Here is a 56,958-nt window from a genome sequence, read left to right on the forward strand (position 1 = left end):
TGATGCTGGAAGCGGGCGCCGTCTTGCCGCTCGACCCGACCTACGACGAGCGCGCGATCTATACGGTTGCGGGCGCCATCGAGATTGCCGGCGACGGCTTTGGTCCCGGCCAGCTCTTGGTGTTCCGGCCCGGCGACCGCATCAGCGTGCGCGCCACGGAGGCCGCGCGGTTCATGGTTCTGGGCGGCGAGCCGATGGACGGCCCGCGGCACCTCTGGTGGAACTTCGTCTCCTCGCGGCCGGAGCGGATCGCCCAGGCCAAGGAGGATTGGCGCCAGGGCCGCTTCGATACGGTGCCGAACGATGCCGAGTTCATCCCGCTGCCCGAGGATCCCCCGCCCGTCCGCTATCCGTGATCGAAGGCGCGCAGCTCACAGAGGGCTGCGCGCCCCCTGCCCGCACGCTCCGCCCCGCGCCCGACCGGCGCTTTCCAACACGTCCAGAGGTCCGACCACGCCATGGCGATCGAAGCATCCGGGGCCGCGAACGAACTCGTTCAGGTCGTCTCCCTTCTCGCCGCGGGCGTCGTCGCCGTTCCGTTGTTCAAGCGGCTCGGGCTCGGCTCGGTCCTCGGCTACCTCGTGGCGGGGTTGGCCATCGGGCCGTTCGGCGTCGGCCTCTTCACCGACGCCCACGCGATCCTTCACGTCGCCGAACTCGGCGTCGTGATGTTCCTCTTCATCATCGGATTGGAGATGGAGCCGTCGCGGCTCTGGGGCATGCGCCGCGAAATCTTCGGTCTCGGCCTCGCGCAGGTCGGCGCCTGCATCGCCGCCCTCACGCTGGTCGGCGTCGCCATGGGGTTTCCGGTCGTCGTGGCCTTCGTGGCCGGCACCGGCTTCGTGCTCACTTCGACCGCCATCGTCATGCAGCTTCTCGAAGAACGCGGCTCGCTCTCGACGCCGAAAGGCCAGCGGATCGTCGCCATCCTGCTGCTTGAAGATCTCGCCATCGTGCCGCTGCTGGCCGCCGTCGCGCTGCTCGCGCCCGGTGGCGCCGAGACGAGCGGGACCGAGCGCGCCATCGCCGTCGCCATCGCCCTGGTTTCCATCGCCGCGCTCGTGGCCGCGGGCCGCTGGCTGCTCAACCCGCTGTTCCGCCTGCTCGCGGCGGCGAAGGCGCGGGAGGTGATGACCGCGGCGGCGCTGCTGGTCGTGCTCGGCTCGGCGCTGGCGATGCAGCTCGGCGGCCTCTCGATGGCAATGGGGGCCTTCCTCGCCGGCGTGCTGCTCTCGGAATCGAGCTTCCGCCACCAGTTGGAGGCCGATGTCGAGCCGTTCCGCGGCATCCTGCTCGGCCTGTTCTTCCTCGGCGTCGGGATGTCCCTCGATCTCGCGGTGATCGCAGCGAACTGGGGTCTGATCCTCATGAGCGTGGCCGCCTACATGGCGGTCAAAAGCCTCGTCATCTACGGGGTCGCCCGGGCCCTGCGCACCAAACATGCCGAAGCGCTGGAGCGGACGGCCCTGATGGCGCAGGGCGGCGAATTCGCTTTCGTGCTCTACGCGGCGGCGGCGAGTGCCGGGATCATCGACGGCACGACCAACGCGATCCTGACGGCCACCGTCATCCTGTCGATGGCGATCACGCCGCTGACCGTCATCGCCTTCGATCGCCTCGGGCCGAAGGCCACCGCGTCCACGGACGGCGTCGAGGCGCCGGAGGATCTCGTCGGCAGCGCCTTGATCATCGGGTTCGGCCGCTTCGGGCAGATCGTCAGCCAGCCGCTGATCTCGCGCGGGTGCTCGGTCTCGATCATCGACACCAACGCCGACAACATCCGCCTCGCCGAGGGGTTCGGCTTCAAGGTCTATTACGGCGATGGGGCCCGGCTCGACATCCTGCGCGCGGCCGGCGCCGCGACGGCGCGAGCGATCCTGATCTGCATCGACGACCGCGCCATGGCCAAGCGCATCGCGGAACTTGCGAAGGCGGAGTTTCCGCTGGTTCCGGTGCTGGCGCGTGCCCGTGACCGCGAGCACGCGGTGGAGCTGATCGAGGCGGGCGTCGCCTACCAGATGCGCGAGACGCTCGAATCGGCCTTCGCGCTGGGTGAGCAGGCGCTGGTGACGATCGGGGCCGATCCGGACGCGGCCGGCGAGATCATGGCCGAGGTCCGTCGGCGCGACGCGGAACGCCTCGACCTGCAGGTCGTCGGCGGCCTCTATGCCGGCCGGGAGCTGATCCGGGGGAACGCGTCCATGCCGACGCATGGGCACGGGTGAGCTGGGCACGGCGGCGAAGACAGAGGGCCGCCTGGGATGCGGCACCAAGGGAAGGCGGCCGGCCGATGCGGGGCACGGCGTTCGCCTGTAGAGAAAGCCGGGAGACGAGGGCACCCGGCCGAGGCGATCCGGACGGCGTGTGACTGGGGACGTCTCGGCGAAGGGTTTCGAGCCGCACCATGGCCAGCCATCTCGGCCTCGCCTTCCTTGCCGGCCTCCTCTCGGTGCTGTCGCCCTGCGTGCTGCCGCTGCTTCCGCTGGTGCTGGGCGCGGCGGTCGCGGAGCATCGCTTCGGGCCCGTGGCACTCGCCGCCGGTCTGGCGCTCTCCTTCGTCGCGATCGGGCTGTTCATCGCGACGATCGGGTTCGCGCTCGGCCTCGACGGCGACTGGTTTCGCTCCGTCGCGGCGGCGCTGCTGGTGGTGCTCGGTATCATCCTGATCGTACCGGCGGCGCAGAATCGGTTCGCCGTTGCGGCCGGGCCGTTGAGCAACTGGGCGGAGCAGCGATTCGGCGGGGTTGCGACCGCGGGGCTGGCGGGTCAGTTCGCCGTCGGCCTCCTTCTCGGCGCCGTCTGGAGCCCCTGCGTCGGCCCGACCCTCGGCGCAGCCTCCCTGCTTGCCGCCCAGGGGCGCGACCTCGGCACTGTGGCGGCCACCATGCTGGTCTTCGGCCTCGGGGCCGCCCTCCCCCTCGTCGCCCTCGGGATGCTGTCGCGCGAGGTGCTGATCCGCTGGCGCGCGCGGATGATGGGCGTCGGCAAGGGGCTCAAGCTCGCGCTCGGCGTGATCCTCGTCGCCACCGGCGCCCTGATTCTGTCGGGCTATGATCGGGCGCTCGAAACCACACTGGTCGATGCTTCGCCGGATTGGCTGACCGCGCTCACGACGCGCTTCTGATCAAGGGGCTGCGCGGCCGCTGCGGGTCAAACGCGGAGGCGGGAAGGCGGAGCGGTGGACGATGCCGGGCGTTTCCCGGCGGTGGTCATCGTCGCCCCAGGAAGAAGATGCTCGACGCGGATATCTACGAAAGGATGCTCCGAACGGCCGCCACGGTTGCGGAGCCATTGCGAGCCGCCATCGCGGCAATCGGCCCGATCGAGATCGCGCCGCCCGCGCATGCCAGCTTGGCTGAGCGCCTGTTCGTCGAGGTCGTCAACCAGCAGCTCTCGACGAAGGCCGCCCTCTCGATCTGGACGCGGATCGAGGCGGCTGCCGCGGCTCAAGACGGCACGCCGCGCGATCTGTTCATTCCCGGCACCGAGGTTCTGCTGCGCAGTTGCGGCGTCTCGGCGAACAAGGTGCGGGCGCTCCACGCCATCCGCGGGGCCGAGGAGGCCGGCCTGCTCGGCCCGGAACTCGCGACGTACCCGCATGCCGAGCGATCGGCCGTTCTATGCCGTATCCGCGGGGTCGGGCCGTGGACCGCCGACATGGCCGGCATCTTCCACTTTCTCGATCCGGATATCTGGCCCGTGGGCGACGTGGCCGCGGTCGGCGTCCTGCGGCGGCTCGCAGGGACTGAGGATACGGTCGCGGTGGCCGCGCAGTTCGCGCCGTACCGCTCGATCCTCGCCCGCTACATGTGGCGCAGCCGGGACGCAGCGCCCGTCGCCGCCTGATGCGTTCAGCGGCCTGCCTCGAAGAACGGCCGGAAATTCTCGAGCCAGTTGCGCAGCCAGAGTTCGGCGGCCTGTTTGGCCCCCTCCGGCTCCTGCGCATGGCCCCAGATGTCCTCGGCGAGCGGGCTCCACCACGTCCAGAGGCGGTTCGATCCGTCATACTCGACGGTAGCGACCTCGATCGCGCCGATTCGGCCGGTGAAGCGCAGCAGGGGCACCTCGGCGATGCCGCCCTGCGTCCAGATGATCGTGTCGTTCGACATGGTGTCCCAACGCGAGTTGCACTGCACACGTTCGCGCAGGTCCGCCGCCGATCGCCGATGATGTCGGAACGCGACGACCGCCCACATTCACAGCGCGCAACGACGTTCGGACTTGACGGGATCGAACCGATCCTGCAAGCGCGCGTTGTCTGCTCATCGTCGCCGTGCGCGCGATGCGCGGCTCCACAGGAACTTCCGACCCCAATGCCCGACGACAGTAGTCGATCGACCACGCCGCCTTCGGCCACCCGCGTGTTCTGCGCCTGATCGTCTGATCCGGCTCACCCGCGACCGGCCTTGGCGGCTGGTCCGACAAAAAGGTGAGCCATGACTGACTCCAATGTCATTTCCCGCCGTGCGCGCTCCCGCGCGGCGAAATCCGGCGGTAACGGCAGCGTGGTGCTCGTTGTGGCGCTGATGATGGCGCTCGTCTTCGTGCCCGTACTGGCCCTCCACGCCGCAGCGCTTTCGGGCGCGGTGGCCGGCGACGAGGTCCGGCCCGACGAAGTGGCCGCCGCCGTGACCCATAAGAAGGTACCGGGCTGAGGCACCGTCCGAACGGGGTTGCCGGCGCTCAGTGACCCCTTCGAAACTCGCTCGACGAACGAAAAAGGGGACGCCGTGAGGCGTCCCCTTTTTCAATTCGTGTGGGGCCCGGTTCAGGCCGCGCGCACCGTCGCAAGGAAGCGCGCAACTTCCGCCCGCAGATGCTCGGATTGCTGCGACAGCTCCGAGGCCGAGGCCAGAACTTGTGTGGCGGCGGCTCCGGTTTCCTCCGATGCCTGCGCCACGCCCGCGATGTTGCTGGTGACTTCGCCCGCGCCCACGGCCGCCTGTGAGACGTTGCGCACGATCTCCTGGGTCGCGGCTCCCTGCTCCTCGACGGCCGCGGCGATCGTCGTCGCCACCGCGTTGATTTCGCGGATGCGCCCTGTGATGCCGCCGATCGCCGTCACCGCCTGACCGGTGGCGCCCTGGATCTGCGCGATCTGCCCGGAAATCTCCTCCGTCGCCCGCGAGGTCTGCGCGGCGAGTTCCTTCACCTCGCTCGCGACCACGGCAAAGCCACGCCCCGCCTCCCCGGCCCGCGCCGCCTCGATGGTGGCGTTGAGCGCGAGCAGGTTGGTCTGGCTGGCGATGGTGGCGATGAGGTTCACCACGTCGCCGATCCGCGCCGCGGCCTGGCTCAGTTCATGAATGAGGGCGGCGCTGTGGTCCGCCTCGCCGACGGCGCGCTGCGCCATGTCCGCCGACGCGCCGACCTGCCGGCCGATCTCGTGGACCGAGGCACCGAGTTCCTCCGCGGCGGCGGCGACGGTGCCGACATTGGAGGCCGCCTCCTCCGCCGCAGCCGCGACGGTGGTCGATTGGCTGGCGGTCTCGGTCGCGGTGGCCGTCATCTGCTGGGCGGTCGCCTGCAGCTCGGTGGCGGAGGACGACACCATCCCGACGACACCGCCGACGGCACGCTCGAAGCCATCGGCCAACTCGATCATGGTGCGGCGGCGCTCGATCGCCGCGGCTTCATCCGCCACGCGCTTCATTTCCGCCTGCTCGGCGGCCTTGCGCGCCACGAGCGCCTTGATGGCCTCGACGGCGCGGGCGACGGCGCCGATCTCGTCGCCGCGGCGCGCCTCGGCGATCTCGGTCTCGATCGCGCCTTCGGCCATCCGCTGAAGCACGCGCACGAGCCGGCCGATGGGGCGCACGACGCCCACGATCACGATCACCCCGAGTAACCCGAAGGACAGCAGCAGGCCGACGACCGCGATGACCGTCAGCGCTAGGGCAGCGGACGAGCCGACGTCGGCGGCCTCCCGCTTGGCATCCTCGAGATCGCTGATATTGGCCGCGATGCGCTTCTGGATCGCCTCGATCGCCTTTGTCCGGACCGGGCGCACCTCATCCGCAGAGACCTTGAACGCCTGCTCCTTCTGGTTCTTCAGTCCCAGGGCGATCGAACGCTCGACCGTCGCGAAGAAGCCGGAAATCGTCGCTTTGACCTCGGTCAGCATCGCCCGGCGCGCGTCGGTATCCGCGATGGCGATCAGGTGGTCTGCGCCGGCAAGCGCCCGCGCCCGCGATGCCTCGAACCGCTCGCGCTGCGCCGACAGGATCGCGGCGTCGGTCTCGAGGATGATGTTCTTTTCGCTGATCACGGCCTCGTCGATGGCGAGCGCGGTCTGCAAGGCGGTGATGACCCGCGCCGCGCGCACATCGACGACCTCCTGTGTCCCGCGTTGCAGTTGGCCGAGCGTATTCCGCGCCAGACCGACGATACCGGCCGCGACCAGTGCGACCAGTGCCACCGGAATGGCGAGTTTTCCGATCAGCTTGAGATTTGTGAACCAGCGCATCTGTTCGCGTCGCGGGGACCGTCAAAGAGTATCCGCGCGCGGCCCCGTTCGCCTCGGATCACAATCATGTGAGGCAGGCACGGTTAATAAGCTGCAACTCTACGGATAATTTGGCGCCGACGACCGCCGACAACATATGATGTCTTCTGAGGTTCGGTTCGGTAGCCACTAATCGAACTCGATTTGCCTCACCGATAAAAATTCGATCGATTGCTCGCCTTCCTTGGTCTGTCGGACACCGGCGGCCGAAAACCTCGCGGGCGCCTGAAGCGGACCTGCCCTGAAGCCCCTCTGCTTCCGCTCGCCGCGCCCTTGGCGTAAGGCGCGAGCGCTCCCTTCCCGGCACACCGCCCCCAGACCACCAACCAGGCCTCGCGGACGCATGATTCGCCTCGACAAGATCGGCAAGCAGAACGGTCGTCAGATCGTCTTCATCGAGGCGTCCGCCGCCCTTCAGAAGGGCGAGAAAGCGGGCCTCGTCGGCCCGAACGGTGCCGGCAAGACCACGCTCTTCCGGATGATGACCGGACAGGAGCAGCCCGACGAGGGGCAGGTCTCCTCGGAGCGCGGCATCACCATCGGCTATTTCAGCCAGGATGTCGGCGAGATGGCCGGACGCACGGTCGTCGCCGAAGTCATGGACGGCGCGGGCCCGGTCAGCGTCGTCGCGGCCGAGCTGAAGGAGTTGGAGGCCGGTCTCGCCGATCCCGACCGCGCCGACGAGATGGAGGCGCTGATCGAGCGCTACGGCGAGGTGCAGGCCCGCTTCGAGGAACTCGACGGCTACGCGCTCGAAGGCCGCGCCTACGAGGTTCTGGCCGGGCTCGGCTTCTCCCAGGAGATGATGGACGGCGATGTCGGCCGGCTTTCGGGCGGCTGGAAGATGCGCGTCGCGCTCGCCCGCATCCTGCTGATGCGCCCCGACGTGATGCTGCTCGACGAGCCGAGCAACCACCTCGACCTCGAGAGCCTGATCTGGCTCGAAGCCTTCCTCAAAGGCTATGACGGCGCGCTGCTGATGACCTCGCACGATCGCGAGTTCATGAACCGCATCGTCTCGAAGGTCATCGAGATCGATGGCGGCACGCTCACCACCTATTCCGGTGATTACGGTTTCTACGAGCAGCAGCGGGCGCTGAACGAGCAGCATCAGCAGGCGCAGTTCGAGCGCCAGCAGGCGATGCTCGCCAAGGAGATCAAGTTCATCGAGCGCTTCAAGGCCCGCGCCAGCCACGCCGCGCAGGTCCAGAGCCGGGTGAAGAAGCTCGACAAGATCGAGCGGGTCGAGCCGCCGCGCCGCCGCCAGACCGTCGCCTTCGAGTTCCAGCCGGCGCCGCGCTCGGGCGACGACGTCGCGATGCTCAAGGGCGTGCACAAGCGCTACGGCAGCCGCATCATCTACGAGGGCCTCGACTTCGCGATCCGCCGCAAGGAGCGCTGGTGCGTGATGGGCATCAACGGCGCCGGGAAATCGACGCTGTTGAAGCTCATCACGGGTACGGCGCAACCCGATGCCGGCACCGTTGCCGTCGGCGGCAGCGTCAAGCTCGGCTACTTCGCCCAGCACGCCATGGACCTGCTCGACGGCGACCTGACCGTGTTCGAGGATCTGGAGAGCACCTTCCCGCAGGCGGGCCAGGGCTCGCTGCGGGCGCTCGCCGGCTGCTTCGGCTTCTCCGGCGACGACGTCGAGAAGCCCTGCCGCGTGCTGTCCGGCGGCGAGAAGGCGCGGCTGGTGATGGCCAAGATGCTCTACGACCCGCCGAACTTCCTCGTCCTCGACGAGCCGACCAACCACCTCGACATCGCCACCAAGGAAATGCTGATCAACGCGCTGGCAGGCTTCGAGGGCACGATGCTGTTCGTGAGCCACGATCGGCACTTCCTGGCCGCCCTCTCGAACCGCGTGCTTGAGGTCTCCGGGGACGGGATCCGCCAGTATGGCGGCGGCTACTCGGAATACGTGGCCAGCACCGGTCAGGAAGCGCCGGGGCTGAGAAGCTGACCCGCATTCACGGATCGAGCGCGAGACCTTCGTAGCGGGCAACGAGACCGGGCGGCGCGACGATCCGCCAAGCGGTCAGCAGCGCGCCGCGCAAGGTCTCCTCTTCGACAAGGTCGAGTTCGAGGCTCGTCCAGCCGCGCGCGCCCCAGGCGCCCGGCACGGGTTCGAAGGCGTCCGGCTCGGCGTCCAGCCACAGAGCTTGCGCCTCGGGCGTCAGCGGCACGACCACCCGCGCCTCATCGGTCCAGAGCGTCGCGAAGATCCGCCCGCCGACCCGGTAATCCGGATGGCCCTGATGCGCGCCCTCGACCGTTTCCGGCAGCATCAGCGCGAGGGCGCGCACATCCTCGGCCAGGCAGGACATGACCGCGCGCTACGCCCGGCTCGTCGGCGCCTGCCACGCGGTGCCCGGATGCTCACGCACATCGCCGTTCTTCGTACCCGTGTCGCTGTCGCTCACCCACTCGCCGGGCTCGGTAATCTCGACGATCTCGTCCTCCGGGTAGGCCGCCTCGACGAACAGGCGCGCCTCGCCTTCGGCCGCGGCCCGCACGGTCACGAGGGGGCGCTCACCGCCAGCATTGCGCACCCGCGCGATGAAAAGCTTCGTCATGGCTCGTATCCTCCCGCCACATCACACGAACCGATCAACGCCCGCGCGGCGGAAGGGATCATTGAGGGTCCCCCGGATTCTGGTCCGGCTGAGCGGTGAGCGTCCAAATCTCTTTCGGCGGCCTGCTGTTGATGATGAAAGAAGGATCGCCAATCCCCAGACGCCAATCGGCTGTCACCGCGGCCGGAGCGCCGTTCGGACTCAGCTGCGCGCTTCAAGCGCCGGCCCAGGCCTCGTGGACCGGGCCGCAGACGGTGTCCGGCTTGGACTCACCGATGAAGATCACGACAGGGCCGTGAGCGGCGCGTCGGGGATCGTAGAAGTCGAGCAGGTCCGGCGCGATGTCTTGGAAGAAGTTCGGGCGCATGCCTGCCTCGCGCAGCAGATGGTCGATGACGACCTGATCGCCGTGCACGGCGTTGGGCACCGGGCCGCAGGACCCGGCCGTCATCCAGCGCTCGGGCTCGGCCGCGAAGCGCTCATAGAGCCCGGCGAGCTCGTCCCCGGTCCAGCGCAGCAGCGCGCTGGAAAGGCGGCCCTTGTGAAAGTAGTCCTCCATCGCCGCGAGGCCGGGCTCGGCCAGGGCGTCGGCCGGGCCGGTGAACACGGTGTCGAGGTCGCAGAGCAGCGTCGTGCCTTCGGTGAGGGCGGGACGGAATGCTTCCATCTTGGCCCACCAGGCCGGCCAATCGTGGCGAAGGGGCACGCGCTCCACGCCCGGGACGGCGAGCGGCAGGTCGGTGAGGCAGAGGATCCGCTCGAAGGCCGGTGCGTGGCGACGCACGCCGCGGGCCAGTCGCTCGACCCAGACCGCGTCGTAGCGGCCGCCGCTCTTCAGCACCGTGATCAGCGTGGACATGATGAGCGGATCAATCTGCGAGAGGGTGTAGGCGCACGCGCCCGGCCGCCTGGGCTTCTGCGAACCACGCGCGCTCGGCGGCCCAGGGATGTCCGGGCCAGCCCGCGAACCCGAAGCCGTAGGCCTGCGCCGGAGTGGCTTCGAGGGGACGGTCGTTCAGGAGCGCAAGCGTCACGAGGAAGCCGGTGCTCGGGTTCGGGCGCCCGACCGTGCGCGGCGCTAGCAAGCGACGCGCGCGCTCGTGGAGATTTTCGGGCAGGATGTGGATCGGGCGGCCGGTGGGGCGTAGCAGCGCCAGGGCCTCACGGGTCCAGCAGATCGGCTCGGGGCCGTTCTCCTCCGCTGGCAGCATCGGGAACGGCAAAATGAAGGCCTGCGCCGCCCGGACCACCGGCCGCTCGAGAAAGGCCTGCTCCGCCAGCCATTCCCGCATCTGACCGCCGCGATTCACGAGGGCAAGGTGGGTGACCCGCGAGCCGGTGCGGCCACCGAAGCCCTCCGCGTTGTTGAAGCGCACGACGCAGTCCGCTTCATCGATCTCACGCGCCGCGGCACCGATTTCAGGCGCATTGCCGACGATGGCCAGGGACGCGGCGGGAGGCAAAGCGAAGCGTTGTGCTTCGGGAAGATCGAAGTCGGCGGGCACTTGCGGCAGGGGCTCGGGGTTTGAAGCTCGCGGAACAGCGAAGGTAAGGCGCCAGCCCGGCGCAACCAGAGCTTCGCCGCGATTCGGGGATGCCGGAGTGATGACCATGCGCCGATGCTTCGTCTGCGGGGCCGACATGCTCGCGCCGAGCGAACGGCACCTGATCTACCCGGATGGGCGTCGGCGGCTGTTTCCGCTCGCCTGCGCCTCCTGCGGTGTCCTGCTCGAAGGCGGGGCGGACGCATCCCGCTGCCGCGCGCATCTGGCCGAGGCGCTCGCTGCGAAGACGTTCGTATCCGATCCCGACGCGCCCTACGGGCTCGATCTCTACACCCTCCGCACCGCCGCCACGGGGCTCGGACGCGGCATCCGCCCGCTCGACGCCGAGGGAAGCGCAGCCCTGCACCATCCCCATGACGGGCAGGCCGCGCGTGCCGTCCTCTACGCCCTCGATCGTTCGGACAAATGCCCCGTCTCGCTGGGCCTGCTCTGCCGTCCGTCCGAGGTCGATGCGGTGCTCGCGAGCCTGCCGGCGCAAGCGGGCTGGACCGATGACATCACGATCCTGCTCGATTCGGACATCACCCCGCCCGGCGCGGTGTCGGTCGCCGGGTTTCCGGCGGGGGCGGTGCGCATGGCTTCACGGCCGCTGGAAGGTGACTTCGCCGCGCAACGCAACGCGCTCCAGGCTCTGGCTCGCCATGCCTGGGTGCTGCAGCTCGATGCCGACGAGACGCTTGATGCGGCCACCGGCCACCTCCTGCCCGCGCTCGTAGCCCTCGCCGAGGCAGGCGCCGTCCGCTCGATCGGGCTGGCGCGGTTCAACCGCGTCGATGGCGTCCTCTCGAATGTCTATCCCGACGTTCAGTACCGGTTGAACCGCAACGACGTCCGCTACGCCGGCCGGGTGCACGAGCGACCGCAGCTCGCGGGCGGCTGGCCCGAGAGCTTCATCAGCCTCCACGGCGGAATCGAGCACCGCCTGAGCCGCGCCCATGTCGCGGCCCGCTCGCGCCGCTATGAGGCCCTGGATCCCGGCCGTGGCCGCCCAGAAGAGGAGGATGCGTTGCTGATGCCGCACCGCGACTGAGCTTTCGTCGGCACTGCCGATCACCCGTGTCGTGCCGCCGCGATCGCGGCCTCGTAGAGCGCCAGGGTTTCGCGCCCGAGGCTCGCCCTGTCGAAGCGCCCGGCCGCCGCCAGAGCCCGCATGCGGTAGGCGCGGCGCAGGCCGGGATCGAGGAGGAGCGCGCGCAGGGCATCCGCGAGCGCCGGCCCGGTGGCGGCCTGCGCCAGGGGCCCCGCCCCGGACGCGCCGACGAAGGCGCGGGCGCTCGCATCCTCCGCACAGGCCACCACCGGCCGGCCATAGGCCATGGCCTCCTGGTAGACGAGGCCGAAGCTCTCGTAGCGCGATGGCGCAAGCACCGCGTGGGCGTCCACATAGGCCTGCGCCAGCGCCGCCGTATCGATCCGGCCGCGGGCAGAGATGCGCTGCCGCGCGGCGTCGGGCAGATCCGGCGGCAGGTCGTTCGGCGGCACCCCGACGAGATCGAGCCGGAACGGCGGCAGGGCGCCGGCCGCCTGCTCCGCGGCAAGGATCGCGACGGCGTCGAGCAGCGCGTCGAACCCTTTGCGCGCCTCCGCCCGCCCGACGAAGAGCAGGCGCACGGGGCATCCGTCTCCGGATAGGGCGCGGCGCGGGCGTTCGAAAAAATCTCCGGCGGCAGGCTGAGGCCGATCACGGCGGAGGGTTGCCGCCCGGAAAGGCGATAGGCCCGCGCGATCACCGCCCCGTGCTCGGCCGTGTTGGCGATGAGGCCGGCGCTGCTCCGTGCCTGGGCACGCTCCAGCGCATCGGCCGTGCGTCCGTCGAGGCGGTCGCGCAGGCTGGCGCCGGTTCCACGGGTGAAGGCGGCCGGGGTCGAGCTGCGCGTCACCAGGGGCAGGTCGCGACGGCGGGCGAGCAGCACGGCAGGCGCGTACCAGTTCGTCGCCTCGATCACGTCGAAGGGCGCTCGGGCATGGGCGGCCAGGACCGCCCTCCGGAACGCGAGCGGCGCGGCCAGATGCCCGGCCGAGCCCCACAGGCGCAGGCGCGCCAGGCCGCCGCCGGGCGGTAGGGCGAGCCCTTCGACCGTGACGCCGCCGACCTGTTCGCGGCCGGTGCGGTCGAGGGTGAAGACGGTCACCTCGGCGCCAGCAGCGGCGAGGCTCTCGGCGATCTCGCGCGCCGCCGTCGAGAGGCCGCTCGGCGCCGGCGGATAGTCCCAGGCCAGAAGTGCGGTGCGCATCAGGCGGCGAGCAGACGGTGGTAGAGGGCGATGTAGTCGCGCGCCATGCGCTCGGCGGTGAACCGCTCCTCGAAGCGGCGGCGCACCACCGCGCGGTCGAGCTGCCTGATCCGGTCCAGCGCCGCGACCGCTTCGGCCTCCGAGGCAACGATGAAGCCGGTCACACCCTCCTCGACGATCTCGGGCACCGAGCCGCGATTCCAGGCGATCACCGGCGTGCCGCAGGCCATCGCCTCAATCATCACGAGGCCGAAGGGCTCGGGCCAATCGATCGGGAACAGCAGCGCCCGGGCGCCGCCGAGCAGATCGCCTTTCGCCCGATCGTCGACGGGGCCGAGATAGGTCGCGTCGGGCCCGAGCAAGGGGCGCACGCTCCGCTCGAAATAGTCCGGATTGCCGACATCGATCGTGCCGCCGAGCCGGATCGGCAGGCTGGCGGCGCGGGCGACGCGGATCGCGGTATCCGGGCGCTTCTGGTCGGTCATCCGGCCGACGAAGGCGACATGCGCGCCGGGCTCGGGCCGGAATGTGTAGCGGTCCCTGGCAATCCCGTGATGCACAACGCCGGCCCGGTTCGAGGCCGGAATGCCGGCCTCCTGCGCCGCCGAGATCGCCGCGACCGGCAGATCGGGGAAGCCTGCGAAGAACAGCGCCCGGTCGAGTTCGTCCACCCGCCAGTGCACCGTCGTCAGGCTCTGTCGCCGGCGCGGGCCCAGCAGCGCCGCATGGGCGAACTCGCCATGACAATGCACGATGTCGAACCGGTCGAGCCGCTGGCGCAAAGCTTCCAGTTGCAACGCGTCGAGAACCGCCGGAACCCCGGGGGGACCTGCCGGTTCCGATGTTGCAGAGCCGCAAGGCTCGGATGATCGCCGACGCGCGGCAAGTCTGTCGCACTGTCCGATGAGGCGAACAGCGTTACGTCTATACCTAAGCTTCGCAGCGCCACGGACAGATCGTGCACGATCCTCTCGGTGCCGCCATGGTGTTCGGGGGGAACGGGGAAAATGTTCGGAGCGACTTGGGCGACGCGGATCACGTGTTGCACCTTACTCAATACATCCGGCTTCGATCGTCTCGGCACGACGAACGCCTGATGTTCGTTCTGCACATTGCTCTACAAGGCTGCCTGCGCGGCCGTGATGTCGTGTATGGCCTGACCTCGGACACCGGCGGGCATATCCGATACCTGCTCGATCTCGTCGCTGCCTCGGCCCAAGACTCGCGTATCGCGCGGATCGTGATGGCGACCCGTCGGTTCGAGGGCCCGCCCGGCCCCGACTACGCCGTGCCCGAAGAGCGGATCTCCGACAAGGTCGCGCTCGTGCGGCTCGCGAGCGCGTCACCGGGCTACCGCTCGAAGGAGGCGATGCACGGCGAGGTCGAGAGCTACGCCGAGAATCTCATCGCCTGGATCGGCCGGCAGCCCCGCGCGCCCGACATCATCCACGCGCATTACGCGGATGCCGCCGCGGTCGCGGAGATCGTCGAGGACCGGCTCGGCATCCCCTTCGTGTTCACGGCCCATTCGCTCGGGCGGGTGAAGGCGGCCATGGTCGGCGACGGCGCTGCGAACGACCCCGAACTGTCGCGCCGGATCGTCACCGAGGAGGCGGCTCTGGCGCGGGCGAGCCTCGTCATCGCTTCGTCGCGCGACGAGGCCGAGGTGCAGTATGCCGGCTATGCCGCTTACGATCCCGGCCGCGCCCGTGTCCTGCCGCCGGGCAGCGATCTCGCCCGCTTCGCGCAGAGCCGCCCGCATCCCCGGATCGACGCGGCGATCGACCGGTTCCTGCACGATCCCGGCAAGCCGGCCGTGCTGGCGCTGGCCCGGCCGGTGGCACGGAAGAATCTGGCGGCCCTGGTTCAGGCCTATGGCGAGAGCCCGGAGCTTCAGGCCTGCGCCAACCTCGTGATCGTCGCCGGCACCCGCGACGACATCGACCGGCTCGACGGCGACATGGCGGCGACCATGCGCGACCTCCTCGTGCTCATCGACCGTTACGACCTCTACGGCCGCGTCGCCTATCCGAAGACGCACAGACCGGAGGACGTGCCGGCCATCTACGCCTATGCGCGGGAGCGCGGCGGCGTCTTCGTCAACCCGGCCCTCAACGAGCCGTTCGGCCTCACGCTTCTGGAGGCGTCCGCCGCCGGCCTGCCGCTGGTGGCCACCGACAGCGGCGGCCCCAACGACATCGTCGAGACCTGCGGCAACGGGCTGCTCGTCGATCCGCGCGCGCCCGCGACGATCGCGGCCGCCTGCCTGCACATCCTCACGGATGCCCCCTTCCGCGCCCGCTGCGTCGCCGGCGGCGCCCGCGCGGCGGCCGCCTATGATTGGGACCGGCACGCCGCACGCTATCACGACCTGCTCGGCGCGCTGCTCGCGCGGAACCCGCCCCTGCGGACCCCGCGCCAACTCCTGATCTGCGATATCGACAACACGCTCGTCGGATGTGAATCCGCATTGGCGACGTTCCGGCGCTGGCGCAGCCGCCAGACGGGGCTGGCCTTCGGCGTTGCCACCGGCCGCTCTTTTCACAGCGCGATGGCGGTGCTGGAGCAGCAGGCGAGCCCGCGACCGCAGGTGATGATCACCTCGGTCGGCTCGGAGATCTACCATCTCGATGCCAACGGCGTGACCTACACGGCCGACGCCGCGTGGCGCGAGGCGGTCTCGGACGCCTGGGACCGGGGAGAGGTCGGCGCGGCTTTGGGCCGACTCGACGGGCTCGTCCCGCAGGGCCCGCTCGAGCAGCGCGCGCACAAGCTGAGCTTCTTCGGCGACGAGGCGACGGCCCATCGGGTGCGCGATAGCCTCGTGCAGGCGGGCCTCCCGGCGAACGTGATCCACAGCCACGGCCGCTACCTCGACGTCCTGCCCGCGACGGCTTCGAAGGGAACGGCGGTCGATCACGTCCGCGCCCTCTACGGGTTGCCCGAGCAGGCCGTGTTCGTGGCCGGTGATTCCGGCAACGATGTCGAGATGCTGCGCGCCCGGACGCAGGCGATCATCGTCGCGAACTACTCCGACGGGCTGGCCAGCAACGCCGCGCTCAAACACTCCTACGTCGCCCGCACTTCGCATGCCCGCGGCATCATTGAGGGCGTCCTGCATTTCCGCCGGGCGCTGGCCTATGCGTCGTAGCCCCCGCTTCGGCGCGTCCACGTGACCGGCAACGCGGTTCCTCGTCCAGCGCCGAGCGTGCTCACCCTGGTCCGCGGCCGGGCCGATCGCCTGCGCAACCTGATGCGTGGGCTCGCCCGCCAGACCCTGCGCCCGCGCGAACTGGTGATCGCATGGATGCAGCTGGACCCGGCGCCCGATCTGCCTGATCCCGGCTGCCCGGTGCGCCACCTCCACGTGCCCGGCGAGCCGATGCCGCTCGCCGCCGCGCGCAACCGGGCGGCGGCCGCGGCCTGCGGAGATCTCCTCGTCTTTCTCGACGTGGATTGCATCCCGGGTCCGACCCTGGTGGCCGCCTATGCGAACGCTGACGCTGCGGAGCGCGGCCTGTTCCTCGGCGAGGTTCTCTATCTACCGCCGGATGCGATCGCGGGCGGCCCGGCTCCCGATCCCGCCGCGCTCGACCGGCTGGGCCGCCCTCATCCGGCGCGGCCTCCCCTGCCCGGGACCGGGCTGCGGCGAGAGCCCGATGCGGGGCAGCTCTGGGGCTTGTCCTTCGCCCTGCCCGCCGAGGCATGGCGCGCGGTCGGCGGCATGGACGAACACTATGTCGGCTATGGCGGCGAGGAGACCGATCTTGCCGCGCGCCTCGCGGGGTCCGGACTGCCGACCTTCTGGGTCGCGGGCGCGCGGGCTTATCACCAGCACCACCCGGTCCACGTGCCGCCGCTCCAGCACTTCGCGCCGATCCTCGCCAACGCGACGCGCTTCCACGCGCGGCACGGGCGCTGGTGCATGACGTACTGGCTCGAACAGTTCCGCGCGGCCGGATTGATCGCCTGGGATACCGAAGCCGCGGCGATCCGCGTTCTACGCCAGCCGAGCGCGCCCGAGATCGCCGCCGCCCTGCGGCCCCAGGCCCTCTTCTCCTAGTCGTCCCGTCGCTTTGCCCCTCGCCTTCGATTTCTCCCGATCCGAGCCTCGAAACCACGCGCCATGAAGAAGCCGATTGCGTTCTTTGTCCATCATCAGGGCCGGGGCCATGCCAACCGCACCATGGCGGTGGCCGCCGAGTTCGCCCGCGACCGTCCGGTCTCGGTGCTGACCGCCGGCCCGCACTTGTTCGACGGATTTTCCCGCGACATCGAGATCGTGACGCTGCCGAACATGATCGGCGCGATGGTGCCGACCCCGCGCCTCTACGCCGAGCCGACGCCGCCGGTGATGCACTGCGTGCCGCTGGGGCTCGCCGAAATGCGCCGGACCATGCGCCAGATCCTCGACCATCTCGACGAGCGGGCGGTCGGGCTGTTCGTGGTCGATGTATCGGCGGAGATCGCGATGCTCGCGCGCATCGCCAGCGTCCCCGCGGTCCAGATCCGCATGCACGGCGACCGCAACGACATCGCCCATATCGGCGCCTACGAGGCCTGCGTCGGGATGCTCGCCCCCTTCGACGAGCGGCTGGAGCAGGACGACTACCCGGCGCATCTGCGGGATAAGACCTTCTATAGCGGCGGGCTCTGCACCAGCGTCGATCGCGTGCCGGATCGCGCCGAGGCGCGGGCCCGGCTCGGCCTCGACCCGCAGCGCGAGATCGTCGTCGCGGTCACCGGCGGCGGGGGAAGCGGCACGCCCTACGCGCCGCTGACGGTCGCCGCCCGCGCCGCGCCCGACGCACTCTGGCTGACACTGGGGCCGACCCACCGCGAGGGCCACGAGACCGACTTTGCCAACCTGCGCGAACTCGGCTGGGTGCCGTCGGTCACCGATTATCTCGCGGCGGCCGACATCGTGGTCGCCTCGGCCGGCGACAACACGGTGCACGAAGTCGCGCGCGTGGCAGGGCGCCTGATCGTCATGCCGGAATGGCGCTATTTCGGCGAGCAGACCCGCAAGGCCGAGGCTTTGGTCCGCCTCGGCGCCGCCGTGCAGGCCCCCCATTGGCCCGGCGACTTTCACGGATGGCGCGATCTTCTCGACCGCGCCCGCAGCCTCGACGGGACCATCCTGCGCAGCCTCTACGCACCGGACGCGGCTACGCGCGCGGCCGGTTGGCTGGAAGGGCTCACCGACGCGCTCTGGCAGGGCGGATCGGCCGTGCAGGAGCCGGACGCCACGCCGCTGCGCGTCGTCGCCGGCTGAGCGGTCCGCCCCGATCCACAATTCCCGATTGCCGGAGCCTGTCCCCCCGCATGTCCACCGTTTCCGTCGTCACCCTGGCCAAAGGACGGCCCGCCCATCTGCGCAATGTCCTCCTCGGGCTGGAACGCCAGACGCGGCCGCCCGCGGAATTCATCATCGCCGTCATGCAGGACGCGCCCTACGACCTGCCTGAGACCGGCTTCCCGGTCCGCCAGATCCTGGTATCGGGCGCCGAGCTGCCGCTCGCGGCCGCGCGCAACCGCGGCGTGGCCGCGGCGACCGGGGAGAACATCGTCTTCCTCGACGTCGATTGCATCCCGGCGCCCGAGCTCGTGGCCGACTACGCCCGGGCGCTGTCCGAACTCGACGGTCTGTTGATGGGCGAGGTTCTGCACCTGCCCGAGCACGCCACCGCGGGCGACTGGCGCTACGCCGACCTCGCCGCGGCGGCGGAAAAGCATTCCGACCGCCGCGGTCCGCCGGCTGCGGGCATCGAGATCTGCAACGATTATCGCTGCTTCTGGTCGCTCAACTTCGCGATTCGGCGGGCGACGTTCCAGGCGGTCGGCGGCTTCGACGAGCGGTATACAGGCTATGGCGGCGAGGACACCGATTTCGGCAAGATCCTCGACCAATGCGGTCTACCCATCGCCTGGATGAAGGGCGCGCTGGCCTATCACCAGTACCACCCGCACCACATGCCCCCGATCCACCACCTCGACAGCGTGGTGCGCAACGCCGAATTGTTCGAGGCCAAATGGGGCTACCGCACCATGGGCCACTGGCTTCACGCCTTCAAGGTGATGGGCCTGATCGACGACACGCCCGAGCAACCGATCCGCATCCTGCGCCGGCCCGACGCCGAAGATCTCGCGCTGACCGGGCAGCAGAGCCACCAGCCCTACACCAACTCCGCCTCGGTCATCCGGCATCTGGAAGCCCGCGCACGCGAACGGGACGTGCCACCGGCCTCCGTGCCGGTGACGGCGTGAGGATCGCGCTCCTCGCCCATCTGCGCCACCCGATCGCCCCGCCCTTCGCCGGCGGACTGGAAGCCTATACCTGGCACCTCGCCGAGGGGCTGTCGGCGCGCGGCCACACGGTGGTGCTGTTCGCCGCCGGCGACAGCGACCCGCGCTTTTCGATCGACCCGGTGATCCCGGTCCATCACGAGCGGAGTTTCCCAGGGCTGGAGCATCGGGGCGATCCGGGGCTGAAGGCGCATGTCGATGCGGGCTACGCCGCCGCCTGCGACCGGATCGCGGCTGGCGGCTTCGACGTGCTGCACAACAACAGCCTCAGCCGCCTGCCGCTCGAGCGCCGCCGCACGGCCTCCGTTCCGACAGTGACCTCGCTGCACGTACCGCCCTACGACGCCCTGCGCTGGTGCGTGCACGACAGTGTCACCCCCGGTCACCGCATCACCGTGACCTCCCAGGCGCAGGCGCAGGCGTGGTGGCCGGACGGGGCCCCGCCCGAGGTCTCGGTGCTGCATAACGGGATCGATCCCGCGCTGTGGCCCTATCAAGCGCACGGCGACGGCAGTGCCGTCTGGTGCGGGCGCATCGCCCCGATCAAGGGGACGCATCTCGCCGTTCGAGCCGCGCAGCGGGCCGGACTGCCTCTCACCCTGTTCGGCCCGATCGAGGAGCCTGACTACTGGGAGACGCAGGTCGCCCCGCTCATTGGCGGTGCGATCCGTTACGGTGGCCATCTCGGCGGCCCCGCGCTGGCGCAGGAGGTCGGCCGCGCCTCCGTCTTCCTGTTCACGCCGTGCTGGGAGGAACCGTTCGGGCTGGTGGTGGTCGAGGCGATGGCCTGCGGCCTGCCGGTGGCCGGTTTCGCCAGGGGCGCGGCTGCGGAGGTCGTCGGCGAGGTCGGCTGCCTCGTTCCACCTGAGGACGATGCCGCCCTCGCGCAGGCGATCGGCACGGCGCTGATGATCCCCCGCACGGCGCCGCATGCGCGCGTCCGCCGCCTGTTCACCCGCGACTTATGGCTCGACCGCTGCGAGGCCCTCTACGCAGGGGCCCGTGCCGGCTAAACCCTGCCTCCTGTTGATCCCCCGCCTCTCTCCCGAGCCGAAGACATGACCCGACAGGACATCATCGCCGCTCTCTGGCACGGCCGCGATCCCTTGGCCGATCCCCCGGACACCCTGAGGCCCCTCGATCTTCAGGGCTGGCGCAGTGTTCACCCGTATCTGGAGGAGGCGGTGATCCAGCATCGCCCCAGCGTGGTCGTCGAGATTGGCACCTGGAAGGGAGCGAGCGCGCTCTACCTCGCTCGTACGATGGCGGAGCACGCAATCGACGGCACCGTCGTCGCGGTCGATACCTGGCTCGGCGCCGTCGATCACTGGATGGACGAAAGCCTTTTCACCGAACTCGCCACCGAACACGGCTTTCCCAGCCTCTACCGCACCTTCCTCGCCAATGTTCTGCACGAAGGGCTCGCCGAGCGGGTGGTGCCACTGCCGCTCGACTCGGTGAATGCCGCCGAGTTGATGCGCCTGCGCGGTGTGACCGCCGACGTGATCCATCTCGATGCCGGCCACGAAGAAGCATCCGTCGCCGCCGACCTCCGGGCATGGTGGCCAGTGCTGCGGCCCGGCGGCCTGTTCATCGCCGACGATTACGACCGGCTCGGAGGCAGCTTTCCCGGCGTTACGCGCGCGGTGGATGCCTTCTGCGCCGAGTCCGTCGTGAAAGGGCCCTGGTCGTTCCAAGGCAAAGCCAAGTTCATCAAGCTTGGTTGAATGAAGTGCCGCGAGGCTATGAAACGATCAACTCGCTCGATTGCGCTTTCGAGTGCCAAATGAGGGCGGGAAAGCCGATCTGAGAACAGGTAGCCGGCCGTTGTGCGGTCCTCCGTACGACGGGTTTCGGCACACCGCCCCGCCTTGAAGAGTGATGCAGTCGCCGATCGCGAACGGATTGTTGTCGCTGCGGATGACCGCACCGAGCCCGCGGCTGAGGTCGAAGCCCTGGCGCATGGCCCACCGGTCGATTCGGGGATCGAGCCCAGAAACTGGCAGTGCCTGTTTCCCAAGGCCTGACGCATGCTCCGTTCCTGACGCGTCGATGCTGGGCGCCGCTCACGTGGCCGCCATCCGGCCGGCTGCAGGCGGGAACGGCGCCTGCCGGTTCAGTCTGCGTCAGTGTGCTAATCGATACAGATTAGGCGGTTTATTTTCATTTCACATATGTAATCAAAGAAAGTAATAGCGCGTTACTGATAAATCATTTGGATAAGACTTGAAGAAACTGGGGTGTAACTGCCGCGAACAACGTTCGCTTGACGACTGCTGACAGGCGAATTTGGCAAAATTATTTACCATTTGATGGCTATGCGTTGGTCCGTGCGTGCCGGCCGACATGAAAACTGTGCGTGATGCTTTGCACCCCAGCTCTGCAATCGCGCGCCCCGATTAGGAGATCCGAGGATGGACGCACTGCTGGTCGATGACAGCGCGACCATGCGCTTGCGCCTGCGCGGCCTTCTGGAGGCTGAGCCCGACGTGGCGGTGACGGACCATGCCGATCCGGCGGCGGGGCTGTTGGAGGCGACCATGCGCGCCTTCGACCTCGTCGTGGTCGATTATCACATGCCGGCCATGGATGGGATTGAGTTCATCCAAAGCTTGCGAAAGGTCCCACATTACAGTCTTGTCCCGATCGTCATGGTGACGAGCGATGTCTCCGACTCGGTGCGTCTTGCCGCGCTCGATGCCGGTGCGACCGACTTCATCGACAAGTCCATGCGCGGCATCGAACTCACCGTCCGGCTGCGCAACCTCATCCGGTTGGCCCAAGCCGTCCGGAAATTGGCGGAGCAGGCCACGTGGCTCGACGGCGAGGTGGAGATGGCCCTGCGCCATTTGCGCGAGCGCGAGGAGGAAATCATCTTCCGCCTGTCGCTTGCCGTCGAGTATCGTGACAACGACACCGGTGATCACACCTGGCGCGTGGCGCGCTACAGCCAGATCGTGGCCGAGGCCCTCGACCTTGCACCAGAGGTCTGCCGGAACCTGTATCTCGCAGCGCCCCTGCACGATGTCGGCAAGGTCGCGATTCCGGACGGAGTGCTGTTGAAACCGGGTCGGCTCGATCCGGAGGAATTTTCGCTCGTCAGGACCCATGCCGCGATCGGCAAGCGTATTCTCGGCGATAGCTCATCCGAGTTGATCAGCCTCGCTGCCGAAATCGCGGAATCGCACCACGAGAAGTGGGACGGCAGCGGTTACCCGCAGGGGCTTGCAGGGACCGATATCCCGCTCTCGGCCCGCATCGTGGCCGTGGCGGACGTGTTCGACGCCTTGACGACGCAGCGTCCCTACAAGGGCGCCATGTCGTTCGACGACGCTTTGGACTGCATTCGGGCCGAGAGCGGACGGCATTTCGATCCCGCCTGCGTCGAAGCCTTCTGCTCGCGGTGGCCGGATATCCTCATCGTCGGCGGGCAGAACGATGCGCTCGGTCGTCTGCACAACCAGCAGGCAACGGAACCGTGGGCGCGCGTGCCGATGTTGCTTCGGGAGATCGCCAAGTCCTGATGCAAGCCCGGATCGATAGCTGGCCGCCGGCTTTTCTCCACGCAACGCCGCCGATCACCATTCCCCCACACGGGTAGCTTCCGCGCGCCCGAACCTCTAGTCGGCGCGGGGGCGTCCGGCGCCCCCGCGTGGAGGCGCCGAGAGGGATGCCGATGGATCAAGCCAAGCCCAAGGAACGGGTCAGGATCGCCCGGGCCGGCGCGGGACGGCCGGGCTACGTCACGGTAAAGGGTGCCCGGGAGCACAATCTGCGCGACGTCGACGTGGAGGTGCCGCGCGACGCCCTCGTGGTGTTCACCGGCGTCTCGGGCTCCGGCAAGTCCTCGCTCGCCTTCGGTACGCTCTACGCGGAGGCCCAGAGGCGCTACTTCGAGTCGGTCGCGCCCTACGCGCGCCGGATGATCGATCAGGTCGGGGTGCCCGACGTCGATTCCATCGAGGGGCTTCCCCCGGCGGTCGCCCTCCAGCAGCAGCGCGGCACGCCGAGCGCACGCTCCTCGGTCGGCAGCGTCACCACCCTGTCGAGCTTGGTGCGGATGATGTATTCGCGCGCCGGCTCCTACCCGCCGGGCCAGCCGATGCTCTACGCGGAGGACTTTTCGCCCAACACGCCCCAGGGCGCCTGCCCCTCCTGCGGCGGGCTCGGACGGGTCTATCAGGCGACGGAAGCGTCGATGGTGCCCGACCCTTCGCTGACGATCCGCGAGCGCGCCGTCGCGGCCTGGCCGCAAGCCTGGGGCGGGCAGAACCTGCGGGACATCCTGGTGAGCCGCGGCGTCGATGTCGACACGCCCTGGAAGGACCTGCCGAAGGCGCTGCGCGACTGGATCCTGTTCACGGACGACCAGCCGCAGGAGCCGGTCTATGCCGGACTCTCCCCGGAGCAGACGCGGCTGGCCCGCCGGCGTCGCCTGGAGCCGAGCTATATGGGCACGTTCACGAGCGCCCGCCGCCACGTGCTCGGCACCTTCACCAACTCGCAAAGCGCCCTCATGCGCCGAAGGGCGGCAAGCTACCTCGTGAGTGAGGATTGCCCGGTCTGCCAAGGCAAGCGCCTGAAGCCCGAAGCGCTCTCGGTCACCTTCGCGGGGCTGGATATCGGCGAGCTCTCGCGCATGCCGCTCGCCGACCTGGCCGAAGCGATGCGGCCGGCCGCCGAGGACCGCCTGCCCGACGAGGCCGACGGCACCGCGCCGGACACCCTCGACCGCGACACGGGCCGGCAGGATCGCGCCCGGCGCGCCGCGTCCGGGGCGTCGGCCCATGCGGGCGCGCCGGACGTGCGCGCGACGCCGAACCTCTCGATCGAGAAGCGGCTGGCCGCCCAGCGCCTCGCCGCCGACCTCATCGACCGGATCGGAACGCTGACGGAGCTGGGTCTGGGCTACCTGTCGCTGGACCGGGTGACCACAACCCTGTCGTCGGGCGAGCTGCAGCGGCTGCGCCTCGCCACCCAGCTCCGCTCCCAGCTCTTCGGCGTGGCCTACGTGCTCGACGAGCCTACGGCCGGGCTGCACCCCGCCGACGGCGATGCCATGCACGACGCGCTGGCCGGGCTGCTCGCCTCGGGCAATTCGTTGTTCGTCGTCGAGCACGACATCGGTACGATGCGCCGCGCCGACTGGCTCGTCGATGTGGGTCCGGCGGCGGGCGAGCACGGCGGCACCGTGCTCTATAGCGGGCCGCCGGAAGGCCTCCGCGACGTGGAGGCGTCGCGCACGCGTCTCCACCTGTTCGGCATGGCCGAGCCGCCGCAGCGCCCGCGGCGGGAGCCTTCGGGATGGCTGCGCCTGGAAGGCATTGTCCGCAACAACCTGCGCGGGGTCTCGGCCGCGTTCCCGCTGGGCTGTCTCACCGCCGTGACGGGCATCTCCGGCTCCGGCAAATCGAGCCTCGTGAGCCAAGCCCTGCTGGAGCTCGTCGGCGACCGCCTCGGACGGCCCGTCGTGATCGACGACGAGCCGGAGGATCCGCTCGACGACGCGCCGGGCCCGACGGAGGGGCGCATCGTCGGCGGCATGGACGGGATCCGGCGTCTGGTGAAGGTCGATCAGAAACCGATCGGGCGCACGCCCCGCTCGAATCTCGCGACTTATACCGGCCTATTCGACGCCGTCCGCAAGCTGTTCGCCGCCACCCCCGAGGCACGCAAGCGCCGCTACGACGCCGGCCGCTTCTCCTTCAACGTCGCGAAGGGCCGTTGCCCGGCCTGCGAGGGCGAAGGCTTCGTCAGCGTCGAACTCCTGTTCATGCCGAGCGTCTACGCCCCCTGCCCGACCTGCCACGGCACCCGCTACGCGCCCGACACGCTGGAGGTCACCTGGAACGGGCTGACCATCGCGGACGTGCTCGGGCTCACCGTCGAGCGCGCCTGCGAAGCCTTCGCGGACGAGCCGTCCGTGCTGCGGCCGCTGGCCGTGCTGCGAGATTTGGGCCTCGGCTACCTGCGCCTGGGCCAGCCGGCGACCGAACTCTCCGGCGGGGAAGCCCAGCGCATCAAGCTCGCCACGGAGCTTCAGAGGGGCCAGCGCGGGGGCACACTCTACGTTCTCGACGAGCCGACGACCGGGCTGCACCCGACCGACGTGGACCGCCTCATGCTCCAGCTCAACGGCCTGGTCGATGCGGGCAACGCGGTCGTCATGGTCGAGCACGACATGCGCATCGTCGCCGGAGCCGATCACGTCATCGACGTGGGGCCCGGCGCCGGAAACCTCGGCGGCACCATCGTGGCGGCCGGTCATCCCGAGGACGTGGCCGAGGCGCGAGGGAGCCGGACGGCACCGTATCTGCGGGACGAACTCATGGCCTATGCGGGCCAGGAGTCTTCACCACGGCTTGCCGGCTGAGCGACCGGCGGCCCACGCCGTGTTTCGGTGCGCCGCGGGCATCATCCGGCTGCTTCGTCGCCGCCCTCGATCAGGCGCAGGCTCCGGCGCAGGCTCTGCGGCGGGTGGCCGAAGGCGCGCAGGAAGGCGCGGCGCATGCGGTCGCGGTCGGTGAAGCCGGTATCGCGCGCGACCACGTCGAGGGAGTGGCGGCCGTCCTCGAGCATGGCCTTGGCGGCCTCGAGCCGCAGCCGCTCCACGGCCTTGGCCGGGGATTGACCCGTCTCCTCGCGAAACACCCGGCTGAACTGGCGCGGGCTGACGCGCGCGGCCTCTGCCATCTCTTCGACAGTCAGCGGGCGGCGCAGGTTCTCCTTGGCGTAGACGAGGGCACGGCGGATCCGATCGGAGCGCGGCTCCAGTTCGAGCAGGGCCGAGAATTGTGACTGACCGCCGGGGCGGCGGTGGTAGACGACGAGCTTGCGGGCGATGGCGCGGGAGAGCTCCGCGCCGTGGTCGTCCTCGATCAGCGCCAGCGTCAGGTCGATCGCCGCACTCATCCCCGCCGAGGTCCAGACATTCCCGTCGGCCACGAAGATGCGGTCGTCATCGACGCGGATCAGGGGGAAGCGCTCCTGCATGTCGCGGGCATGGGCCCAGTGGGTCGTTGCCACCCGGCCGTCGAGCAGCCCGGCCTCGGCCAACGCGAAGGCCCCCGTACAGAGCCCGGCGACACGCCGCGAGGTCCGGCCAGCCTCGGCGATGTAAGCGCGCAGGCCCGGCGAGAGCGGGCGCGGCTGCAACTCGCCGACGACCATCAGCGTGTCGGGTGCGTCCGCCAGAGGCACGGTCTCGATGCCGATGCGCAGCGAGGAGCGGACGGTGCCGCCCCGCTCCGACATGACGCGCAGCCCATAGGCCTCGCGGCCGAGATCCGTGTTGGCGAACTCGAACGCCGACAGGGCGGCGAGCCCCATCACCTGAAACCCGTCCTCGAGGATGAACCCGACCTGCCGCATCCGGCCCTCCGCCGCATGTCCTATTTTGACGTTTATACGTCATTCAGGACATCGCCGTCCAGGCGTAGGGTTATGTCATCGCCAGCGCCGGGCAGTCCGGTCGCGCTTCACGACAGGACCCACGATCATGACCCAGGGAACCGTGCTGATCACCGGCGCCTCCTCCGGCATCGGCGCCGTCTACGCCGACCGCTTCGCCGGGCGCGGCCACGATCTCATCCTCGTCGCCCGCAACAAGGCGCGGCTCGACGCCGTCGCCGAGGATCTCACCCGCCGCCACGGCGTGTCGGTTCGGACCGTCGAGGCCGATCTGACGGACCGGGCGGGGCTTGCCGTGGTCGAGGCGATCCTGAAGGACGAGGCGGGCATCACGCATCTCGTCAACAATGCCGGCTTCGGCTCCGCCGCGCCGCTCGCTGCGGCCTCGGTCGATGAGATGGAGCGGATGATCGCCATCAACGTCACCGCGCCGATGCGCCTGACCTACGCGGCGGTGCCGGCCTTCACGAGCCGCGGACAGGGCACGATCATCAACATCGCCTCGATCGTCGCCATCGGCCCGGAGGTTCTGAACGGGGTCTATGGCGGCTCGAAGTCGTTCGTCCTCGGCTTCAGCCACGCCCTGCGCAAGGAACTCGCGGGCACCGGGGTCGCGGTGCAGGTGGTGCTGCCCGGCGCGACCGGAACCGAGTTCTGGGACGTGGCCGGCCTGCCCGCGAGCAACCTGCCGAAGGAGTGGGTGATGTCGGCGGAGGATTTGGTCGATGCGGCCCTGGCCGGCCTCGACCGGGGCGAGTTCGCCACCATCCCCTCGCTTCAGGACGCGGCCGAATGGGACGCCTGGGAGGCCGCACGCGCGACCATGCTGCCGCATCTGTCGAGTGCCGTCCCGGCCGCGCGCTACCGCGCAGCTTGAGCGGCGATCGGGTTCCGGAAGGATCAAGTTCTTCCCCGGGGCCGGGGTGGAGCCCGAACGCCCCGCGCCGACCGCGCGGCAGACGAACCGTTGCGCGTCGATGGCCGGAATTGCCGTGTTTACGGCGTTGCCAATTGCCAAGCCGCCAACGAGCATGGATATTGAAACGCGAAGACTCGAGGGAGTCGGTTGATGATAAGCCTTTCGATCAATGGCCATCAACATTCGATCGATGTAGAGCCGGACACGCCGCTTCTGTTCGTGCTGCGTGACACGATTGGCCTCACCGGCACCAAATACGGTTGCGGCATCGGCCAATGCGGTGCCTGCACCGTGCTCATCGACGGGCAGGCGATCCGATCCTGCCAGATGCCGGTCGAGAGCGTCGGTGCGCAAACGGTGACCACCATCGAGGCGATCGAGGCCGATCCGGTCGGCGCCCGCGTCGTGGCGGCCTGGGTCGGGATCGAGGTGCCGCAATGCGGCTACTGCCAGTCGGGCCAAGTCATGGCCGCGACGGGGCTCCTGAAGGAGACGCCGAAACCCTCCGAGGATGCGATCGCCGCAGCCATGACCAATCTGTGCCGTTGCGGAACCTACAACGCCATTGCCGCCGCCGTGCGGCAGGCCGCGGCCTGAGGAGGCGGGGATGAACGACCTCACGCCCCACCACCGCCTCGGCATCGCCGCCCGGCCTCAATCGGAGCCGGTGCGCAACCTCTCGCGGCGCGGCTTCCTCGGGATCGCCTCGGGCGCCCTCCTCCTCGGCATCGATCTGTCGAAGGAAGCCGTGGCGCAGACCCGCGCGGAAGGTCCGGCGGCGGTGGCGGCAAAGCCCGGCACCCGCGTGGCCGCCTTCCTCGAAATCCGTCCGGACGGCGGCGTGCGTCTGCTCAGCCCCTTCGTCGAGGGCGGCCAGGGCATCAATACCGGCCTCGCCCAGACCATCGGCGAGGAACTCGACCTCGACCCCGCCCGCTTCACGGTGGAATGCGCTCCGCCCGGCCCCGACTACGCCGTTGTCAACGGACTGCGGATGACCGGCGGCAGCTTCTCGACCCGCTCCAGCTTCGAGGCGATGCGCCGTCTCGGCGCCACCGCCCGCGAGATGCTGCTGCGCGCCGCCGCCGCACGGCTCGCCGTGCCGCAGGATAGCCTGACCACCGACGACGGGCGCGTGATTCACGCCGCCTCCGGCCGGACCCTCGGCTATGGCGAGGTGGCACAGGCCGCCCTGGCGCTCCTGCCGCGCGACGACGTTGCGCTGAAGAACCCGAAAGACTTCCGCTGGATCGGCCGGCCGGTGGCCCGGCTCGATATGCGCGACAAGGCGACGGGGCGGGCGACCTACGCCATCGACATACGCCTCGACGCGATGCTGCACGCCGCCGTGCAGCACGCGCCGCATCTCGGCACCGAGCCGCGGGCGGTCGCCAACGAGGCTGAAGTCCGCGCGATGCCGGGTGTCCACTCGGTCCATCGCCTGCCCGGCGCGGTGGCGGTGCTCGCCGATTCGTGGTGGCGGGCACGCAAGGGTGCGGAGGCCCTTCAGGTGACGTGGAGCGAACCCGCGCCGGAGGGCATCGCCACCGTCTCGGCCACCTTCTCCTCGGCGGCGATGCTTGCGGCGCTGAAGGGCACAACCGAGCCCAGCCTCCCGGCCGAGCAGGAGGGCGACCCGGGAGCGGCCTTCGCGAACGCCGCCAAGGTGATCGAGGCGGAATACGACGCGCCCTACCTCGCCCATGCCCAGCTCGAACCGCCCTCGGCGGTCGCCCGGTTCACGGCGGATGGCAGCCTCGATCTGTGGGTGCCCAACCAGATGCCGGAGCTGTTCCAGCAGATCGCCGCGAAGACCGCGGGGCTGCAGCCGGAGCAGGTGCGCATTCATTCGCCGATGCTTGGGGGCTTCTTCGGGCGCCACTTCGCCTACGGCCCGGCCAACCCCTTCCCGCAGGCGATCCTGCTCGCCAAGGCGACCGGCCGGCCCGTGCGGGTGCTGTGGTCGCGCGAGGAGGAGTTCGGCATGGACGCCGTGCGGCCCCTGAGCTTTGCCCGCTTCAAGGCCGCGCTCGGGCCCAACGGGATGCCGGTGGCGCTCCAGACCACCGCCGTGGGAGAAGGCCCGATCAGCCGCTGGTTCGGCGCGTTATTCACGTCGCCGGTCGATTCCTCCGTCGTCGAGGGTCTCGACAAGAAGCCCTACGCCATCCCGAACCGCCGCCTCGACTACGTGCGCGTGGCACATCCCGTCACGATCGCCTTCTGGCGCTCGGTCGGTCACTCGATGAACGACTACTTCTACGAGAGCTTCCTCGACGAAATTGCCGCGGCCGGAGGCCGGGACCCGTTCGACCTGCGCATGGCACTCCTGGCGAACAGCCCGCGCCACGCCACCCTGCTGCGGAAAGTGGCGGAACTCGCGGGAGGCTGGCGGCGCGGACCCTTCGCCGCCGAGGATGGCACGCGCCGGGCGCGGGGCGTCTCCATGGCCTCGCCCTTCGGCTCGGAGACGGCCACCATCGCCGAGGTCTCGCTCGAGGACGGCGAGGCGCGGGTGCACGACCTCTGGATCGCCATCGATCCGGGCAGCGTCGTCAACCCGGCGATCGTGAAGCGGCAGGTCGAGAGCGCGGCGGCGCTCGGCCTCTCCTCCACGCTTCTCGAACAGGTGGTCTACGAGAACGGGCAGCGGCAGGCGCGGAACTTCGACACCTACCCGATCCTCGACCGCACGCGGATGCCGAGGGTCCACGTGGCCATCGTCGAGAGCGGGGCGCCGATGGGCGGCATCGGCGAACCGGGCCTGCCCGGCGTGCCGCCCGCGGTGGTCAACGCGGTCGCGGTGCTCACCGGGCAGCGGGTGCGCAGCCTGCCGCTCGCCAAGACGCGCCTGTCCGGTGTCTGACGGCGGCGGTATGGCCGCTCCCCTGGCGCCGGCGGCGACGGAGGCGCCCGCCGTCCCGGTGCCGCGGTTCGATTACCTTCCGGTCGCCCTGTTCGGCTCCGTGATGGGGCTGACGGGCCTGAGCGTCGCGTGGCGCCTCGCGGCGGCGCGGTACGGCCTGCCTGCCCTCGTTGCCGATGCGATCGGCTGGGGCGCCGTCCTCACCTTCCTCGCCCTCGCGCTGGCCTACGGCGCGAAGGCGGTTACGGCCTGGCCGGCGGTGACGGCCGAGTTCCGCCATCCGATCGCCGGCAACCTGTTCGGCACCGTCCTGATCAGCCTGCTGCTCCTGCCCTTCGTGCTGCACGACCTCAGCCCGGCGCTCGCGGCCGCGGCCTGGATCGTCGGCACGGGTGGCATGGCCCTGTTCGCCGTCCTCATCGTCAGCCGCTGGATGGGCAGCCGCCAGCAGCTCGCCCACGCGACGCCTGCCTGGATGGTGCCGGTGGTCGGCCTCCTCGACATCCCCCTCGCTGCTCCCGCACTGAGCCTGCCCCACACGCAGACGCTGGCGATGGCCGCGCTGAGCATCGGCCTGTTCTTCGCCGGCCCGCTCTTCACCCTGGTCTTCGCCCGCCTCGTCTTCGAGGAGCCGCTGCCGCCGGCCCAGCGGCCGACGCTGATGATCCTGGTCGCGCCCTTCGCCGTCGGCTTCTCCAGCTACACGGCGACCTTCGGGCGGATCGACGCCTTCGCCGAGGCGCTGTTTCTCGTCGGCCTGTTCATGTTCGTGGTCCTTCTCGGCCGCCTGCGCGACTTGCCGCGCTGCTGCCCGTTCCGCGTCTCGTGGTGGGCGGTGAGCTTCCCGCTCGCTGCCATGGCGGTGGCGGCCCTGCGCTACGCCGAACACGTCCGCGCGGTCCCCGCCGACATCCTGGCGCTGGCGCTGCTCGCCCTGGCCACGGCCGGCATCGCCGCGCTCGCAACTCGAACCCTCGTCGGCATCGCCCGCGGCGAGCTGCGCCGGCTTGCTGGCTGACACGACCTTTCCTCGCGCAGCCGCCGACCGCGCGACGCAGGCAAGCGCTCTCTCGTCGCGCTCGAGCCCGAGACCGCGGAATCGGCGGGACGCCATGGTCCGGCCGGCTTTCCGGGAGAAACGCGTCACGATTCGTCCCAGTCGTCGCTCACACTGAGCCGCCGGCGATTGCCGCACCGCAACATTTGTGTATGTGGCGGGCGCTCAACGACGAGAGGCGCAGGCAGGACCATGCCGGGCACGGACAGCTTCACCCTTCAGGATCAGGTCAACATCGTCCTGGCCGAGAATATCGCGCCGTCGGCGGTCGAGGTCCTCGCGCGGGCGAGCCTCCACCACGTGCGGCGCCTGCCGCGCGCGATCGGCTCGGCGGATGCCGATGTGCTCGCCGGGGCGCATGTCCTCGGCATCCGCTCGCGCACGCAGGTGACGACCGGCCTGCTCGACGCCGCTCCGGCCCTCGTCGCGGTGGGCTGCTTCAGCGTCGGCACCAACCAGGTCGATCTGGAAGCGGCCCGCGCCCGCGGCATTCCGGTCTTCAATGCGCCCTTCTCCAACACCCGCAGCGTGGCCGAACTGACCATCGGCGAGATCGTGATGCTGCTGCGCCGCATCACGCCCCGCTCGGCCTCGGCGCATGAAGGCGGCTGGGACAAGTCGGCGGAGAACTCCTACGAGGTCCGTGGCAAGACGCTCGGCATCGTCGGCTACGGCAATATCGGCGCGCAGCTCTCGAACCTCGCCGAGGCGATGGGCATGCGGGTGATCTTCTTCGATCTCACCGACCGGCTGCGCCACGGCAACACGGAGCCGGCCGACAGCCTGGACGCCTTGCTCGCCGCCAGCGACGTGGTGAGCCTGCACGTCCCGGAGACGCCGCTGACCCACGGGCTCATGAGCGCCGAGCGCATCGGCCGGATGAAGCCCGGCGCCTACCTCATCAACAACAGCCGCGGCACCGTGGTCGATCTCGACGCGCTCGCCGATGCGCTCAAGGAGGGCCGCCTGCGCGGCGCGGCGGTCGACGTGTTCCCCGTCGAGCCGCGCTCCAACGACGAGCGCTTCGTCTCGCCGCTCCAGGGCATCCCGAACGTGATCCTCACGCCGCATATCGGCGGCTCGACCGAGGAAGCGCAGGACCGCATCGGCTCCGAGGTCGCGCGCAAGCTCGTCGACTACGTCGAGACCGGTTCGACGCTGGGTGCCGTCAACTTCCCGCAGGTGCAGATCCCGCCGCGCATCGGCGGCGTGCGCTTCCTGCACGTGCACCGGAACGTCCCCGGCATGCTCGGCCACGTCAACCAAGCCTTCGCCCGGCGCGGCGTCAACATCGCGTCGCAGTACCTTCAGACCGAAGGCGAGTTGGGCTACGTCGTGGTGGAAGCCGACGCCGCGCCCGCCGATCGCGCCGGCATCCTCGCCGAGCTCGACGCCATCGACGGCACCGTGCGCACCCGCCTGATCCAGGCGCGGATCGCCTAAGGAATCCTTCGAGCCATGAGCGCGACCGGTCTCCCCCCCGATCTTCTCGCCCGTCTCGACGATCTGTTGGGATCGGGCGGCCTGCTGACGGACGAGGCCGATTGCGCGCCCTTCGCCATCGACTGGCGCCGCCTGTTCCCCGGGCGGCCCGCCGCCGTGGCGCGGCCGTCGAGCACGGCGCAGGTCGCGTCGGTCGTCGGCCTCTGCCGCGAGGCCGGCATCACCCTGGTGCCCCAGGGCGGCCATACCGGGCTCGCGGGCGGGGCCACCCCCGACGCGTCGGGGCGCCAACTCGTGCTCTCGCTGGCGCGGATGAACGCGGTCCGCGCTCTCGATCCAGTCGGCCTCACGATGGAGGTCGAGGCGGGCTGCGTCGTCCAGGCGGTGCAAGCGGCGGCCGAGGCCGCCGGGCGGCTGTTCCCGGTGAGCTACGGCGCGGAGGGCTCGGCGATGGTCGGCGGCATGATCGCCACCAATTCCGGCGGCATCAACGTGCTGCGCTACGGCATGACCCGCAACCTCGTGCTCGGTCTCGAAGTCGTGCTCGCCGATGGCAGCGTCGTCGACGGCCTGCGCGCCTTGCGCAAGGACAATGCGGGCTACGACTGGAAGCAGCTCTTCATCGGCAGCGAGGGGACGCTCGGCATTGTCACCGCGGCGGTGCTGCGCCTCGTGCCCCGGCCGCGCCACACCGAGACCGCCCTGCTGGCGGTGCCCGACCCGGAAGCGGCGCTCCGGGTGCTGGCCGCCGCGCAGGACGGCCTCGGCGACACGATCCAGGCCTTCGAGCTGATCTCGCGCTGCTCCTTCGAGCTCTTAGAGCGCTATGCCGGCCTGCCGAGCCCGCTGCCGCCCTCCCCCTGGTGCATCCTGCTCGAGACGGGATCGACCCTCTCGGGCCTGCGCGATGCCGTCGAAGGCACGCTGGGCGAAGTTCTGGAGCGGGGCGATGCCGTGGACGGCGTGCTCGCCGAATCGAAAGCGCAGGCTGCCGGCCTCTGGGGCCTGCGCGAGCGCATCACCGAGTGCGAGGCGCATCAGGGCAAGTCGGTCAAGCACGACGTCTCGGTGCCGATCCCGGCAATCCCCGCCTTCCTGGAGGCCGCCGACCGAGCCCTGGCCGAGGGCGCGCCCGGCACCGTCCCGAACGTGTTCGGCCACATGGGCGACGGCAACTTGCACTACAACGTGCTGATCGGGCCCGAGCATGACAGCGCCGCGATCAACCGCCTCGTGCACGATGTGGTCGATCGGTTCGCGGGCAGCATCTCCGCCGAGCACGGCATTGGCCAATACCGCGTCGACGAGCTGGCGCGCCGCCGCCGGCCCGAGGAGATGGCTTTGGCGCTTCGCCTGAAGCGGGCGCTCGACCCGGACGGCCTGCTCAACCCGGGTAAGGTTCTACGAGTCTGATCCTGGGGATGCTCGAGAGGTTGTCCTCGGCGAGGCCGAGCCGTCGTCGGTCATCACGCGTTCGACCCTGAGGCCGTGGCGGCGGACGCAGCGTCGCGCGTTGAAGAGGCAGACGAGGCAGGAGCTGCGCTGCTCGTCCCCATCGCTGACATTCTATCGAGCCAATGTCCGAGGAGACCGGCTTCGCGTCCGTCGCAGGCGGCTCGACGCTCCGGTTTACCGTATGCGTACCGCCGCACCGGATCAGACGCCGTCTCGTTCACGAAACGTCGGTCAACCGACAGACAGCTCGTACCGTCCTTCGACGCGTCGGCCGTTCGGTCGAGACCGACGGTGACGGGGAGCGACGAAGCTCGACATTTCCGATTGATCTTTCTCCGGCATCCGAGGTTTCCCGGCCATCAAGGCGTGACCGACGCGTCGGCGCCGAGCCGGGCGTGTCGCGAGGGAGGATGCACGACAGACGAGCCACCCATCCGTTCTGACCGCCGGAAAAGATCCACCGGAGCCGAGCGCGCAAAAACCATCGCGTTTAGATCGCCGCCGAGAAAGAAGAAGAACCCGCCTTGTAAGCAAGGCGTGAATAATACGACGCGTCGGTATCGTTGTATTAGGGCGATGACAAACAATTTAGGTCGACATCTCATCGTCATTCTTGCGGAAAGAACGAATATCGGCCAGCCTTAATCCCCGAAGATACGAACGGTGATGGACGGAAGGCTGCCCGCGCGGGATGGTTCAGGTATTTCATCCAGGAGCGGATACGGTCGCCCGCGTCGTTCTTGCCTCGATCGGCGCTGCGCCGGTCCTGGCCGTGGGGCTCGCCTACGCGCTTTGGCGCTCGCCCTATGCCACGGCCCAGGACGTGACACGCGAGCAGCCCATTCCCTTCAGCCACGAGCACCATGTCGGTGGGCTCGGGATCGACTGCCGCTACTGCCACACCTCCGTCGAGAAGGCGGCCTTCGCCGGCATTCCTCCCACCGAGACCTGCATGAGCTGCCATTCGCAGGAATGGACCAACGCACCGATGCTTGCGCCCGTGCGCCAGAGCCTCGCCGAGGAGAGGCCGCTTCAGTGGAACCGCGTTCACAACCTGCCAGCCTATGTCTACTTTAATCATTCCGTGCACGTGGCTAAGGGCGTTGGTTGCTCGACCTGCCACGGTGAAGTCCAGACCATGAAGCTGATGCGGCAGGCCGCGCCGCTCACCATGGGCTGGTGCCTCGACTGCCACCGCGATCCGGCGCCGAACCTGCGTCCGCATGAGGCGGTGTTCGATATGAACTGGAAGCCGCCGGCCGATCAGGCGGCGATCGGCGCGCGCTTCATGGAGGAGCGCCATATCAAGTCAGCCGAGCGGCTGAGCGAGTGCTCGATATGCCACCGCTGACCCCGCCCTCCCGGCGCGAGGCGCTGCGGCTGCTCGGAGCAGGCATCACGCTCGCCGCGGGCGGCTGTTCGAAGCCGGTTGAAGAGATCGTGCCCTATGTCCGCGCGCCCGAGCAGCTTCTGCCCGGCGTACCGGTGCGCTACGCCACGACTCTGTCCCTGAGCGGCTGGGCCCGCGGCGTCCACGCCATCGCCGTCGACGGACGGCCGATCAAGATCGAGGGCAATCCGCTCCATCCCAGCAGCCTGGGGGCGACCGACGTGTTCGCCGAGGCCGCGATCCTCGACCTCTACGATCCCGACCGCTCGCGCACGGTGACCGAGCGCGTCAACGGCATCGCCTCCTGGGACATGTTCGAGCGCGCCCTGAGCGGGCCGCTTTCCACCGTGCGCGGCGAGCGCGGACGCGGCCTGCATCTCGTGACCGGCCGCGTCACCTCGCCGACGCTCGCCCGCCAGATCGATGCCCTGCTGCAGGCCCTGCCGGAGGCGGTGTGGCATGTTCACGAGGCGATCGACGAGGCGAATGCCGAGCGTGGGGCCGAACTCGCCTTCGGCCGCCCCTTGCGGGCCCTGCCTCGGCTCGACCGGGCCGAGACGATCCTGTGCGTCGGCGCCGACCCGCTCGGGGCCGGTCCGGACCAGATCCGCCTCGCGCGCGCCTTCGCCGAGCGCCGCCGCGATCCGGCCCGGTTCGGGCGCCTCTACGTGGCCGAGTCGGCGCTGACGCTCACGGGCGTCAAGGCGGATGCGCGGCGCGCCGTGACGCCGCTCGAACAGGCCGCGATCCTGACGAGCGTCGCCAACGCGCTCGGTGCCGGCTTGGCCGTGCCCGATCTGCCCGAGGCGGCCCGCCGCTTCGCACAGGCGGCCGCCGCCGATCTGGCGGCGCATCAGGGTCGCGCTTTGGTGCTCGCCGGCCCCGCCCTCCCGCCGGAATGGCACGGGCTGACCCACTGGATCAACGCGCGCCTTCGCGCGCCGGTCGATGTCATCGCGCCGCCCGACCGGATCGAGGGCCGCATTCCGGCGACGCTCGCCGATCTCGCCCAGGCACTCGACCGCGGCAGCGTGACCTGCCTCGCCATCCTCGGTGGCGATCCGGTCGCGACGGCGCCGGCCGACCTCGATCTTGCCCGGCGCATCGCCCGCGCCCGCTTCAGCGTCCATGCCGGCTTGCACGGCGACGAGACCGCGGGAGCGACCCACTGGCACCTGCCTCTGACGCACGAGTTGGAGAGCTGGTCGGATCTTCGCGCCACGGATGGCACGGTCAGCCTCGTCCAGCCGCTGCTGCGCCCGCTCTACGACGGGCGCTCGCTCCACGAGATCCTTCCGCTGTTCACCGGCCGCAGCGCGACGTCGGGCTATGCGCTCGTGCGCGAGACGTGGCGGGAGCGCGGCGGCGCCGATTTCGAGGGCTGGTGGCGCCGCTGCCTGCATGACGGCGTCGTTGCCGACAGCGCCGCGCCCATCGTCGATCCCGGCGAGCCACGCCTGCCGGCTCTTCCCGAGATCCGCCAGGCCGGGGGGCTGACGGTCGAACTGCGTCCCGACCCGTGCCTCTGGGACGGGCGCTTTGCCAACAATGCGTGGCTTCAGGAATGCCCGAAGCCGATCTCGAAGCAGGTCTGGGGCAACGCGCTCGCGCTCTCACGCGCGGAAGCCCGGCGACGCGGGCTCGAGGCCGGCGACGTGGTGCGCGCCAGCGCGGGTGGACGCTCGATCGAGGTGCCGGTCATCGTCGAGTCCGGCGTTGCCGAGGGGGTCGGCGTGCTGACACTCGGCTACGGCCGCGAGCGGGCCGGCGCCATCGGCAACGGCATCGGTGCGAACGCCTACGGGCTGGTGACGCAAGCGTCGCCTTGGCTCGTGACCAGCGTCGATCTCGCGAAGTCCGACCGAACCGAAACGATCCTGCGGACGCAAAACTACGTCGAGATCGAGGGCGAAACAAAAAAGCTGTTTCGGCAGATCGATCTGGCCGCGCTGGCGAGCGCCGAGCCGAAGGGCATCGGCGCGGATCAGCCGTCCCTGCTTGATCCGTGGAAGGGCGATGCCGACGGCCATGCCTGGGCCATGGTGATCGACACCGATGCCTGCATCGGCTGCAACGCCTGCGTCGTCGCCTGCCAGTCCGAGAACAACGTGCCCGTGGTCGGCCCGGAAGAGATCGCGCGGGGCCGGATGATGCATTGGCTGCGGGTCGATATCTATGACGAGGGCAGCCCGGAGGCGCCGCGCGCCGGGTTCCAGCCTGTGCCCTGCATGCATTGCGAGCACGCGCCCTGCGAGCCGGTCTGCCCCGTCGCGGCCTCGGTCCATGACGGCGAGGGACTGAACCTTCAGGTCTACAATCGCTGCGTCGGCACCCGCTTCTGCGAGGCGAACTGCCCCTACAAGGTCCGCCGGTTCAACTTCTTCGGCTACGCCGACGGCCAACCCTACGCCAATCTCGGCGCGGAATCGGTGAAGGCCCAGCGCAACCCCAACGTCACCGTCCGCGCCCGCGGCGTGATGGAGAAGTGCACCTACTGCATCCAGCGCATCGCCACCGAGCGGCAGGCGGCCGAGCGCGACGGCCGCGAGATGGGCCCTGTCGTCACCGCCTGCCAATCCGCCTGCCCGACGCGGGCGATCCGGTTCGGCGACCTCGCCAAGCCCGGCAACGCCATCGCCGAACTGCGCAAGGATTCGCGCCACTACGCGCTGATGGAGGAGCTGAACACCCGCCCGCGCACGACCTACCTCGCGAACCTTCGCTCCCCGAACCCGGACCTGAAGGAGGATCGCGCGTGAGCGGGCATGCCCAGCCCCATCGCTGGATCGCCCGCGAGCGTCTCGGCTATGGCGAGATCTGCGCCGCGGTCGCCGACCCGATCCAGAGACGCGGGCCGGGCCGGGCCTGGGTCATCGCCTTCCTCGGCGTGCTGCCGCTGGTGCTCGCCACGGTGATCGCCATCGGCGCAGTGCTCACCGTCGGCATCGGCCTCTCGGGGGTGAACACTACGGTGGTGTGGGGCTTCTCGATTGCCAACTATGTCTGGTGGATCGGCATCGGCAATGCCGGAACGCTGATCTCCTCGATGCTGCTGCTGACGCGCCAGCACTGGCGCGCCTCGATCAACCGCTTCGCCGAGGCGATGACGCTGTTCGCGGCCGCCATCGCCGGCATCTTCCCGATCATCCATCTCGGGCGGCCGCTCTACTCGTATTGGCTCGCGCCCTACCCCAACACCATGGATCTCTGGCCGCAATGGCGCTCGGCGCTGGTCTGGGATTTCTGGGCGATCCTCAGCTACCTCCTGTTCTCCCTGATCTTCTGGTTCACCGGCCTGCTGCCTGACCTTGCGACCATGCGCGACCGGGCGCAGTCGCGCTTCGGCCGGCGGCTCTACGGCGCGCTGGCGCTGGGCTGGCGCGGCTCGGCGCGGCACTGGGCGGTCTACGAGACCTTCCACAAGACCATGGCCGCTTTGGCCGTCCCACTGGTCTGCTCCGTCCACTCCATCGTCGGCCTCGACTTTGCCGCGAGCCTGATGCCCGGCTGGCAGGAATCGATCTTCCCGCCCTACTTCGTCGTCGGAGCCATGTATTCGGGCTTCGCCATGGTGGTGGTGCTGGCCATCATCATCCGCTGGGGCCTGAACCTTCAGGCGGTGATCACCCCGGCTCATTTCGACGCCATGGCGAAGGTGATGCTGTTCGCCTCGATCGTCATGACCTTCTCCTACGCGACGGAGTGGTTCATGGGCTGGTATGGCGGCGATCACGCCGACCGCGCGGTGATCGCCTACTTCTTCACCGGCGACTATCGCTGGCTCTACTACAGCCTGTTGTTCTGCAACTGCCTCGTGCCGCAGGCGCTCTGGTTCGCCCGGGTGCGCCTCAACCTATGGGCGCTCGCGATCATCTCCATCGTGATCAACCTCGGCATGTGGCTCGAGCGCATTCTGATCGTCTGGAACACGCTCTCGCACGGCCACGCCGTGAGCCTGTGGCGGACCTATCACGTCAGCTTCTACGACGTGGTGATCCTGATCGCGCCGCTCGGGCTGTTCGCCTTCGGCTTCCTCGTGCTGGCGCGGATCTTCCCCATCGTCTCCATCCACGAGGTCAGCCAGCTCGCCCACGATGAGGGCGCGGCGCGAGGGGGACGGCATGAGCGCCCCGCTGCTCGCCGAGTTCGACAACCCCGACGCGCTGGTGCGGGCGATGCGGCTGGCCGCCGCCGACGGCCACCGCGCGCTCGACGCCTTCACGCCCTTCCCGGTGCCGGATCTCACGAATGCGTTCGCGCCGCCGCGCAATCTCGTGCGGCCGGTGATGGCTTTGGCAGGCTTCGGCGCGGCGGCGGCGATGTACGCCCTGCAATGGTACTCCTCCATGATCGATTACCCGTTGAACACGGGCGGGCTTCCGCTGCATTCTTGGCCGGTCTTCCTGCTGGTGCCGTTCGAATTCGGCGTGCTGATCGCGGCGATCACGGGCCTCATCGCCCTGTTCTGGACCTGCGGGTTGCCGCGCCTGCACCATCCGCTCTTCGCGATCCCGCAATTCGAGCGCGCGAGCCAGGACCGCTTCCTGCTCCTCGTCGCGTCGAAGGATACTGATCCGGCGGCGCTTCGCGAGAGCCTGGAGCGGGCCGGCGCTCTCCTCGTCGCGGAGATGCATCCGTGAGGCGCGTTCTCCCCCTGCTGCTGCCGCTGCTGGCGACCCTCGGCGCCTGCGAGGACCAGTCGATGCGCCAGCAGGCGCGTTATGAGATCTACGGCAAGGCCCCGCTCTTCCCCGATCACGCGGAGGCGCGGCGTCCGCCGGAGGGCACGGTGGCGATCGGCGCGCTCGAACGCGAGACCGCCCTGCGCGAGCCGCCGCCCGTGGATGCGGCGCTGCTGGAGCGTGGTCGCCAGCGCTACGACGCGATCTGTACGCCCTGCCACGGCTATACCGGCCACGGCGACGGCATGGTGGTGCAGCGCGGCTTTCCCGCCCCGCCCTCCTATCACGAGGACCGCCTGCGGGCGGCGCCGGCCGCCTACTTCGTCGATGTCATCACCCGCGGCTACGGCGTGATGTACGCCTACGCCAACCGGGTCGAGCCGCGCGACCGTTGGGCGATCGCTGCCTATATCCGCGCGTTGCAGCTCTCGCAGGGCGCCCGCGTCGCCGAGGCGCCCGATCTCGCGGAGAAGCTGCCGTGAGCGATGCCCTGTTTCGCGGCTGGCTGCTGGCCTGGATCGTGTGGAGCGCGGTGCCCTTCGGTGCCCTCGTCCTCGTGATGATCCATAGGGTGACCGGCGGGCGCTGGGGCGAGGTTCTCGCTCCCGTGCTGCGGCCGGCGACCGCCCTCGTGCCGCTCGCCGCCGTCACCTTCCTCGGTGTCGCCCTCGGGCTTCACGCCGCCTATCCCTGGGCCGCCGGCACCGGCGCCAAGCCGGACGTGCTGCGCCTCTACCTCGAGCCGACGCTGTTTCTCGTCCGTGCGGCCGTGACTCTGCTCGGCTGGTCGGCGCTCGCAGCGTTGTTCCTGTCCGGACGCGCCGGCACGCTCGTCGCCGCCCTCGGTCTCACCTTCTACGGCCTGACCATCAGCCTCGTCTCCGTCGACTGGATTCTCTCGGTCGAGCCCGGCTTCAACGCCTCGGCCTTTCCCGCTGACGTCGCGCTTCATCACATCCTCACTGCGCTCGCCTTCGCCGCGCTGGTGAGCCCGCCGAGCCTCGATGCGCGCGGCGCCTCCGACCTCGCCGGCCTGATGCTCGCAACGCTCCTCGGCGTGATCTACCTCGAGCTGATGTCCTACATCGTGGCGTGGTACGGCGACCTTCCGCCCAAGGCGGCGTGGTATCTCAAGCGCGGCGCGAGCCCCTGGGGCGGCGTCCTCGTCGCGAGCCTGATCATCGGCGGGATCCTGCCCTTCCTCGCCCTGCTCTTCTCCGCCGTTCGGAACAGCCCGGCGCTGATGCGCGGCGTCGGCCTGCTCGTGCTGGTCGGCGTGGCGGTGCACTTTGCCTGGCTCGTTCTTCCGGCTTACGGCGACGAGGCCGGCTCCGCCGCCGCGGCGGCCGTGGTTGCCCTCGCCGTGCTGGTGCTGCTGTCCCGCTTCGCCTCCCGGCTCATCATCCGGCGTGCCGGGAGGCTCCGTCATGTCTGACGCGGCGCGCGGTCAACTCCATACGCGGGTTCACGACGATGTCGTCGGCCATGCTCCACCCGGCACCGAGGCGCCCGATATCCGGCTCAAGCCGCTGCTGCTGACCGGCCTGTTCATCGTCGTCTTCGCCGCCGTCACCATCGGCGGGCTTCGGTACTACTATAACCGCCAGGGCCTCGGCCCCCTGGTTCAGACGGCGAGGATGTTTCCGGCGCCCCGGCTTCAGCAGAGCCCGGCGGCCGACCTTGCGGCAATGCTCAGGGATCAGCGGGCCAAGCTCGACGGCTACGCCTGGATTGACCACGAGAACGGGATCGCCCGGATGCCGATCGAGGAGGCGATGCGACGCCTCGCGGAGCGCGGCAATGCGGCCTACGCGGCCCCGCTCCAGCCGGAGCGTACGCCCGCGCTCGGCAGCCGCGGCGGCGCGTCGAGCCGCGTTCTCTCGCCTGGCGTCGGGCCGGGCGCAGTCAGCACGCCCGTGAGCACGGGACCGGGGATAGGCGTGCGCTGATGCTCGATTCCCTGATCCCCGCCTTCCTGCGACCGGAATCGGCCTCCGTTCAGGCGGCGAAGGTCGATACGATCTTCGTCGGCCTCCTGCTGATCTCCTCGGCCATCGTCCTGCTCGTGGTCGGGCTGGTCCTGACCTTCGCGATCCGGTTCCGCCGCGGCTCCCCGGCCAAGCGCGGCGAGATGCCGAGCGTCGTTTCCCGCGAATTCGAGATCGGCTGGACCGCCGCGACGCTGTTCATCTTCGTCTTCATCTTCTGGTGGGCGGCCTCGGTGGAGATCGTCGCCTTCTCGCCGCCGAAGGACGCCATCGAGATCCACGTCGTCGGCAAGCAATGGATGTGGAAGACGCAAGGGCCGAGCGGCACGCGCGAGATCAATGAGCTGCATGTCCCGGTCGGCGCGCCGGTGCGCCTGCTTCTCACCTCGCAGGACGTGATCCACTCGTTCTACGTTCCAGCCTTCCGCCTGAAGCGCGACGCCCTGCCCTACCAGCAGACCGAGACGTGGTTTCAGGCGACCAAGACCGGCACCTATCACCTGCTCTGCACCGAGTATTGCGGCACCGACCACTCGCGCATGCTGGGCCGGGTGATCGTGATGGAGCCGCAGGACTACGCGAAATGGCTCACACGGCAGCCCGAGCGGGACGGCCTCGCCGAACTCGGCGAACGGTTGTTCTCCGCGCGCGGCTGCTCCGGCTGCCATAACGCCGGTACGAAGGTACACGCGCCTTCGCTCGCCGGGATCTGGGGACAGTCGGTGCCGCTGGAAGGCGGACGCATGGCAAGCGTGGATGAAGCCTACATCCGCGACTCGATCCTCCAGCCGCGGCGCGATGTGGTCGCCGGCTACGAGCCGATCATGCCGAGCTACGAGGGCAAGCTCTCGGACGGCGAGATCCAGGCGCTCACCGCCTATATCCGCCATGGCACCGACCGGTTCGACCTGATCGGCTCGCTCAACCTTGCGACCGCGCAGAACATCTGCGCGCCCGGCCAGACCCCGCAGGGCGGCGCCGCGAACCAGACCCTGCGCAGCCCCGCCATGGTGCCCGGCGCGCCCGCTTCGGGAGAGACGCCGCAATGACGCATCATCCCTCTTCCGCAGGAAGCCTCCGATGAGCGGCGCCTCTTCCGATGCCTCGACGCTGGCCAATCCGCGCGAATTGGATCTCGGCCTGCCGGTCAGCTATCTCGGCGAGGGCCATTCCGTCGCCTCCTGGCTGTTCACCACCGATCACAAGCGCATCGCGATCCTCTACGCGCTGTCGATCACGTTCTTCTTCTTCATCGGCGGCGCGGCTGCCACGCTGGTGCGGCTGGAACTGTTCTCGCTGCACGGCATCGTCATGGTGTGGTTCTTCCTCATCCCGTCGATCCCGACGACGATGGGGAACTTCCTGCTGCCGCTGATGATCGGCGCGCGCGACCTCGCCTTCCCCAAGCTCAACCTGATCTCGTGGTATCTCAACATGGCCGGCGGGCTGCTGACGCTCGCCGCCGTGCTGGCGGGGGGCATCGACACCGGCTGGACCTTCTACGTCCCCTACTCGACCGTATTCTCGAACACCTTCGTCACGCTCGCCGTGCTCGGCGTGTTCGTCTCGGGCTTCTCGACCATCGCCACGGGCATCAACTTCATCGCCACGGTGCATTACCTGCGGGCGCCCGGCATGACGTGGTTCCGGCTGCCGCTCTTCGTCTGGTCGATGTACACGACGAGCCTGATCTTCGTGCTCGCCACGCCGGTGCTGGCCCTGACGCTGGTCCTCGTCATCGCCGAGCGCACCTTCAACCTGCCGATCTTCGATCCGGCGCGGGGCGGCGACCCGATCCTGTTCCAGCACCTGTTCTGGTTCTACTCGCACCCGGCCGTCTACATCATGATCCTGCCGGCCATGGGCGTGATCTCGGAGGTCATCACCTGCTACGCGCGGCGGCGCATCTTCGGTTACTCGTTCATGGTCTACGCCCTGGTGGCGATCGCGGTGATCGGCTTCTTCACCTGGGGCCACCACATGTTCACCTCGGGCATGTCGCCGTTTGCCGCGCTGGTGTTCTCGTTCCTGTCCTTCATCGTGGCGGTGCCCTCGGCGATCAAGGTGTTCAACTGGACCGCCACGCTCTACCGCGGCCAGATCGGCTTTGAATCGCCGATGCTCTACGCGCTCGGCTTCCTCGGCCTGTTCACCATGGGCGGGCTGACCGGCCTGTTCCTGGCCTCCGTGCCGATCGATGTGCACGTGCAGGACACCTACTTCGTCGTCGCCCATTTCCACTACATCATGGTCGGCGCCTCGGTCTCGGCCTACTTCGCCGGCCTGCATTTCTGGTGGCCGAAGGTGACGGGGCGGATGTATCCAGAGAGCTGGGCGCGGTTTGCCGCGCTGCTGATGTTCTTCGGCTTCAACCTGACCTTCTTCCCGCAATTCATCGCCGGCTATCTCGGCATGCCGCGGCGCTACTACGCCTATCCGCCGGAGTTCCAGGTCTGGAACGTGCTCTCCTCCTCGGGCGCGGCCGTGCTCGCGGTGGCCTACCTCATGCCGCTCGGCTACCTCACCTGGTCGCTGTTCTATGGCAGCCGTGCCCTCAACGACCCGTGGAACGCCTCGGGGCTCGAATGGCGCACCACGTCTCCGCCGCCGCGCCAGAACTTCTTCGGCAACCCGGAAGTGCTCGGCCGCCCCTACGATTATCACCCCGAGAGCGCGGCGCCGGCCGAGGACGATCGCATCGCCGAGCAAGGAGCGCTGACGTGAGCCCGGGCGGTGACATCACGCCGACGACCGCCGGCCGCCACCTGCGCGAGCCCTGGGACGGGCTCAGGCTGCCGGAGACCGGCGCTTTCGCGTATCAGCGCGCCGGTGCCACCTTCGGGATGTGGGTCTTCCTCGCCAGCGAAGTGCTGTTCTTCGGCGCACTGTTCCTGCTCTACACCGTGCTACGCCTGGAGCACGCGACGGATTTCGCGACCGCGGCCCGCGAGACCAACATCGTCTACGGCACCCTCAACACCGCGCTGCTGCTGACCAGCGGGCTGACCGCGGCCATCGCCGCGCAGGCTTCCGAGCAGGACGGATTGCGCCGCCTCACCCTGATCTGCCTTGCGGCGACCGTCCTGCTCGGCCTCGCCTTCCTGGTGGTCAAGGGCCTCGAATACCGCGAGGATATCGACAAGCATCTCGTGCCGGGCGCCGATTTCGCCCTGAAGGCGCCGGCCACGCAGCTCTTCTTCGGCTTCTACTGGCTCTCGACCTCGGTCCACGCGATCCATCTGTCGACCGGCGTCGGCCTCATCGCCCGCCTCATCTGGCGTGAGTGGCGCGCACCGGGCTTCCTGCTTGCGAGCCCGCAGGTGGAGGTGGCGACACTCTACTGGGGCTTCGTCGACATGGTCTGGATCTTCCTCTACCCGATGCTCTACCTTGATGGGCGGAGCGCATGAGGGCGCGTCTTCGGACAAAGGCCGGCGCGCTCTGGCTGCGCGGCCTCGTCGTCTGGCTTCTGCTGCTGGGCCTCCTGACGGCAAGCCTGCTCGCCGCCTACCACCTCAAGGCCCCCTGGGCTCCTGCCGTGAATTTCGGCCTCGCCGCGACGCAAGCCGCCCTGGTCGCCCTGCTGTTCATGCGCCTGAACCGCGCCGACCACCTTGTGCGTCTCACCGCCGCGTGCGGCCTGTTCTGGCTCGCGATCCTGTTCGCCCTGACGCTGACCGACACCCTGAGTCGCCTCGCCAACACCTGACATCTCGTGTGCCAGGACGAGCGATGATCGCTCTCATTTGAACGACGCCCGCCTCTACTTTAGCGCCGGTGTGTCGTGTGGCCCCGCTTTGCCGGTTCCTGATGATGATCATCACCGTCACCCGACTCCTTATTTTCGACCGAGCCAGTTGCGAGGCTGCTGCATGGTAGCTGCCATGGGGTGCCGAACGCTCGATCCGGGAAGGTGACAGGTGCGTCCGGCCGATCGCCGAGCGACGAGTGCAGTCGAACGCGATCCTGGTACGATGCATTGGATCTGCGCACCAGCTTTTGCGACCCATTTGCGCGGTGCCTTCGAGATCATCTGAAGGCCATTGTCGCGGCGGATGTGTTCCGGGATGCGGTGCAGGCACAGGGCGTCGGCTAGTGCCTTGATCACGCCGACGCTGTTGATGTGCCGTGCAGCCCACGGCACGCCCGGCTGTGCTCTTCGATCGGCGTCAGGATTCGCAAGAGGCGGGAATGCTTGCGCTGGTTCAGTTCGGGATCAGCTCTCGTGCGGGCCCACCCGCCTCTTGGCCCCGTCCGCGGGCATAGGGCGGAAGGGCGGGGTTGTTGGCGTTGGCGGAGTCGGTGTCGCTCTCGAAGAACTCGTCGCGCGGCGTTGCACCGGCCGTCCAGGCGGAGACGATTGACGACGTGCAACTCCCTGAACAAGCCTGAGCCGGCGCGACGGCCTTTGCACTTGCACCCGTGGTGACGGCGGCAAGAGTACCCACGGCGGTGAACAGGACGAGAGCGGTGTGCTTGATGTTGTACATGTCGGATTCCTCTGGTTCGCTGCCGAACACTTCGATCGGACCGGCAACGACCTGACAGACGCCATCTTCCGCGAAATATTCCGGACTCGGTCCCAAAAAATTGCGGTTTCGTCGTCTGACATCCGCCAGGGCGTACGACCCAAAAAAATCAGGCTGGCTCCGGAATAAACGTCGGGAAACGGCGTCTCTGTCCCCGTACCGTCGCCGGGCGCGCTTGCCGCGGGCGGAGCGGTCGAACGAAGTCCGCGCGTGTCAGGAGGATGGCCGTGAGCGATATGATCCGCCTCATCGAGCCGCTCATTCCGGCCCTGCGCCGCTATGCCCGCGCGCTCCTGCACAACCCGACCGATGCGGACGACCTTGTCCAGGATTGTCTCGAGCGCGCCATCGGCCGGTGGCATCAGCGCCGGGCCGACGGGGACGTACGCACCTGGCTCTACGCTATTCTTCATAATCTCGCCGTCAGCCAGATGCGCCAGCGCGCGCGCCGCGGCTCGTCCGTGGCCGTCGAGGATGCGCCGGAGGCGACTCTGGCCGTCGCCCCGAGCCAGGACGACGGCCTGCTCCAGCGCGACCTGACGGCGGCTCTCGACGCTCTGCCGGAGGAGCAGCGCGGCGTGCTGCTCCTCGTAAGCGTGGAGGGGCTCTCCTACGCCGAGGCGGCGGATGTGCTCGCCATCCCCATCGGGACCGTGATGTCGCGCCTGTCGCGTGCGCGCGACCGGATGATCCAGCTCATCGACGGTGAGAATGCGTCCGCTCCCGTCAAGCGTCCGCTGCTCAGGAGGGTGAAGTGACTATGCGCCCGATTACCGAGGACGACCTGCAAGCGTTCGTCGACGAGCGCTTGGAAGCGGCGCGCAAAGCCGAGGTCGAATCCTATCTCACTCGCCATCCCGATCTCAGCCGACGCGTCGAGCGCATGCGCGCACTCGGTGACGACCTGCGCGGAGCCTTCGGCCCGGTGGCCGCCGAACCCGTTCCGGCCCAGCTCAACCTCGCACACCTCGTCGAGGCACGGCGGCGCCCGCGTCTGCCCACCTGGCAGGCTGCGGCCGCTGCCGTCCTCCTCGCGCTCGGAGGTTTGGGCGGCTGGGGTCTTCGCGGAACGCTGTCGTCGCCGATGACCGGGGTCGATGCCTTGGCCCAGGAGGCGAGCGCGAACTACGCCGTTTATGCCCCCGACCGCCTGCGCCCGGTCGAACTCGCGGCGAGCGACAGCGATGAACTCGCCCGCTGGTTCTCTGCTCGGCTCGACCGCCGTGTCGGCGTGCCGGACCTGAGTTCCTCTGGCTACCGGCTGATGGGCGGACGGCTCGTCGCCACGCCACACGGTCCGGCAGGTCTGCTGATGTATGACGACCATCATGGCACGCGCCTCGTCATGCTGATGCGGCCCATGGCCCAGCCGGGCGATGCGCCCATGCGTGAGCACCGGTCCGGGTCGGCCGCCGGCTACGCCTGGGCCCAGGATGGGCTCGGCTACAGCCTCGTGGGTGCCAGCGATCCGGCCGTCCTTCATCCCCTAGCCAACGAGATCCGCCGCACGACCGCGACGAACACCTGAGGCATCCATGACCCTGCTGCACCACCTGACCGGGGCTCCGCCCGGAATGACCACGCGCGCCCTGATGCTGCGCCTCGCCGGCATCGGCGCGGTGCTCGCCGGAACGGCCGGGACCTTCACCTATGCGGGCGGCTGGTTGTCACCGGACGCACTGACCCCAGCGCGCGTCGTCGACCGCTTCGAGCAGGTGAACGGTCCCCATCCCGGCTTCCGGCGCAACCATGCCAAGGGCCTGTGCGTGGCCGGCACCTTCGCCAGCAACGGAGCGGGAGCCCGTCTTTCGAAGGCCAGCGTGTTCTCGGCGGGGCGCGTCACGTGGGTCGAAGGACGGGTCGCGCTCGCGGGCGGGCAACCCTACGCGGCCGATGCGGCGGCCACCGTGCGCAGCCTCGCCCTGCGCTTCCGGCTGCCCGAGGGCGAGGAGTGGCGCACAGGCATGAACAACATCCCGGTCTTCCCGGTACGCACGCCGGAGGCCTTCTACGAACAGTTGCTCGCCGCCAAGCCGAACCCGGCCACCGGCAAGCCCGACTTTGAGCGCCTGAAGGCGTTCTTCGCCGTGCATCCTGAGAGTGCGAAGGCCGCAGCCTTGATCAAGGCGCGGACGATCACTTCCGGCTTTGCCGACAGCACCTTCCGGAGCCTGAACGCCTTCCGGTTCGTGGCGAGCGATGGCCGGACGACATCGGTCCGATGGGCTTTCGTGCCGGAGCGGCGGCCGGAACCGGAATCGGCCGCGCAGGAGGCGCAGGCCGACAAGAACGTCCTGTTCGACACCCTCGCGGTCGAGCTTCGGCGGGAGCCGCTGCACTGGCACCTTATCGTGACGCTGGGTCAGGCGAGCGACGCCACCGACGACGCGACTCTGCCGTGGCCCGCCGACCGAGAGACCGTGGACGTGGGAACGCTGACCCTCACCGGGGCGGCGCCGGAGGAAGCCGACACTTGCCGGGACATCAACTTCGATCCTCTCGTCCTGCCGGACGGCATCGCACCCTCCGACGATCCGCTGCTGAGCGCCCGCTCGGCGGCCTACGCCCGATCCTTTACCCGGCGCGCCGGTGAGGAAAAGGTGCCCAGCGCTGTGGCCGGCACATCACCGGATGGAGCCTCACTGTGACGGACAGCACCCGCTTCAACCTGCCGGCACGTCTGCTCCACTGGAGCATGGCGGCACTGATTCTGACCATGCTGCTGATCGGCGTCGCAATGGTGACGTCGCTCGCCGATTACCACGCGCTGGTCGCGCTGCACCGTCCGCTCGGCCTCCTGATCCTGCTCCTTGCCGTCCTGCGGCTCGCGAACCGCTGGCGTCGTCCACCGCCGCCCCTGCCGCGGGATCTGCCTGTCTGGCAGCGCCGGGCCGCGCATGCCTCACACATCGTCCTCTACGGTCTGATGCTGGCGATGCCGCTCGTCGGTTGGGCGATGCTGTCGGCGGCCCGCTACCCCGTAACGCTTGTCGGGCCGTTCGTGCTGCCGCCGATCCTGCCGCAAAGCCCGATGGTCTACGCCTGGTTACGCGAACTCCACACCGTCTTGGCCTACGGGCTGTTCGCCACGATCCTCGCCCATATTGGAGCGGCGCTGCTGCATGCGCTGATCCGGCGTGATGGTGTCTTCGCGAGCATGGCATTCCAGTCAGGGGTTCGCTCGCCTGCGACGCCGCGAGCAGGGACCTGAGCGCGCCTCGGTCTGGGCCTGCGCAGCCCCGCAAAGGCGGACCGAGGGCAGCTTCATGACCCCCAGCTCGATGCCGTGCTTGCGCGCGGCCGTGGCAGGCTTTTCGCCGGTGTAGTTGTGATCAGACGAAGGTGAGCAGCAGGGCCGCCTGTCCCAGGTCGAGGCTTCTCGACGCCTCGGTCGCCTGCAAGGAGCTGCAGGCCTCCTGGCGGCCAGGCACGCGCAGCAGAAGAGCGGCGAACCCGGAATCGGGGCGATCCTAATGCGATCCTTATAAGATCGCATTCCTTTCCCTCTCGAACCCTAACGCGGTTCCCGTCCACATTCCGGATAGGCCCAGGCCAGCCGCGGGGCACCCGCGGCTGGCGGACCGAACGGATACGGACAACACCATGCTCGACATCGTCTTCCTACTCGGAGGTCTCGCCTTCTTCGGCCTGGTCGCCGGCTATGCCGCGCTCTGCGAGCGTCTCTGAGGCAAGCCGCCATGACCCTCGACCTCGCCCTCGGCGCCTTCGTGACCACCGGGCTCCTCGTCTACCTCACCTACGCCCTCGTCCGCCCCGAGCGGTTCTGAGCGGCCCCAGGACGGACCTCCATGACACTCAACGGCTGGATGCAGATCGCGCTCTACGGCGCGGTCGTGCTGGCGCTCGTGCGGCCACTCGGCGGGTACATGACCCGCGTCTTCGACGGCGAGCGCACGCTTCTCTCGCCCGCCCTCGCCCCGATCGAGCGCGGGCTCTATCGCGTCTCCGGCATCGACGCGCGCCAGGAGCAGACTTGGCTCGGCTACGCGGGGGCGATGGTCCTGTTCAACGTCGCCGGCTTTGTCCTGCTCTACGCGCTCCTGCGCCTGCAGGCGCTGTTGCCGTTCAACCCAGCCGAGCAGGCGGCGGTGGCGCCGGACCTTGCGTTCAACACCGCGACGAGCTTCGTCACCAACACCAACTGGCAGTCCTACGGCGGCGAGACCACTCTGTCTTACCTCAGCCAAATGCTGGGGCTGACGCACCAGAACTTCGTCTCGGCGGCATCGGGCATGGCGGTGGCGGTCGCGCTGATCCGCGGCTTCGCCCGGGCTTCGACAAAGACGCTGGGCTCCTTCTGGGTCGATATGACCCGCGCCACCCTCTACGTGCTGCTGCCGCTCTGCACCGTGCTGGCCCTGTTCTACGTGTCCCAGGGCATGCCGCAGACGCTCTCACCCTACGTCGAGGCGACGACGCTGGAGGGCGCGAAGCAGACCATCGCGGTCGGGCCGGTGGCGAGCCAGGTCGCCATCAAGATGCTGGGGACCAACGGCGGCGGCTTCTTCAACGCCAACGCCGCGCACCCCTTCGAGAACCCGACGGCGCTCTCGAACTTCATGCAGATGCTCTCGATCTTCGTGATCGGCGCCGCGCTCACCAACGTCTTCGGCCGCATGGTCGGGGACGAGCGGCAAGGCTGGGCGATCCTCACCGCGATGGGCCTGCTCTTCATCGCCGGCGTCACCGTGACCTACTGGGCCGAGGCCAACGCCCACGGCGTCCTGTCCAATTTCGGCCTGACCGGCGGCAACATGGAGGGCAAGGAGGTCCGCTTCGGCATCGCCGCCTCAGCGCTGTTCGCGGTGATCACGACAGCCGCCTCCTGCGGTGCGGTCAACGCCATGCATGACAGCTTTACCGCGTTGGGCGGGCTGATTCCGCTACTCAACATGCAGCTCGGCGAGGTCATCATCGGCGGCGTCGGCGCGGGCCTCTACGGCATGCTGATCTTCGTCGTGGTCGCGATCTTCGTGGCCGGCCTGATGGTCGGACGCACTCCCGAGTATCTCGGCAAGAAGATCGAGGCGCGCGAGGTGAAGATGGCGATGCTCGGCATCCTCTGCCTGCCGCTGATGATGCTGGGCTTCACGGCTTTTGCCACGGTGGTGCCGGACGGTCTCGCCGGGCCCGCGAATGCCGGCCCGCACGGTTTCTCGGAGATCCTCTACGCCTACACCTCAGCCGCCGCCAACAACGGCTCGGCCTTCGGCGGGCTGACGGCCAACACGCTGTTCTACAACACCACGCTGGCCATCGGCATGCTCGTCGGCCGCTTCTTCGTGAAGATCCCGGTTCTGGCCATCGCCGGCTCGCTCGCCGCCAAGAAGCGGCTTCCGGCTTCCGCCGGCACCTTCCCGACCCATGGCGGGCTGTTCGTCGGCCTCCTCGTCGGCGTGGTGCTGATCATCGGCGGCCTGACTTTCTTTCCGTCGCTGGCGCTCGGCCCGGTGGTCGAGCACTTCGTCGGGGCGGCCGGCCAGACCTTCGCGACTGGAGGCTGAGATGCCGCGCCCTATCCCGAACCGGCGCATGCCGCGCCATTACCCGATGCTGCACCACCGGGCCCACGGCGCCGAGGCGAGGCCCGTGCGCATCTCGGACCTCGTGCTGGCCCTCCTCGCTGTGGCGCTGCTCGGCGGCCTCGCCCTCGCGGCGGCCTTCACCCTGGCCGCCGGCACGACTGCCCCCTGAACCGGCAAGGTCCGGCGTCGCTCGTCGGGCCCCCTCGCCCTCTCCGGACACCCGAACCCATGTCCCGCAAGACCTCATCGCTGTTCAGCGCCGCCCTGGTCGGGCCCGCGCTCCTCGGCTCCGTCAGGAAGCTCGACCCCCGCTCTATGATCCGCAACCCGGTCATGTTCGTGGTCGAGGTCGTGGCAGCCCTGACCACCGTGCTGTTCGTCCGTGACCTCGTGACCGGAGGCAGCGACCTGTTCTTCTCCGGCCAGATCATCCTCTGGCTCTGGTTCACCCTGATCTTCGCCAACTTCGCCGAGGCGCTGGCCGAGGGCCGCGGCAAGGCGCAGGCCGACAGCCTGCGGCGTACCCGCACCGAGATGACCGCCAAGCGGCTCACCGGCCGGGGCCGGGCCTACGAGACCGTGCCCGGCACCAGCCTCAAGGTCGGCGATGTGGTGCTCGTCGAGGCCGGCGACCTCATCCCTTCGGATGGCGAGGTCATCGAGGGAGTGGCCTCCGTGAACGAGGCGGCCATCACGGGCGAGTCGGCCCCGGTCATCCGCGAGTCCGGCGGCGACCGCTCGGCGGTGACGGGGGGCACGCAGGTGCTCTCGGACGAGATCAAGGTCCGCATCACGGCCGCGGCGGGCTCGACCTTCGTCGATCGCATGATCGCCCTCGTCGAGGGCGCCGCGCGCCAGAAGACCCCGAACGAGATCGCGCTCAACATCCTGCTCGCCGGGCTGACCATCGTGTTCGTCTTCGCAGTGGCGACCATCCCGAGCTTCGCCAGCTATGCCGGCGGCTCGATTCCCGTGATCGTGCTGGTCGCGCTGTTCGTGACCCTGATCCCGACCACCATCGGCGCGCTCCTGTCCGCCATCGGCATCGCCGGCATGGATCGTCTCGTCCGCTTCAACGTGCTCGCCATGTCGGGCCGCGCCGTCGAGGCGGCCGGCGACATCGACACGCTGCTCCTCGACAAGACCGGCACGATCACGCTCGGCAACCGCCAGGCCACCGCGTTCCGCCCCGTCCGTGGTGTCACCGAGCAGGATCTGGCCGACGCGGCGCAGCTCGCCTCGCTGGCCGACGAGACGCCCGAAGGCCGCTCCATCGTCGTGCTTGCCAAGGAGACGTACGGCATTCGCGCCCGCGACATGGCCGGGCTGAAGGCCACCTTCGTGCCCTTCACCGCGCAGTCGCGGATGTCGGGTGTGGACCTTGAAGGCTCGTCGATCCGCAAGGGCGCGGTCGACGCCGTCATCGCCTCCGTCTCCGCGCCGCCGATGGCCACCCGCGGCTCCAGTGCGGCGCTCGCCTATCGCCCGGCCGCCGAGACCGAGGTGGTGGCCGAGATCCGGGCCGTCGCGGAGGAGATCGCCAAGGCCGGCGGCACGCCGCTCGCGGTGGCCAAGGACGGACGCCTGCTCGGCGTCGTTGCCCTGAAGGACATCGTAAAGGGCGGGATCCGCGAGCGCTTCGCGGAGCTGCGCCGCATGGGCATCCGTACGGTGATGATCACGGGCGACAATCCCATGACCGCAGCCGCCATCGCCGCGGAGGCGGGCGTGGACGACTTTCTCGCCCAAGCGACTCCGGAGGATAAGCTGGCGCTGATCCGGCGTGAGCAGGCCGAAGGCAAGCTCGTGGCGATGTGCGGCGACGGCACCAACGACGCGCCGGCGCTGGCTCAGGCCGATGTCGGGGTCGCCATGAACACCGGCACGGTGGCGGCGCGCGAGGCCGGCAACATGGTCGACCTCGATTCCGACCCGACGAAGCTCATCGAGATCGTCGGCATCGGCAAGCAGTTGCTGATGACCCGCGGTGCCCTGACGACGTTCTCCATCGCCAACGACGTCGCCAAGTATTTCGCCATCATCCCGGCGATGTTCCTGACGCTGTACCCGCAGCTTCAAGCACTCAACATCATGGGGCTGGCCTCGCCGCAGAGCGCGATCCTCTCCGCCATCATCTTCAACGCCCTCGTCATCGTCGCGCTGATCCCGCTCGCCCTGCGCGGCGTGACCTACCGCCCGGTCGGCGCGGCCTCGCTCCTGCGGCGCAACCTGCTGATCTACGGCCTCGGCGGCATCCTCGTGCCCTTCGTGGCCATCAAGGCCATCGACCTCGCCGTCACCGCCCTCCATCTCGCCTGAACGACAGGTCCCGGAGACCTCCCATGCTGAACCAGCTTCGTCCCGCCCTCGTCCTGCTCGTCGCGCTGACGGCGGTCACGGGCCTCGCCTACCCCCTTGCCGTCACCGGGATCGCCGGTGCGGTCTTCCCGGCCAAGGCTGCCGGGAGCTTGATCGAGCGCGACGGCAGGATCGTCGGTTCCAGCCTGATCGGCCAGAGCTTCACCGGCGAGGGCTACTTCCATGGCCGGCCCTCGGCCACCACCGCCGCCGATCCGGCGGATGCTTCCAAGACAGTGCCGGCGCCTTACAACGCAGCCAGCTCCGCCGGCTCGAATCTCGGGCCCACGAGCGCGGCGCTGGCCGAGCGCGTGAAGGGTGACCTCGACGCGCTGAAGGCCGAGAATCCGGGCCGGCCGGTGCCGGTCGACCTCGTCACCACGAGCGGTTCAGGCCTCGACCCCGACATCTCGCCCGAGGCGGCCTCGTTTCAGGTGCCGCGCATCGCCCGGGCCCGCAACCTGCCCGAGGATCGGCTCCGCGACCTCGTCGCCGGTCAGCTTCAGGGCCGCACCCTCGGACTGCTCGGCGAGCCGCGCGTCAACGTGCTCGCCCTGAATCTTGTCCTGGACGACCTCGCCAAGCGCTAAAGAGCGTACATGCCTGGGACTGGCCGCGATCCGAACCGCCCCTCGCCCGACGCGCTGCTCGAAGCGGCGCGCCGGGAGGAGCGGACGCGCGGCCGTCTCAAGGTCTTCCTCGGCGCCGCCCCCGGCGTCGGCAAGACCTACGAGATGCTCACCATCGGGCGCGCCCGGCTCACCGCCGGCGCCGACGTCGTGGTCGGCGTTGTCGAGACCCATGGCCGGGCCGAGACCGAGGCTCTGCTCGAGGGCTTCGAGACCATCCCCCGGCGGGCCGTGCCCTACCGTGGCACCGTGCTGGAGGAGATGGACCTCGACGCGCTGCTGGCGCGCCGCCCGGCCCTGGCGCTGGTCGATGAGCTCGCCCACACCAACGCGCCCGGCTCGCGCCACCCGAAGCGCTACCAGGACGTCGAGGAACTGCTCGACGCCGGCATCGATGTCCTGACGACGCTGAACATCCAGCACGTCGAGAGCCTCAACGACGTCGTGGCCTCCATCACCCGCATCCGCGTGCGCGAAACCGTGCCGGACAGCATCCTCGACCGGGCCGACGACATCGAGGTGGTTGACCTCAACCCGGACGATTTGATCGAGCGCCTGAAGGCGGGCAAGGTCTACGTGCCGGCGAACGCCGAGCGAGCGTTGAAGCATTACTTCTCGCGCGGCAATCTGACGGCCCTGCGGGAACTCGCCCTGCGTCGGACGGCCGACCGGGTCGATGACGAGCTCCTGAGCCACATGCGGGCGAACGCGATTCCCGGCCCCTGGGCGGCGGGCGAGCGCGTGCTCGTCTGCGTGAGCGAGGATCCGCGCTCGGCAGGCCTCGTGCGCTACGCCAAGCGGCTAGCAGATCGTCTCCACGCCCCCTGGACCGCCCTGGTGGTCGAGGGACCGCGCGCCGCCTCTCTCAGCGAGGCCGCGCGCGACCGGGTGGCCGAGGCCCTGCGGCTCGCCGACCGGCTCGGCGGCGACGCCGTCACCCTGCCGGGCGGCCGGCGCATCGCCGACGACATCCTCGCCTACGCACGCGCCGCCAACGTGAACCACATCGTGGTGGGCAAGGCGACGCGCTCCTGGATCTTCGAGCTGGTGAACGGCTCGGTGGTGCACGACCTCGTTCGCCGCAGCGGCAACATCAGCGTCCACGTGGTGCCGGGCGAGGCCGCGCCGGCCGAGACGGCGTCCCGGCGCGCGGTCGCCACCGCCGCTCCGCCCGCCACCTTCGACGCCCGGTCCTACGCCCTGGCGCTGCTCGTCACCGGTGCCGGGCTCGGGCTCGCCCTGCTGCTGGAGCCGTCGACGGGCGTCGAGAACGCCGACCTCATGCTGCTGACCGCCGTCGTGGCGGTGGCCGTCCGCTGGGGCCTGGGGCCCTCGCTCGCCGCGGTGGTCGCGGCCTCGCTATCGTACAACTTCTTCTTCCTGCCGCCGGTATACACCTTCACCATCGCCGACCCGACCAACGTCGCGGCCTTTCTGCTCTTCACCCTGGTGGCGGTGCTGGTCTCAAACCTCGCTGCCCGCGCCCGCCTGAGTGCG

At 69.3% G+C, this 56,958-nt stretch carries 50 protein-coding genes and 4 pseudogenes (2 of these 54 only partly in view); 42 read left to right on the forward strand and 12 right to left on the reverse strand.

The annotated features are described in order from the left end of the window. From MSPGM_RS00825 to MSPGM_RS00840, 4 genes are all read left to right on the forward strand, one after another. Positions 1–356 carry the end of a pirin family protein gene (locus MSPGM_RS00825; RefSeq protein ID WP_003600678.1) on the forward strand. Its footprint begins 583 nt before the window's first position, so only the last 356 of its 939 coding nucleotides appear in the window; its start codon lies beyond the left edge, outside the window; it ends in the stop codon at positions 354–356. 102 nt (positions 357–458) lie between these two features. Beyond that, entirely contained in the window at positions 459–2,225 is a 1,767-nt protein-coding gene (locus MSPGM_RS00830; protein WP_003600679.1) for a monovalent cation:proton antiporter-2 (CPA2) family protein, read from the forward strand. Between the two features lie 179 nt (positions 2,226–2,404). Continuing rightward, positions 2,405–3,124, forward strand: coding sequence for a cytochrome c biogenesis CcdA family protein (locus MSPGM_RS00835; RefSeq protein WP_003600680.1), 720 nt, complete (start codon positions 2,405–2,407; stop codon positions 3,122–3,124). Positions 3,125–3,231: 107 nt separating this feature from the next. Continuing rightward, a complete protein-coding gene (locus MSPGM_RS00840) occupies positions 3,232–3,846 on the forward strand; it encodes a DNA-3-methyladenine glycosylase family protein (protein ID WP_012751981.1) in 615 nt (204 codons plus the stop codon). Between the two features lie 5 nt (positions 3,847–3,851). Here the strand turns inward: MSPGM_RS00840 and MSPGM_RS00845 are convergent, their stop codons facing one another. Next, positions 3,852–4,109, reverse strand: coding sequence for a hypothetical protein (locus MSPGM_RS00845; RefSeq protein WP_003600682.1), 258 nt, complete (start codon positions 4,107–4,109; stop codon positions 3,852–3,854). A gap of 327 nt (positions 4,110–4,436) precedes the next feature. On the opposite strand from MSPGM_RS00845, the gene MSPGM_RS00850 reads away from it, so the two are divergent. Further along, on the forward strand, positions 4,437–4,655 hold the full coding sequence (locus MSPGM_RS00850) for a hypothetical protein (protein ID WP_003600683.1): 219 nt from the start codon (positions 4,437–4,439) through the stop codon (positions 4,653–4,655). 113 nt (positions 4,656–4,768) lie between these two features. Here MSPGM_RS00850 and MSPGM_RS00855 read toward each other — a convergent pair whose 3' ends face one another. Beyond that, positions 4,769–6,466, reverse strand: coding sequence for a methyl-accepting chemotaxis protein (locus MSPGM_RS00855; protein ID WP_003600684.1), 1,698 nt, complete (start codon positions 6,464–6,466; stop codon positions 4,769–4,771). Between the two features lie 382 nt (positions 6,467–6,848). On the opposite strand from MSPGM_RS00855, the gene MSPGM_RS00860 reads away from it, so the two are divergent. Beyond that, positions 6,849–8,471, forward strand: a complete 1,623-nt coding sequence (locus MSPGM_RS00860) for an ABC-F family ATP-binding cassette domain-containing protein (RefSeq protein ID WP_003600685.1) — start codon at positions 6,849–6,851, stop codon at positions 8,469–8,471. Between the two features lie 7 nt (positions 8,472–8,478). Here the strand turns inward: MSPGM_RS00860 and MSPGM_RS00865 are convergent, their stop codons facing one another. The 4 genes from MSPGM_RS00865 to MSPGM_RS00880 all read right to left on the reverse strand — a co-directional run bounded on the left by MSPGM_RS00865 (position 8,479) and on the right by MSPGM_RS00880 (position 10,589). Further along, positions 8,479–8,835 (reverse strand): MmcQ/YjbR family DNA-binding protein, encoded by a 357-nt coding sequence (locus MSPGM_RS00865; RefSeq protein ID WP_261926119.1) that lies wholly within the window; start codon positions 8,833–8,835, stop codon positions 8,479–8,481. A gap of 9 nt (positions 8,836–8,844) precedes the next feature. Further along, positions 8,845–9,084, reverse strand: coding sequence for a hypothetical protein (locus MSPGM_RS00870; RefSeq protein WP_003600694.1), 240 nt, complete (start codon positions 9,082–9,084; stop codon positions 8,845–8,847). A 214-nt stretch (positions 9,085–9,298) separates the two neighbouring features. Next, the gene (locus MSPGM_RS00875) at positions 9,299–9,943 is read right to left on the reverse strand and encodes a hypothetical protein (RefSeq protein ID WP_003600696.1); all 645 of its coding nucleotides are present in this window, start codon (positions 9,941–9,943) and stop codon (positions 9,299–9,301) included. Positions 9,944–9,953: 10 nt separating this feature from the next. Beyond that, positions 9,954–10,589 (reverse strand): hypothetical protein, encoded by a 636-nt coding sequence (locus MSPGM_RS00880; protein WP_012751982.1) that lies wholly within the window; start codon positions 10,587–10,589, stop codon positions 9,954–9,956. Positions 10,590–10,695: 106 nt separating this feature from the next. Here MSPGM_RS00880 and MSPGM_RS00885 point away from each other — a divergent pair, with 106 nt between their 5' ends. Further along, a complete protein-coding gene (locus tag MSPGM_RS00885; RefSeq protein WP_003600700.1) occupies positions 10,696–11,679 on the forward strand; it encodes a hypothetical protein in 984 nt (327 codons plus the stop codon). 20 nt (positions 11,680–11,699) lie between these two features. Here the strand turns inward: MSPGM_RS00885 and MSPGM_RS00890 are convergent. Both MSPGM_RS00890 and MSPGM_RS00895 read right to left on the reverse strand, forming a co-directional pair. Beyond that, positions 11,700–12,883 (reverse strand): annotated as a pseudogene (locus MSPGM_RS00890) (glycosyltransferase family 4 protein). Beyond that, positions 12,883–13,680 carry a glycosyltransferase gene (locus MSPGM_RS00895; protein WP_261926120.1) on the reverse strand — a complete coding sequence of 266 codons (798 nt, stop codon included), beginning with the start codon at positions 13,678–13,680 and terminating at the stop codon, positions 12,883–12,885. Before MSPGM_RS00895 ends, MSPGM_RS00890 begins: the two are co-directional and overlap by 1 nt. Positions 13,681–13,979: 299 nt before the next feature. Here MSPGM_RS00895 and MSPGM_RS00900 point away from each other — a divergent pair, with 299 nt between their 5' ends. The 8 genes from MSPGM_RS00900 to MSPGM_RS00935 all read left to right on the forward strand — a co-directional run bounded on the left by MSPGM_RS00900 (position 13,980) and on the right by MSPGM_RS00935 (position 25,562). Beyond that, the gene (locus tag MSPGM_RS00900; RefSeq protein ID WP_012751985.1) at positions 13,980–16,034 is read left to right on the forward strand and encodes an HAD-IIB family hydrolase; all 2,055 of its coding nucleotides are present in this window, start codon (positions 13,980–13,982) and stop codon (positions 16,032–16,034) included. A gap of 57 nt (positions 16,035–16,091) precedes the next feature. Next, positions 16,092–16,946 carry a glycosyltransferase family 2 protein gene (locus MSPGM_RS00905; RefSeq protein WP_261926121.1) on the forward strand — a complete coding sequence of 285 codons (855 nt, stop codon included), beginning with the start codon at positions 16,092–16,094 and terminating at the stop codon, positions 16,944–16,946. 63 nt (positions 16,947–17,009) lie between these two features. Beyond that, the gene (locus MSPGM_RS00910) at positions 17,010–18,158 is read left to right on the forward strand and encodes a glycosyltransferase (RefSeq protein ID WP_003604976.1); all 1,149 of its coding nucleotides are present in this window, start codon (positions 17,010–17,012) and stop codon (positions 18,156–18,158) included. Between the two features lie 50 nt (positions 18,159–18,208). Then, positions 18,209–19,150, forward strand: coding sequence for a glycosyltransferase family 2 protein (locus MSPGM_RS00915; RefSeq protein WP_003604978.1), 942 nt, complete (start codon positions 18,209–18,211; stop codon positions 19,148–19,150). Then, positions 19,147–20,202 (forward strand): glycosyltransferase family 4 protein, encoded by a 1,056-nt coding sequence (locus tag MSPGM_RS00920; RefSeq protein ID WP_003604980.1) that lies wholly within the window; start codon positions 19,147–19,149, stop codon positions 20,200–20,202. Before MSPGM_RS00915 ends, MSPGM_RS00920 begins: the two co-directional genes overlap by 4 nt. Positions 20,203–20,247: 45 nt before the next feature. Continuing rightward, the gene (locus MSPGM_RS00925; protein ID WP_003604984.1) at positions 20,248–20,916 is read left to right on the forward strand and encodes a class I SAM-dependent methyltransferase; all 669 of its coding nucleotides are present in this window, start codon (positions 20,248–20,250) and stop codon (positions 20,914–20,916) included. Positions 20,917–21,603: 687 nt separating this feature from the next. Beyond that, complete coding sequence (locus MSPGM_RS00930; protein ID WP_012252022.1) at positions 21,604–22,713, forward strand: HD domain-containing phosphohydrolase; 1,110 nt, start codon at positions 21,604–21,606, stop codon at positions 22,711–22,713. Between the two features lie 152 nt (positions 22,714–22,865). Further along, positions 22,866–25,562, forward strand: a complete 2,697-nt coding sequence (locus MSPGM_RS00935; RefSeq protein ID WP_209688026.1) for an excinuclease ABC subunit UvrA — start codon at positions 22,866–22,868, stop codon at positions 25,560–25,562. A 41-nt stretch (positions 25,563–25,603) separates the two neighbouring features. Here the strand turns inward: MSPGM_RS00935 and MSPGM_RS00940 are convergent, their stop codons facing one another. Continuing rightward, positions 25,604–26,560 (reverse strand): GlxA family transcriptional regulator, encoded by a 957-nt coding sequence (locus MSPGM_RS00940; RefSeq protein ID WP_012751989.1) that lies wholly within the window; start codon positions 26,558–26,560, stop codon positions 25,604–25,606. 127 nt (positions 26,561–26,687) lie between these two features. Between MSPGM_RS00940 and MSPGM_RS00945 the strand changes: the two genes are divergently transcribed. The 6 genes from MSPGM_RS00945 (at position 26,688) to MSPGM_RS00970 (ending at position 34,297) form a co-directional block, all read left to right on the forward strand. Then, positions 26,688–27,476 (forward strand): SDR family NAD(P)-dependent oxidoreductase, encoded by a 789-nt coding sequence (locus MSPGM_RS00945; protein ID WP_003605637.1) that lies wholly within the window; start codon positions 26,688–26,690, stop codon positions 27,474–27,476. A 192-nt stretch (positions 27,477–27,668) separates the two neighbouring features. Next, on the forward strand, positions 27,669–28,115 hold the full coding sequence (locus tag MSPGM_RS00950) for a (2Fe-2S)-binding protein (RefSeq protein ID WP_003605635.1): 447 nt from the start codon (positions 27,669–27,671) through the stop codon (positions 28,113–28,115). 10 nt (positions 28,116–28,125) lie between these two features. Further along, positions 28,126–30,384: a xanthine dehydrogenase family protein molybdopterin-binding subunit gene (locus MSPGM_RS00955; RefSeq protein WP_003605633.1), complete on the forward strand. Its 2,259-nt coding sequence runs from the start codon at positions 28,126–28,128 to the stop codon at positions 30,382–30,384. Positions 30,385–30,394: 10 nt separating this feature from the next. Further along, positions 30,395–31,402 (forward strand): SLAC1 anion channel family protein, encoded by a 1,008-nt coding sequence (locus MSPGM_RS00960; protein ID WP_003605632.1) that lies wholly within the window; start codon positions 30,395–30,397, stop codon positions 31,400–31,402. Positions 31,403–31,633: 231 nt separating this feature from the next. Next, positions 31,634–32,884 carry a phosphoglycerate dehydrogenase gene (gene serA, locus MSPGM_RS00965; protein WP_261926122.1) on the forward strand — a complete coding sequence of 417 codons (1,251 nt, stop codon included), beginning with the start codon at positions 31,634–31,636 and terminating at the stop codon, positions 32,882–32,884. A 15-nt stretch (positions 32,885–32,899) separates the two neighbouring features. Continuing rightward, positions 32,900–34,297, forward strand: a complete 1,398-nt coding sequence (locus MSPGM_RS00970; RefSeq protein ID WP_012751990.1) for an FAD-binding oxidoreductase — start codon at positions 32,900–32,902, stop codon at positions 34,295–34,297. A 33-nt stretch (positions 34,298–34,330) separates the two neighbouring features. Here MSPGM_RS00970 and MSPGM_RS00975 read toward each other — a convergent pair. After that, positions 34,331–34,435 (reverse strand): annotated as a pseudogene (locus MSPGM_RS00975) (IS481 family transposase); the annotation flags it as partial. A 595-nt stretch (positions 34,436–35,030) separates the two neighbouring features. On the opposite strand from MSPGM_RS00975, the gene MSPGM_RS00980 reads away from it, so the two are divergent. The 11 genes and pseudogenes from MSPGM_RS00980 to MSPGM_RS01030 all read left to right on the forward strand — a co-directional run bounded on the left by MSPGM_RS00980 (position 35,031) and on the right by MSPGM_RS01030 (position 46,108). Continuing rightward, on the forward strand, positions 35,031–35,690 hold the full coding sequence (locus tag MSPGM_RS00980) for a cytochrome c3 family protein (protein WP_004447869.1): 660 nt from the start codon (positions 35,031–35,033) through the stop codon (positions 35,688–35,690). Beyond that, positions 35,678–38,488, forward strand: coding sequence for a 4Fe-4S dicluster domain-containing protein (locus MSPGM_RS00985; RefSeq protein ID WP_209688025.1), 2,811 nt, complete (start codon positions 35,678–35,680; stop codon positions 38,486–38,488). The genes MSPGM_RS00980 and MSPGM_RS00985 overlap by 13 nt, the downstream gene beginning before the upstream one ends. Continuing rightward, positions 38,485–39,846, forward strand: a pseudogene (gene nrfD / locus MSPGM_RS00990) (NrfD/PsrC family molybdoenzyme membrane anchor subunit); the annotation flags it as partial. The gene MSPGM_RS00985 and the pseudogene nrfD, both read left to right, overlap by 4 nt. Positions 39,847–39,850: 4 nt before the next feature. After that, positions 39,851–40,369, forward strand: coding sequence for a DUF3341 domain-containing protein (locus tag MSPGM_RS00995; protein ID WP_261926390.1), 519 nt, complete (start codon positions 39,851–39,853; stop codon positions 40,367–40,369). Continuing rightward, positions 40,366–40,893: a c-type cytochrome gene (locus tag MSPGM_RS01000; protein ID WP_003601589.1), complete on the forward strand. Its 528-nt coding sequence runs from the start codon at positions 40,366–40,368 to the stop codon at positions 40,891–40,893. The genes MSPGM_RS00995 and MSPGM_RS01000 overlap by 4 nt, the downstream gene beginning before the upstream one ends. Further along, positions 40,890–41,846 carry a hypothetical protein gene (locus MSPGM_RS01005; RefSeq protein ID WP_003601591.1) on the forward strand — a complete coding sequence of 319 codons (957 nt, stop codon included), beginning with the start codon at positions 40,890–40,892 and terminating at the stop codon, positions 41,844–41,846. The genes MSPGM_RS01000 and MSPGM_RS01005 overlap by 4 nt, the downstream gene beginning before the upstream one ends. Next, on the forward strand, positions 41,839–42,360 hold the full coding sequence (locus MSPGM_RS01010) for a hypothetical protein (RefSeq protein ID WP_003601592.1): 522 nt from the start codon (positions 41,839–41,841) through the stop codon (positions 42,358–42,360). Before MSPGM_RS01005 ends, MSPGM_RS01010 begins: the two co-directional genes overlap by 8 nt. Next, positions 42,360–43,448 (forward strand): cytochrome c oxidase subunit II, encoded by a 1,089-nt coding sequence (gene coxB, locus MSPGM_RS01015; protein ID WP_003601594.1) that lies wholly within the window; start codon positions 42,360–42,362, stop codon positions 43,446–43,448. The genes MSPGM_RS01010 and coxB overlap by 1 nt, the downstream gene beginning before the upstream one ends. 31 nt (positions 43,449–43,479) lie before the next feature. Next, positions 43,480–45,123 (forward strand): cbb3-type cytochrome c oxidase subunit I, encoded by a 1,644-nt coding sequence (locus tag MSPGM_RS01020; protein ID WP_261926123.1) that lies wholly within the window; start codon positions 43,480–43,482, stop codon positions 45,121–45,123. Continuing rightward, positions 45,120–45,809, forward strand: a complete 690-nt coding sequence (locus MSPGM_RS01025) for a cytochrome c oxidase subunit 3 (protein ID WP_003601597.1) — start codon at positions 45,120–45,122, stop codon at positions 45,807–45,809. Before MSPGM_RS01020 ends, MSPGM_RS01025 begins: the two co-directional genes overlap by 4 nt. Beyond that, positions 45,806–46,108 carry a cytochrome C oxidase subunit IV family protein gene (locus tag MSPGM_RS01030; RefSeq protein ID WP_003601599.1) on the forward strand — a complete coding sequence of 101 codons (303 nt, stop codon included), beginning with the start codon at positions 45,806–45,808 and terminating at the stop codon, positions 46,106–46,108. The genes MSPGM_RS01025 and MSPGM_RS01030 overlap by 4 nt, the downstream gene beginning before the upstream one ends. A gap of 252 nt (positions 46,109–46,360) precedes the next feature. On the opposite strand, the pseudogene MSPGM_RS01035 reads toward MSPGM_RS01030, so the two are convergent. After that, a pseudogene (locus MSPGM_RS01035) lies at positions 46,361–46,587 on the reverse strand (IS3 family transposase); the annotation flags it as partial. A gap of 17 nt (positions 46,588–46,604) precedes the next feature. Continuing rightward, on the reverse strand, positions 46,605–46,889 hold the full coding sequence (locus MSPGM_RS01040) for a hypothetical protein (protein WP_003601601.1): 285 nt from the start codon (positions 46,887–46,889) through the stop codon (positions 46,605–46,607). Between the two features lie 266 nt (positions 46,890–47,155). On the opposite strand from MSPGM_RS01040, the gene MSPGM_RS01045 reads away from it, so the two are divergent. The 10 genes from MSPGM_RS01045 to MSPGM_RS01090 all read left to right on the forward strand — a co-directional run. Beyond that, on the forward strand, positions 47,156–47,686 hold the full coding sequence (locus MSPGM_RS01045; protein WP_003601603.1) for a sigma-70 family RNA polymerase sigma factor: 531 nt from the start codon (positions 47,156–47,158) through the stop codon (positions 47,684–47,686). 2 nt (positions 47,687–47,688) lie between these two features. Beyond that, on the forward strand, positions 47,689–48,456 hold the full coding sequence (locus MSPGM_RS01050; RefSeq protein ID WP_012751993.1) for an anti-sigma factor family protein: 768 nt from the start codon (positions 47,689–47,691) through the stop codon (positions 48,454–48,456). A 7-nt stretch (positions 48,457–48,463) separates the two neighbouring features. Then, positions 48,464–49,576, forward strand: a complete 1,113-nt coding sequence (locus tag MSPGM_RS01055) for a catalase family peroxidase (protein ID WP_003601606.1) — start codon at positions 48,464–48,466, stop codon at positions 49,574–49,576. Then, positions 49,573–50,139: a cytochrome b gene (locus MSPGM_RS01060; RefSeq protein ID WP_003601608.1), complete on the forward strand. Its 567-nt coding sequence runs from the start codon at positions 49,573–49,575 to the stop codon at positions 50,137–50,139. Before MSPGM_RS01055 ends, MSPGM_RS01060 begins: the two co-directional genes overlap by 4 nt. A gap of 487 nt (positions 50,140–50,626) precedes the next feature. Continuing rightward, positions 50,627–50,716, forward strand: coding sequence for a K(+)-transporting ATPase subunit F (locus MSPGM_RS01065; RefSeq protein ID WP_012751995.1), 90 nt, complete (start codon positions 50,627–50,629; stop codon positions 50,714–50,716). A gap of 21 nt (positions 50,717–50,737) precedes the next feature. Next, positions 50,738–52,453: a potassium-transporting ATPase subunit KdpA gene (gene kdpA, locus MSPGM_RS01070; protein ID WP_003601609.1), complete on the forward strand. Its 1,716-nt coding sequence runs from the start codon at positions 50,738–50,740 to the stop codon at positions 52,451–52,453. A gap of 1 nt (position 52,454) precedes the next feature. Continuing rightward, a complete protein-coding gene (locus MSPGM_RS01075; RefSeq protein WP_261926124.1) occupies positions 52,455–52,643 on the forward strand; it encodes a hypothetical protein in 189 nt (62 codons plus the stop codon). A gap of 59 nt (positions 52,644–52,702) precedes the next feature. Then, on the forward strand, positions 52,703–54,793 hold the full coding sequence (gene kdpB / locus MSPGM_RS01080; RefSeq protein WP_003601613.1) for a potassium-transporting ATPase subunit KdpB: 2,091 nt from the start codon (positions 52,703–52,705) through the stop codon (positions 54,791–54,793). A gap of 23 nt (positions 54,794–54,816) precedes the next feature. Further along, positions 54,817–55,422 carry a K(+)-transporting ATPase subunit C gene (locus MSPGM_RS01085; RefSeq protein WP_003601614.1) on the forward strand — a complete coding sequence of 202 codons (606 nt, stop codon included), beginning with the start codon at positions 54,817–54,819 and terminating at the stop codon, positions 55,420–55,422. A 9-nt stretch (positions 55,423–55,431) separates the two neighbouring features. Further along, positions 55,432–56,958, forward strand: partial view of a sensor histidine kinase gene (locus MSPGM_RS01090; protein WP_012751997.1) — the 5' portion only. It continues 1,191 nt past the right edge of the window; only the first 1,527 of its 2,718 coding nucleotides appear in the window; its start codon is at positions 55,432–55,434; its stop codon lies beyond the right edge, outside the window.

It is taken from the genome of Methylorubrum sp. GM97 (assembly GCF_024347855.1).
Classification (GTDB): Bacteria; Pseudomonadota; Alphaproteobacteria; order Rhizobiales; family Beijerinckiaceae; genus Methylobacterium; species Methylobacterium extorquens.

Coding starts and splice junctions, on each gene's coding strand:
- MSPGM_RS01040 (WP_003601601.1), bottom strand. CDS start 46,889: ATGTACAACATCAAGCACACCGCTCTCGTCCTGTTCACCGCCGTGGGT.
- MSPGM_RS00960 (WP_003605632.1), top strand. CDS start 30,395: ATGGCCGCTCCCCTGGCGCCGGCGGCGACGGAGGCGCCCGCCGTCCCG.
- MSPGM_RS01030 (WP_003601599.1), top strand. CDS start 45,806: ATGAGGGCGCGTCTTCGGACAAAGGCCGGCGCGCTCTGGCTGCGCGGC.
- MSPGM_RS01050 (WP_012751993.1), top strand. CDS start 47,689: ATGCGCCCGATTACCGAGGACGACCTGCAAGCGTTCGTCGACGAGCGC.
- kdpB (WP_003601613.1), top strand. CDS start 52,703: ATGTCCCGCAAGACCTCATCGCTGTTCAGCGCCGCCCTGGTCGGGCCC.
- MSPGM_RS00870 (WP_003600694.1), bottom strand. CDS start 9,084: ATGACGAAGCTTTTCATCGCGCGGGTGCGCAATGCTGGCGGTGAGCGC.
- MSPGM_RS00845 (WP_003600682.1), bottom strand. CDS start 4,109: ATGTCGAACGACACGATCATCTGGACGCAGGGCGGCATCGCCGAGGTG.
- MSPGM_RS00950 (WP_003605635.1), top strand. CDS start 27,669: ATGATAAGCCTTTCGATCAATGGCCATCAACATTCGATCGATGTAGAG.
- MSPGM_RS00945 (WP_003605637.1), top strand. CDS start 26,688: ATGACCCAGGGAACCGTGCTGATCACCGGCGCCTCCTCCGGCATCGGC.
- coxB (WP_003601594.1), top strand. CDS start 42,360: ATGCTCGATTCCCTGATCCCCGCCTTCCTGCGACCGGAATCGGCCTCC.
- MSPGM_RS00970 (WP_012751990.1), top strand. CDS start 32,900: ATGAGCGCGACCGGTCTCCCCCCCGATCTTCTCGCCCGTCTCGACGAT.
- MSPGM_RS00850 (WP_003600683.1), top strand. CDS start 4,437: ATGACTGACTCCAATGTCATTTCCCGCCGTGCGCGCTCCCGCGCGGCG.
- MSPGM_RS01055 (WP_003601606.1), top strand. CDS start 48,464: ATGACCCTGCTGCACCACCTGACCGGGGCTCCGCCCGGAATGACCACG.
- MSPGM_RS00860 (WP_003600685.1), top strand. CDS start 6,849: ATGATTCGCCTCGACAAGATCGGCAAGCAGAACGGTCGTCAGATCGTC.
- kdpA (WP_003601609.1), top strand. CDS start 50,738: ATGACACTCAACGGCTGGATGCAGATCGCGCTCTACGGCGCGGTCGTG.
- MSPGM_RS00835 (WP_003600680.1), top strand. CDS start 2,405: ATGGCCAGCCATCTCGGCCTCGCCTTCCTTGCCGGCCTCCTCTCGGTG.
- MSPGM_RS00940 (WP_012751989.1), bottom strand. CDS start 26,560: ATGCGGCAGGTCGGGTTCATCCTCGAGGACGGGTTTCAGGTGATGGGG.
- MSPGM_RS00855 (WP_003600684.1), bottom strand. CDS start 6,466: ATGCGCTGGTTCACAAATCTCAAGCTGATCGGAAAACTCGCCATTCCG.
- MSPGM_RS00875 (WP_003600696.1), bottom strand. CDS start 9,943: ATGTCCACGCTGATCACGGTGCTGAAGAGCGGCGGCCGCTACGACGCG.
- MSPGM_RS00915 (WP_003604978.1), top strand. CDS start 18,209: ATGTCCACCGTTTCCGTCGTCACCCTGGCCAAAGGACGGCCCGCCCAT.
- MSPGM_RS01075 (WP_261926124.1), top strand. CDS start 52,455: ATGCCGCGCCCTATCCCGAACCGGCGCATGCCGCGCCATTACCCGATG.
- MSPGM_RS00980 (WP_004447869.1), top strand. CDS start 35,031: ATGGTTCAGGTATTTCATCCAGGAGCGGATACGGTCGCCCGCGTCGTT.
- MSPGM_RS01065 (WP_012751995.1), top strand. CDS start 50,627: ATGACCCTCGACCTCGCCCTCGGCGCCTTCGTGACCACCGGGCTCCTC.
- MSPGM_RS01010 (WP_003601592.1), top strand. CDS start 41,839: ATGTCTGACGCGGCGCGCGGTCAACTCCATACGCGGGTTCACGACGAT.
- MSPGM_RS00840 (WP_012751981.1), top strand. CDS start 3,232: ATGCTCGACGCGGATATCTACGAAAGGATGCTCCGAACGGCCGCCACG.
- MSPGM_RS00830 (WP_003600679.1), top strand. CDS start 459: ATGGCGATCGAAGCATCCGGGGCCGCGAACGAACTCGTTCAGGTCGTC.
- MSPGM_RS00925 (WP_003604984.1), top strand. CDS start 20,248: ATGACCCGACAGGACATCATCGCCGCTCTCTGGCACGGCCGCGATCCC.
- serA (WP_261926122.1), top strand. CDS start 31,634: ATGCCGGGCACGGACAGCTTCACCCTTCAGGATCAGGTCAACATCGTC.
- MSPGM_RS00995 (WP_261926390.1), top strand. CDS start 39,851: ATGAGCGCCCCGCTGCTCGCCGAGTTCGACAACCCCGACGCGCTGGTG.
- MSPGM_RS00865 (WP_261926119.1), bottom strand. CDS start 8,835: ATGTCCTGCCTGGCCGAGGATGTGCGCGCCCTCGCGCTGATGCTGCCG.
- MSPGM_RS01085 (WP_003601614.1), top strand. CDS start 54,817: ATGCTGAACCAGCTTCGTCCCGCCCTCGTCCTGCTCGTCGCGCTGACG.
- MSPGM_RS00955 (WP_003605633.1), top strand. CDS start 28,126: ATGAACGACCTCACGCCCCACCACCGCCTCGGCATCGCCGCCCGGCCT.
- MSPGM_RS00910 (WP_003604976.1), top strand. CDS start 17,010: ATGAAGAAGCCGATTGCGTTCTTTGTCCATCATCAGGGCCGGGGCCAT.
- MSPGM_RS00900 (WP_012751985.1), top strand. CDS start 13,980: ATGTTCGTTCTGCACATTGCTCTACAAGGCTGCCTGCGCGGCCGTGAT.
- MSPGM_RS00985 (WP_209688025.1), top strand. CDS start 35,678: ATGCCACCGCTGACCCCGCCCTCCCGGCGCGAGGCGCTGCGGCTGCTC.
- MSPGM_RS01020 (WP_261926123.1), top strand. CDS start 43,480: ATGAGCGGCGCCTCTTCCGATGCCTCGACGCTGGCCAATCCGCGCGAA.
- MSPGM_RS00935 (WP_209688026.1), top strand. CDS start 22,866: ATGGATCAAGCCAAGCCCAAGGAACGGGTCAGGATCGCCCGGGCCGGC.
- MSPGM_RS00885 (WP_003600700.1), top strand. CDS start 10,696: ATGCGCCGATGCTTCGTCTGCGGGGCCGACATGCTCGCGCCGAGCGAA.
- MSPGM_RS00930 (WP_012252022.1), top strand. CDS start 21,604: ATGGACGCACTGCTGGTCGATGACAGCGCGACCATGCGCTTGCGCCTG.